The following is a 57,671-nucleotide window of genomic DNA, read 5'->3' as shown; positions in this document are numbered from 1 at the left end:
TTGCGGATCGGCCTCCAGCATGCCAATCGCGTCAAGCATCATCAGGCCGCCAATCTTCTCACTCAGATCGCGTCCACCGGTGCCAATCAGTTGGGAAATTCCGCCGCCAAACTCGTGAATGCGTACGCTCAGCTCCTGGCTACCGGTACCGGACGCACCAATAATTCCGATGTTGCCGCGACGCACTGCGTTGCCAAAACACAGCGCCGCGCCGTTAATGATGGCGGTTCCGCAGTCTGGCCCCATCATCAACAGCCCTTTTTCGTGCGCCAGTTGCTTAAGCGTCAGCTCGTCTTCAAGAGAGACGTTGTCAGAGAACAACATCACGTTGAGGTTATTTTGCAGCGCCTGACGCGCTTCACGCGCGGCAAACAGGCCGTTGACCGAGATCACCGCCAGGTTGCTGTCGGGAACGTGCTTCTTCGCGCTGGCGAGCGTGGCATAGCGCGCTTCGTGCTGGCCACCCTGCTCTTTATGCGTAAACAGATCGTCAATCGCCACCAGCGTTTGCGCGTTTGCTTCGTCGCTCGCGCCTTTAATGACAATCATCAGATCGCCACTCTTCGCCTCTTCCAGCTCAGGCGTGAGCAGGCCGAGATTCTTCAGCACGCCCTTATTCATTTCTGTCGCCATAGCCACGAACGCCTGCTCAACACCATCGAGCTTATTTGCGCGCGTGGAGATAGACATCAGTGAGACAGAATCAAAATACGTGTTCTTTTTAACAACTATCCTGATCGACATAATTCCCTCCGGACCTGTGGCTCAGGGCGCAGGCATCTGCCATGCCATACAGCATGTCGCAGCCAGAACTTGAGCCAATATTTTTAATGTCAGTAATATATTGTGTAGAAACGGGTTGTTGCTCAGTAATAATATGGTTGAGCAGCCGTCCAATGCTTTCCCGATAACGCTGATGAAAAGCTTCCTCTAATGTTATTTTGCTGAGTAGCGTCGTATTATTTCCGGCACATTGTAAAGCTGCTAAAAAATCTTCACGATATTTCCTCAGCGGATGTCCGGGAATAAATAGAATAGTGCTTAGGCCCACTAAATAATCATCCGATGAGGGCGTCAGACCAATCCCCAGACCAATTAAATGGCTGACCGCTGTAGAGATATTTTCTCCTGTACGCAACGCCGTCAGTAATGTTTGTCGGCGGTTGTGTAATTGACGGGTGATTTCCTGAAAAAACGGATTGTCACCCTGATACAGAAATAATGTGTCGTCGCTTCTTAGCTGTTGGCGGATAACCTCATCCCAATGCTGCCAGCCGACTGCGGCAAGACTTGCTGCATCAGATGTCCACCGTGGTATTCGCCACAGCAGGCAACCGGCGGTTTCTATCCATTTATCATTGCCAACAACTATTCCCGACCCGCTAAAATTGACCAGCTCACCGGGATGAAACAGGTCTTCACAATGCGTCAGCGCCAGCCGACAGCTGTTAGGTGCGTTATCACAATCTTCACTCAGTAACGTCAGCAACCGCTGCTGTTCAGGTATCAACAGGTTTACCGCGTGGGAAAAAACCTGTTCAACCCGTCCCGTTCCCCGGAAAGTGAGAAACGCGCTGTCTGCGGTTAGCGCCCGTACGCATCGCCGTGATGGCGTAGCGATAATGGCGCTCCTGTGTCAGGCTCCGGCCGCAATCAGCAGCTCGGCAATCTCGTGGTACCCTTTCTCTCGCGCCAGTTCCAGCGGGGTTTTACCGTATTTATCCGTCATGTGCGGATTTGCGCCATGGTCGAGCAGCAGCTTAACGATCTCCTGCTGCTTCGCGCCACCGTCATTAAGTACGATGGCTTCCAGGAGCGGCGTCCAGCCAACAAAATTAGTATGGTTGACATTGATATCGGTACGCAGCAGCAGCTCACGCACGATCTCAACATGACCTTTTTCGCTGGCTGGCGTAATACCGACACCGCCAAAACGGCTCAGACAATTAAGGTCAGGGTTAGCCGGTAATACCGTACGCAACAGCGTTAAATCATTCGTCAAGCAGCTAATCAGGAAGGGGTTAAAACAAGTTTGATCTTGTTTATTAATATCGGCACCCTCAGCAATCAATAAAGAAACACAGTCATAATGTTTATTCAGGCTGGCAATAATAATGGCAGTACGCCCCTGGCGGTTAGTGGCATTAATATCCACATTTTTTGCCAGACAGGATTTTAATCCATCGGCATTGCCCTGTTCTGCCGCCAGCAGAAATTCAGTAATGAGTTCTTTCTCTGACATAATCGCTCTCCTGCAGTTTTTTAGACTTTTTAAATATCCGATAACCTGAGAATAGCAACAGAGTGCAGAGAATAACATCCGCTTAAATTTCATTCATCGTAAGCGCATCGATTATTGAATCAATTTTAACAATGAGAACAAAACGTGCTGTAGTGCAATCTTTCCCTTATGGCTGGGGCCCTTTTAGCCACTAATCAGTAGTCCGGTGAATCAGGCGGTATGCTGCACGGATAGCGGCCTGCAATTAAAATACAGAAGTGTGATTGTCTTCAAATCAAATGTAAAACTAGTGTTAAATTTTGTTCAAAACTGATTGCTCTGTATAAGGATTACAAATACATTCAACAATCATCGTGTTGCGGATGCGCATTGTCGCCGGAGGGGAGAAAGATGAATTCAATATTTACCGAGGAAAACCTGCTGGCGTTTACGATGGCAGCCCGCTACAGCAGCTTTAGCAAGGCGGCTGAAGAGCTAGGCTTAACCACATCGGCAATTAGTTACACCATTAAGCGCATGGAAATGGGTCTCGACGTGGTGCTGTTTACCCGCAGTACTCGCAGTATTGAACTGACCGAGTCCGGGCGCTACCTGTTTCGCAAGGCGACCGACCTGCTCAACGATTTCCACGCCATCAAGCGCAGCATTGATACCATCGCTCAGGGCATTGAAGCCCGGGTACGCATCTGCATTAACCAGCTGTTGTATACCCCTCAACATACAGCGCGGCTGCTGCAGGTACTCAAGAAACAGTTTCCAACCTGCCAGATAACCGTCACCACCGAGGTGTATAACGGCGTCTGGGATTCGATCATCAACAACCTGGCTAATATCGCCATTGGCGCGCCCGATACGTTACTGGATGGCGGCGGAATTGATTACACCGAGATCGGCGCGATCCGTTGGTCGTTTGCGATTGCCCCGGATCATCCCCTCGCCTTTATGCCGGAACCCATTTCTGAGAGCCAGTTACGCCTGTACCCAAACATCATGGTGGAAGACACCGCACACACCATCAACAAGAAGGTCGGCTGGCTGTTACACGGACAGGAGTCGATTCTGGTTCCCGATTTTAATACCAAGTGCCAGTGCCAGATCCTGGGTGAAGGCATCGGTTTTCTACCGGACTACATGGTGCGCGAGGCGATGGAAAAGTCGTTGCTGGTGACGCGGCAGATCCACAACCCGCGTCAGGATTCACGAATGCTGTTGGCCACCCAGCATTCGGCAACCGGTCGTGTAACTCAGTGGATTAAAAAAGAGTTTGGGCCACAAGGGATACTGACGGGGATTTATCAGGATCTGCTGCATCGGGAGTGATGAACCGGATGGCTGTTATACCTTCCGGTACACATAAGATGATCAGGCGCGGATATCGTCGTACTCGCGGGTTTTATCAAATTCATGTTTGGCAAACGGGCACAGCGGAATAACTTTGCGGTTTTCAGCGCGCATCTTCTCTACCACTTTCGCCACCAGCTGTTTGCCGACGCCCTGACCTTTCAGGCTGGGGTCGACATCGGTATGTTCAATGATGCTCAGATGCTCGCCCGTCGGCACAAATACTATCTCGGCAACCTGGTTGCCCTCAGCATCATTGACATAAAACTTGTTGTGGCCTGCAAGAATTTCCATGGTCCCCTCACTCATTTCTGGCGATATTTCAGCGCACCGCTCGGACAGGTATCGATGACCTTGATGACCGTCTCGACATCCACTTCATCCGGAATGATCCACGGTTTACGTTTCAGGTTAAACAGTTTCGCGCTTCCCCGCACGCAATTGCCCGAATGCTGACATATCGCCGTGTTGAAATAGACGTCAATCTTCTCGCCGGTATAGGCCCGGTAACCTGCATCCAGTAGTTCCTTATCCACGACATTGCCTCACATTTTTTTATTGTCTGGGTCTAATCATAGACCTATGCGAGGCTGAAGGAAGCTGCTGAAAGCAGAAATATCACTCGGGCCTGTTCTGCAACGACGGCTGCTGCTCTGGTGGCAAATACTCCAGCATCGCAGGCGTTGGCGGCGGGAGGCGGTTATCGGCAATATCCCTGTCCACATCGATATGACTGATTTCGCCATTCTCATGATGGTGGACCGTCAGCACCCTCGCCTTGTTCAGTTCCGTAACCAGCTCCCGGGTAATACGCAAACTTTCTGCCAGCTCATGGTCTTCCAGCCCGGGTCTGCGACTGCGGCGTTCCACCCGAAAACGAAACTGGTTGTACTTAGCCCAGCCAATCAACACCAGGCCGTTGACCAGGGCGACAAGGATATAAAACGTGACCGTATCCAGCGTGGTGAAAAAGGGTCGCACCCCCATATACGGTGAATGCGCCAGGGCCGTGATCAATCCTTTATAGATCAGGTATAAGAAACCAACCCAGGCGATGAGCGTCAACAACACATCGATAATGCGAGGCAGCAGACGCCGCTCCGTAAAGATCAGTGGCTGATTCACGATTCGATCCTCCCAATGCCACGGTCAGGACTCACCCAACGCGCTCTGCCGCGTTTGCGTTTAAGCATCACTTTCGGGAACGCGACCAGCGTGGTGAACAGGCTTAGCATCCAGTACACCACCGGGAACCAGATAATCCAGAACAACGAGGCGCCAATGCCTTTTTCATAACGTCGTTCAATCATCAGGCTCACCGCAAACTGCAGCAAGCACACCACGCCGAGGATAAGTCCGGTAAAGGCTGGCGGGAACAGATGCTGCACATACAGCGAGTCCGGCATCGGGATCATCAGCCCTAACAGGAACAGCACGATACTGATCGCATAGGCAAACGACCAGGCGGTAGAAAAACAAAACTCAAGAAACAGCGGCCACATGCGACGGAACTCCCACGACCACAGACGACGCATGTTAACGATAAACACCTCTGCACCACCCTGCGCCCAGCGCAAACGCTGCTTCCACAACCCTTTTAACGTTTCTGGCATCAGGATCCAACACAGTGCGCGCGGCTCAAAGAATACCGACCAGTGGCGCAATTGCAGCTTCCAACTGATATCGATATCTTCAGTGATCATGTCCGGGCTCCAGTAACCGACCTCGGCCAGCGCGCGACGACGAAACGCCGCAACTACGCCTGAAACGGTAAAGATCTGCCCATAGACTCGCTGAGTACGCTTAATTAAACCGATAATGGAAGAGAACTCACCGACCTGCACACGGCCGATTAACGTAGAGCGGGTTCGAATACGCGGGTTCCCCGTCACCGCACCAACGCGCGGGAACTGGATTAGCGGAGCCACAATATAGGCAACGGCATCACGATCCAGTAACGCATCGCCATCAATGCACACCAGGTAATCGCTGCGCGCCGCGGCCGCACCGGTCTTGAGCGCCAGCGCTTTGCCCTGGTTTTCAGCCAGATGAATCACCCGCAGGCTGGGGTATTCCACTGCCAGTTGTTCCAGCACGTCGTGAGTGTCATCCGTTGAACCATCGTTGATGGCAATCACTTCGATATTCTTATATCGCTGTGCCAGTGCGGCCTCAATGGTTTCACGCGCGTTGATCCCTTCGTTAAAACAGGGGATCAGAATGGAAACCAGTGGATTCCCCGGCAGGGTCGGTGGTGGCGTGTCATCTCCCCATTTCCAGTGACGTTCACGGTAAAACCAGAAATAGACTCCGCCGCTTATCCACAAAGCAGACATGAACAAAGGCCAGAAGAAGACGAAGTTCAACATCACTTCACCTGTAAAGATGACAGCCACGCCAAACGGCAGGCTGAACATCAGGCAAAGTATCAGGAAAGCAATAATGCGATCGGTCATTTTTGCGGATACCAGTATGAGGAGAACGTCGAGCGAATCTCTGACATCTCAGGTTTGTCGCTGATGAAATCATCCGGGTAATAGCCGTAGTTACCTGCACCGCTTAATTTCAGCTGGCGCATCCATTCGGCTATTTGTTTTCCGCTGATTTCAGCCTGATCCCCGGATTTACGCCAGTCTCGTGCCTGCAGTTCAAACACGGTTTTATCCAGCGCTCCAGGGTTTTGTGCAACGGCATTCACCAGTCGGTCAAGCCATGCGTTGGCATCATTGGCCGGGATCTGTTCCATGAATGGCATCGCCATCGGCGCCGTCCAGTCATAGGTATTGAGGAAATCATTCAGGTTTTGTGCAAACCAGGCTTCACTTTCAGGCTCCAGTACCGGCATGGCGTAAATATTGCGCGCAGTTTGCACCTGTGGACCGCGAATATTACGCACAGACTGAGTCAGCTGTTTGGTGAAGTCGATCAGCATCTTACTTTTCAAGCGCGTCCAGCGCTCAAAGGTCTGAGGGTTGCTACGGATTTGCTCAATACTTCCCGGAAGCCCTGCGGCGCGGTAAGCGGCTAACGCCTCCGGTGACGCATCTTCAAAGTCCGTCAGGAAAGCATCGTCATGAAACAAAATACCTTTGAAACTGGCATGTTTCGCCAGGTCTTCATAGATTTCAGTGATGCGCTGACGCGCTTCGCTGCTCCAGGGTGAAAGGCGGACATAGTTCTCGTGATTGATAGCAGTACGTCCCGTTTTCGGATCCCATGCGGTTACGCGTGGAATAGACGCGTCGAGATCGAAAGCCAGAACCGGCATCCAGGCATATACCGTCACCCCTGCCCGCGTTTGTAATTGCCAGGAGATATAGTTAAAGAGATCGGCACGCATCGGCAGCCAGCGGTTGGGGAAATAGACCTCACGAATATTCCCGTCACCTTTAGGGTCGGCATACGCCTGCAGGAAGACATGAGAAATACGCATGTCATAAACGCGCTGGATCAGCTTATCGATATTTCGCTTCTGCTGAGCAGGGTCCTTGTCATACACGTAATCCAGATCGACATGCATCACGCGCATCGTCTGTGGCTCACGGACCTGAGCGACCTGACTGGCAAAGCGCTTAAGGGATGGGTTATCAGAGATCAGCACGCGCGGAATATCATCGAGAAACGCGGCATTCGCCAACCCTTCATTAAGCGTAAAGGCCATCTTATAGCCATGCTCTTTGGCCAGGTTTAACGTCGTGCCGTTGGCTGCGCCGTACGGCCATACCCACGCGCGCGGCGATTTCCCTGTCACCGATTTGATCTTGTTAGTGATCAGAGAAATATCCGTGTTTATACGTCGCGTGTACTGTTCGTCCGTTTCGTAAGTGCCGGTTTTCTTATCATACAGGCGGTTCGCTACAGCTGGCTCTTTACTCCCCTGTGGATTGGCCTCAGCGCCAAAGTGCGAGTTCCAGGTGTGCGCACCGACTTCCACCAACGGCGATTTCCCCATTTCTTCGACCATTTTCCAGGTCGCGAATTTATCTCGCGCTGTCATTAAGCCGCCAAAATCGACTTTTTTGTTGGCTGGCGCATCAACCCAACTGCCTACTGGCGCCCAGAGAGCAGGCCAGTTGTAGGCTTTCAGCAATGGCCAGACGCGGGTATAAAAACTGCTATACCCGTCATCAAAGGTGAGTAATACCGCTTTTTCCGGCAGTACAATTTTACCGTCATGGGCATCCAGAATTTGCTGCACGCTGATCGGCTGATAGCCATTATCACGCAGCCAAGCCATTTGATCGCTCAACGCGCTGGTACGCACAGAGAGGTAACGCTGGTCGGCAGCACCATCTTCAACATCGTGATAACCCAGTACCAGGAAACTATTTTTCGGCCACTGATGATCCGCCGTCAGCGGTGTTCTCTCCCCAGGAGGAACATAGCGAGGCGTTGTATTGTGCGCGCTGCTGCACGCGGTAATCATCAACCAGCCAGCGATTAATGCGCTAAGCCACAGGCATCTTTTCAGCATGAACAATCCTTAAAACCTGACATTTAAATCGAAAGCGAGGGAGATATTCCGCTCACGTTTACCGTCATAGGGGCGTTTATCCCAAATCAGCATCACCCCGCCATCTACGACGTTGTTCCATTTAAGCCGTTGTCCGTATCCTACCTGGACGATAGCGCCTGCATCTTCACCTTGCTGCCAGTAGCCACCTACGCCTGCCAGACCTTGTTGCGTCCAGACGGTATCATAGTGGCGGTAAAGAACCTGCTCTGCGCTCAGGCCAGGGACAACCGAAAAATCACTCTTCGGGTTGTAATACGGCACATTCTCTTTGGTGTTGGTGCTCCCGCCAATGCCCGGCGTAAAGTCCAGCGTGAAGCGAGGCGTGGTCCAGATGCGCTCTTTTCCGCTGAGTCCGTATTCGATGCGATCGTTACCGTCTGAGAAATGTGATGCAGCAAACGACAGTTGATATTCACGTCGTTCGTTTTGATACCAGCGAACGAACATATCGCCGCCGTTGGCATACACACCGCTACGCAGCGCGCGCAATGGCGTATTACGCGACAAGCGCTCGGCCGAACCGCCTACGCGCCAGTTGTCATTGAAGTCATGCCAGCCGGATAGACGCCCCCCAATCTTCTGACCATCGCCATAATTTCGGCCAGACACTTCCATTTCCGCCCAGTAATCACGGGAAGTCCATTCTGCACCCGCCGCCAGATCGCGGCTGATGCCCTTCCCTTCCTCAAATTCACCGGTAGCGAAGTTGAATCCAGTAAACAGTCGCCAGTTGTCATTAATCGGCGGACTGTAAATAGCCGTGTTGATGTTGAAGTCATTCTTACCGCTGACCGGGCTATCGGACGAGATCCCCTGCGTGCCGCTAATGCGCACTTCCGACATTTTGTGGACATCACGAATACGCGCGAGGCGCAGCGTCGCTTCATCATCCGGGCTACGGGCAATAACGTCATCCGTCAGTTCATCGGCCTGCTTCCATTCCTGGAGATCCAGCGCAACGTAAGCCTGCTGACGCTCCAGCTCCAGATTGCTTGGCTCAATCACTTCCGCCAGCTTAAGCTCTTTCTCCGCCGCATGCGGCAATCCACGCGCTTCAAGCACAGAGGCATAGGAAATGCGCAGTCCCTGGTTACCGGAGCCTGTTCGTGCCAGATGCTCTGCGAGCTTTTCTGCCTCTGGCAGTTCATTGGCAGCGATATGATATTGCGTCAGCAGCGACTGTCCGAGCAGCCAGTTATCGTTAGGCTGCGGCGTTGGCGAGCCATAGATACGCCGCAGATACGGACTTTCTTTGATCAAATCATCGACTTGTTTTTTGGCAGCATCGAAGTTTTCATTATCAATGTGTGCATAGAACAGATCTTGTTGATCCTCTGGACTGAGCGGCGTCACCGGGATAGGCCCATTTGGGTAGTAGATGCTCGCCAACATCGCTTCGGTTTTTTCCGGCTGACGCTCGCTTAACCATGCTGATGCCACCCAACGTTTTGCGTAGTTTGGTACTTCGCCGCTTGCGGAAAGGGACTCATATTCCTCGATCACTTCGGCAGTACGCTTACGCACCAACAGGGCACCCATACGGTCTATTCTCGCCCGGCGGACATCATTCTGCGCAGACGGCTCATCTTTCCAGGCCGCCAACAACTGGTCATAACGGGCCAGCGCTTTATCCGCTACGATAAAACGTTCTTCTTCATTACGTGCGGACGTATAAGAGGATCGGACCATTTCAGCCGCCGCATCAAGCTCAAGGCGACGCTTCACAGGATCTGCCGTAGGTACGATTTCCGCCATATTTAAGGCTGGTCCGGAAACACGGTTCGCTGACAGCGCAGACAACAGCGTGGATTTTGCATTTTTGTTGCCAGGATCGACGTCATCCGCCTGGCTGGCAACCAACAGTGCATCCCAATTTTTCCCCTGAGAATGATATACATAGGCAAGCAATGCGTCGGAATCTGCGCCCGGATGTGCCTGAGCCCATTTATTCGCTTCGGTAAGGGCTTGCTGATTGTAGCGCGCATCTGCCAGCGTCATTATCCAGCCGGTGCGTACATCAACGTTATCAGGTTCTTCCTGTAAAACGCTTTCCCACACCGCCAATGAATCATTCCAGTTTTTCTGGTTACGATACGCACGCGCTGCGGCGACTTTTCCCCGTGCAGGTACATCCATCTGCCCACGATACCGCTGCCAGATTTCAATTGTTGTTTTATCGTTGTTCTCAACCCAACTGGAAACTTGCAGCCAGTCGGCAACCTGGTTTGGCGTTAGCGCACTTTTCTTTCCCTGATCCTCAAGGTAGCGCAATAGCGGCGCACTATTCCCCCCCCGCGCTTCAATAACCAAAGCATCATAATCTGATACCGCGGCAGAGATTTGCATAGGGAAAAGAATGCTAGCCGTAAATAAACAGCTTACAGACTTAAAACGTTTAATGAAGTTGGCATGTCGACGCATACTGAACATATCTGCCCTTATATCTTACATCAGAGTAAAAATAAGCGTTTTCAATAAGTTAAGGTCAATCCCTGACGATTGCCGACCATGTAAGATGCACTGCCGCTTATTTCGTAATAGGGTTATAAAGCAATTAATTCTTTCGTCTTATTGACTACCCGCACCGCGTCCCCTAATCGTTGAGCAGGAGGCATAAACTCGGGAATTTTATCACTCCATGTAGTTCGTGGCTACGCAATAAGAAAAGTCTTAGTCAAAAAAGTATTTTAGACTAAATAATCCTAATACTCTTGGGATTGAATTCTGGATTTAAACAAAGTTTGCCCGGTGACATAATGTGACGATGCTTACTATTGCTGGTTAGCATAGCTACACCGCGCAACTGTTTGCATGGTAACTATTTTGAGAGATGAATAGAGAAAAATCTGATAATAGGCTCTCTGCTAACAACAAAATATAACTTAATTTTTAGGGCTCAAACAGGGCCAATGAAATGAAAATAAGAGTACAGGCGCAAGAAGAATTAGATACAGAAACAACACATTGAAATCAAATAACTTTCTTCATCATTTTTCGAAACCTACCATAATTGGCATTTGGATACACGCTCGAAAACATGCACGAATAATTGTGTATTACTCTACAAGTTAATGTATTTACCAACCTTGCGTATTATTGACAACATCAACCACAATCAATTATTTCCCCTTACAATATGAAAGCCTATTAGCATTGCAAGCAACTGTTCGAAGCATAATTTTTTGTACTTACCTTCCCCTCAGTCTTTCAGGTAATCTGGGCAAAGACGCCAATGGGAGCCGGTCAATGAAAATCGTTAACGCAGAAGAAAAGCACATCCCCGCCATACGCGATATTTATGCACATCATGTTCTTCACGGTACCGGCAGCTTTGAAACCGACCCTCCGGATGCTCACCAGATGTTTGCTCGTCTGGAAAAAATCCGCAGCCTCGGGCTGCCGTGGGTCGTCGCGCTACAGGAAGATAAGGTCATCGGGTATTGCTACCTCACCCGCTATCGCGAGCGTTATGCCTACCGCTATACCCTTGAGGATTCGATTTATATTGCTCCAACGGCTCAGCGTCAGGGTGTAGGAAAAGCTTTACTGTGTCATGTGATCGGCTGGGCTGAAGCACAGGGCTATCGGCAACTGATTGCCATCGTCGGCGACAGCAATAATCAGGGATCGTTAAAAGTCCATCAGCAGGCCGGATTTACGGAAATCGGCACACTGAAAAACATTGGCTTCAAACATGGACTATGGCTCGACACGGTATTGCTACAACGTAATCTGGGTGAAGGTAACAGCACACTGCCACCGGATTTCGGTGTCGCTATTTAACATTTATAAAGAATAACTACAGGAGAGAGTTTTGGAGCGGGCGAAGGGAATCGAAACTCTGTTTCATAATTTCCGCAACGCGACGATCATCGAATCAACATAGTAACTATTATTGATACTTGATTGCGAGATTTTAGAGGATCAATCTCATGACAATCAAGGGCCAAGAGTATCTTTATCTTTCACCGGACGGCGTTTGGCAGTTTCAGATCTACGTTCCTGCTTACATGCGCCACATGTTCGGCGGGAAACGCCTATACCGAAAAAGTACAGGTACAAGAGACATTTACAAGGCGCGTCATTTCCGTAATCACATGCTGGTTGAGTGGAACAACCTGAAAGAACAGTTCAAGCCGGATACTGAGGACAGGCGCATCCAGCTTGCAATCACTTCCCTGCACTCTCAAATCAGGAAAAACAAGAATAAACCATTGATTGAAGAGCGAGCCAGTTCGATTCCTCACCTGTGCTTCTTACGAGATGAATACGCTACTGCCTACCAGGATAGGAGAGCATTCTCCACACTGAGCAAATCGGCGCGAGCCGTTGAGGTGTTTCTCCAGAGTATTGGGAAAATTGATATTAGCCTGGATCAGATTGGACGCCGATTAGTTACAGACTTCATAGAAGAGCAGCAGAAACGCGATGTAGCAGGACAGACGCTGCAAAACTGGTTAACGTCACTGGGAAGCCTCTATGAGTTTGCCAAACGTCGCTACGACGCTATAGCGCCGCTTAATCCGTTTCACGGCCACCAGTTAGAGGCAAGGCGCACTATAGAAAGTTATCAGCCGTTTGAATGGCATCAGCTATCTACCCTTCTCAACGAAGCAGACGAAGAACTACGAGCCGTTATTCTGATCGGCTTGTTCTCTGGTGCAAGACTGGACGAAATAGCCAGTTTGAAGAAAGAAGAGATCGTGATGGTCGAAGGTATCCGCTGTTTCTTCGTTAGCAAATCGAAAACGAAAGCAGGGATTAGGCACATACCGATCCACGCTTTTCTGATCGGTATGGTGGATTATTATCTTAGTCTCAACACTGGAAATTATCTGTTACCACAGGCTAACAAGATTGAGCGCAAAGACGGTAAGAAAGGCCCGTTCTATTCTCAAGCGTTCACCAGGCTACGCCGTCGTGTCGTCCCAATGGCTACTGATCGTCAATGCTTCCACAGTTTGCGGGGACATTTTATAACGTGTCTGGATCGTGCTGGAATCCCTGAACAAAGAATTGGTTACATTACAGGCCATTCTTCACAGGCCGCAGCCACAGAAGCATTTAAGACATACAGCGCGAGGTGTTCCATGAAAGAATTATCCGACTATGTGGAAACGGTGGACTATGCAGAGATCATCTTTCCAGAAATAGAAAAAGGGGCGTAAGCCCCTTATTTTTTAATGGATTGGTTAGAATAATAAGCTATTACTTATAAATCCTCACACTAATGATTGTTTTGTGAGCAAAATAAGCTCAAAATAACATCAAAAAAACATACAAAGAGAACAAAAAACAACCATCAAATTAACCAAAAACAATAAAATCACTATAAAACAATAAGTTATTAACGTTGCGCGAGTTATACATTTACATAACAGGAACTCTTATTGATTTTTTGTTACAAGGATCACATTATGATGTCTAAGTAAAATTTCAGAAATTTATTATGTACACAAAATTCGTTGCTGAACCAATAATGAGTATTGACGAGAAATTGATGGGGATTGAACTTCTCACTCGTTTTACTTCTGTTAACAGGCAAGCTCAACATCCTGAATTTGTTATTTCATCATGGGATTTAGATCAGAAACGGCTTTTTCTGTACGAGCAAACTGGTGTCATTGCCAGCAAACAAAATTGGTTCGAACGAAATAATCTATTTTGCACTATCAACATAGATCAACAGATGGCTTTCCTCATACGGCACGACCACCTATTGCGAAAAATTTTCGAATCGATGCCTTTCGTTAAACTTGAGCTTTCTGAGAATTTTCCAGGTTTAGATAAAGGATTAAAAAGCCCTTTATTAAAGTCACTCAGTCAGGGGATTAACTCACTGTGGCTCGATGACCTTGGGGCAGGTAATGCAAATGTAGTTAGTTTGATAGAAGGTTACTTTGAAGTAGTAAAAATAGATCGCATTTTCTTTAATGAGCAGGTGAAAAAACCAACCTTCTACCAGTTAATTGCATCCATTAAAAAATACTGCGACAAAATTATTATTGAAGGAATTGAGGATGGAAAAAGTATGGAAATCTTGCGTGAAGTAGGCATTTGGGGGTTACAGGGTTATCTTTTTAAATCCATCCCATTTAAGAACGTAGATTCGTTGGTATAGATCAAATCATCTTAATAGTAAAAGGGGCGTAAGCCCCTCATTTTTTTATAAACTCCGTAGTAACAGTGTCAGATTCAGTTTTCTTTGGTGCATTGTTCACTACCTTCTGTTTAACCGTACCACCAACTGATCTATTACTTTGCGTTTTAGTCGCAATTACATTAACTGTAGCAGTGGTAACAAGCCTGACTTGCTCAAATTCAAGATCGAACTGCATAGCAAATTCAGATTTATAATCGTAACTGATACCAGAGAGAATGACATTCTCATACACTTTGTGCTCTGTCACTAATGTAATAGGCTGACGACTATCAAAGATTTTATCAAGATACTGGATAGCTTGAGAAATACGAGTACCATTAACGCCAGCACTGTATAATAAATCTTTCTCAAGCCTTACCGGAGTTTCGGTAATAATCCCAGACAGCTTGAGTGTATTATTCTTAATCTGAACGTGATCACTCACTTCTGCACCGCTCTCAACGGGATAGCTTGTAATGTCTGCCTGTCTGCGTATTCCCGTATCTGTCACTGCATCAAACACAATAGCCTGATAGTTTTGAATGTAGCTATCAGAAGCTGGATTATAAACAGATGCAAGGATAGTGAATCCGTTTTCACCTTTGTTACGGGTAGCGCTGCTGTTATTAGTATTTGAGGTGGAATTAATCCCTTGCGAGGAATTGCCAATAGTTAAACTACCTGGTGTTGCCATTTTATTTTATTCCTTACGAAGAGGGGCAATTAGCCCCCCGTCCCTTGTCCAGATGAAACAGCCAGCACCATGCGCTGATTGTTCTGATTAATACGCTGATCTACGCTCGCATTTAGCATGTTTCCGAATGTCGGATCAGGGGCAATAGTCAGAGAGATCATTCCTTCCGGTAGGTTATTTTGCAATACCACAGGTTGAACCACTGTATTATTAGCTTGCGGTGTCGCTGTAGTGGTTGCTGATTTTTTCAACATAGAAACAGGAGAATAATCACCGTTAGTGCTCTGTGCGTAACTGCTCACGTCTTTAGCATCGCCTGTGCCGTTCCACCACTCGCGCACCGTTTCAAACACATTAGGCTCATGTGTGGCTTTAGGCTGGCTGGCTCCGTAGGCGTTAGCCACAGGATTACTTCCAGGCTGTGCAGGTGCTGACGTTGTGCCGTAATGCTGGCTAACAGCTTCTTTGGTGGTGTTATCTCCGTTAAGAAGGTTAAGCCTACCCGTGATCCAGTTGGTCATTTTCATCAGACCGTCCACAACATCACCCGCCGCCTTGCCTAAGCCTTTGAAGAAGGGTAACGCCTCCTGCATCGCTTCCTTAAACTCTTTAACCGTCGCAGGGTCGAGAGACTCCATGAAACCTTCGAAGAATGCCAACTTCTGGCTATCGTTGAGAATGTCCATTTCCTGATTAAACTTGCGATAGGCTACAAGCTGATCTTGCTGTTCCTGGTTCAACCATTGCCCGTTACGCTTGAGCACATCCACCTGATCAGTGATGGCTTTGCCCTGATTAGAAAATGCCTTGTGATACAAACCTAAATCGTCTGCAAGGTCTTCCAGGTTGTGGAGGATTTGCTCTTGTGAATAGCCTTTCCCCTGCATGGTGTTGGTGTAAGCAGAGACAAAGCCAAACGGATTGGATTGGTAGGATTTCAGATCGTCTTTAGTGAACCCCATGTTCAGGGCTGTATCTACAGCAGCGTTCCCACCTTTCCATTGTCCAGACTTCTTATCAAAGGTGCTGTTGGTGTAACTGTCTGCCAGCTTTTCTGAAATGTCCTTTCCGTTATCCAATAGCTTACGCTGCCCTTGCAGCCCCATCCCGCTATCGATCCCGTTAGCCGTGGCATACTGCGAAAGCGCCTGTAACACGTTGTAATCAACCCCGCCCAATCTGGCACGCTGTACAATCTCGCTACGTTCTTCCTGTGCGGTTACAGCGTCTTTACCCCAGGAATAAGCACCATACGCAGCCGCACCGATACCAGCGCCAGCAAGCGCACCAGTGCCTAACCCCATAAGCCCGCCTGTAATCGCTCCAGAACCGCCCACAGGAGGCGTAGCGCCTCGTTTAGCTGCTTCTCTACGTGAAGCATTGAGCCTGCGATAACCCTGCTGTAAGCGCTTAATTTCGCTGTTTTGCCGTTGCAGGCTGATTGTTCCTGCTGCATAGGCTTTTGTGATCTTGCTTGTAGCAAGAGACGCCTGTATCAATTCAACATTGGTAAGGTGTTGCATTGATTTAAAGCTGCTGGCTGTATCTAGGAGTTTTAGCTCCGCACGTTCACGGCGCTGTGCGTTTCTCGCGGCCTCTTTCGCTGCCTGAGCCTCTACACGGGCTTGCGCCTTAGCTGCCCTTGCCTTTTCTCGTTCATCGCTATTACGTGGCTTAGAGGCTTTCTTATTCAGCTTATCTAATTCTCTTTCAGCAGACTTTAGCCCCTGGCTGAATCTCTTCATGTTTATTGTGGGATCTTTAATACCTTTCGCTTTCTTCTGAATCTGGTCAAAAGCATCAAGGGCTGTCTTCATAGAATTACGGTCAACGCTGAATGTCACCGTGTTATTAATTTTAGAAGTGTTAATCTCAAGCATGATTATTCACCGTCTTTCTTTTCGTTCACCAGATAATTAAGTGCATCTGATACACTCATTCCTCTGAAAATAAGTTGTCTTAAATGTGAATGACTCACATCAAGCGCTCTCGACACGGCTGCTAAATTGAGTATTTGCTCTGCGCTTGTATCATTTAGTTGTAAGTGCAAGCCTCGACTCTTTAGGATAATTTCCAATTTTATCTTTCCTCTTATTCTGGAAATAAAAAAGGCGGGAACACTGGGGAGATTTGCGCTCTCATAGTTCCCAACGTTCACACGCCCTGATTAAAAAGCCCTTCTGTTATTTTCCAGACGTGAAGAGCTAACGTCTATCGCTCATTATTCTATTCTGAGACAGTACCGAAAATGATCGCTTGAGGAATCGCCACGATTGGCAGATAGCTACATTCAGTTGCTACTTCGGGGAAGCCCCAACGCTGATCTACGATCACATACTGGTGATACAGTTCCGCGCCTTTGCCTTGTGTCGCATGGCGAACACCAACACCGCTATGAAGCACGTAGGCATTAGACTGTTCAGACATAACAGGAATGCTAACAAAGCCATCAACACCGATTTTGTCAGTAATGAGGCTATAGCCTGTCACGTCGATCACGGTGACACCGTTCAGTGTCCAGGTTTCGAAAGCAGGATTTGCACCTTTAGTGCGGGTGTAGAAGTTATCACCGGACTCCAGAGGCAGCGTATACACCATGAAATCTTTCACGGACGGGTGATAGCGTAGAGCTACGGCTGCTTTGCCGGATGCCAGGATCACCGCGCCTTGTTTGGCCTGTGCCAGTCCTGAGCCAAGTTTCACATTCTGAATGCGTCCGATCTCGCTTAGTTGCTGGAACACGTTAGCGTCTGCGCTAATGTCCATCGTGTATGTGGTTTTGCTACCGCCAGCGAGGAAATCAAGATCGCCCTGTCCGGCGAATTGAGAATTAACACGAAGCCCTAACAGAGCCTCTACAAGGTCAACCTCTACAGTGTTACTCACCTGTGCATACTGCGCATCGCTGAAATCATTAATAGCGAGAGTAATTTGATCAGCAGTGTCAACCACGCCTCTCGCTTTAAACTGCTCCAGATCACGAGATGTAACGCTATTAAGGGAGTTTGTGTATTTAAGCTGGTAGAGGGCGTTCGTAAATTCTGGACGTTCTGCACTGTTCCAATCGCTTTGGGCGTAAGGCATCTTTTCAGGTGCAACGAGATTTTTCACATCAGTGATTTTCTCAAGTGCAATAGAGTTAACGTCGTGATTCTCAATTTTAAATAACCCAAGATTAGTTACAATCTGGTTTAGTTGAGTAGAGAATGTAAATGGGCTGGCAAAGTCATACATGTTGCCAGAAAATAAATCTGAATAAGCCATTCTTATTATTATCCTCGATTAGGTGGTGCGTAGGGCTACGGTGTCGTAGTCAGTGAAAGTAAAGCCAAGAGTTGCTAATTGCGCTTGAGCCAGAGATTTATCCAGGCTTCCAAATTCAACGCCAACCAGGGCTAAAATAGTATGCTCTGGAGAAGCTACAATAAACGCTTTATCGCCAGCGGTTGCAGGTTCTACGACAACATACGCAATGTCACCAGGGGCGGCAGCTTTCGCGCCTGTATCGTTCACGAGGTCGCCAACAATGAGATCGGCAGGAATACCGGATTCCACACGGATCAGCTTATCCTGCATAATTGCATCAGAAGCATGGGCGATAATTTTATAACGGGCGTGGCTGTTATTCCCGTTCAGAGTTTGAAATGTTCCAAATTGCATTGGTTATTTTCCTTTTGCTATTAGTTTTAATCGTGCCTCAAGCCCTGATGATGGGTGAGGGGGAGGAGAATTTTCTCCTGATTTTGTGATCGTGGCTGTAGGCCAGAATTTCTCTGTAGCCTGTCGAATCTCTTCGACACTTACGCCTAATACATGCGCCGCCTGTTTCATCATCTTTTCAGAGAGAATAAGAGAAGTGCCTTTGTGAGTAATCACACGGTCATAGTTCATAAGAAACATGAAGAAGTTTCCTTATTGTAACTTTTTTGTTTACAGCAGATAAATAGAAGGGCTACCTAAGTAGCCCTGGAGAGAATGCCCCTTGCTAAAGAAAGCATTATTAACGTCATTTTTCAGGAGAAATGAAGTTAAGAATACAATCTAATAAAAAGACCCCCGTTTTATTATCTTAGGAGATTTAAAAAGATCGGGGGTACTTTGCATCTGTTAAACGTGAAGCCCTTCACGCTGGCAATAACAGATCTTGATTTCATTATCTATTAGCTGACACTTTCGGGAGTGTTATTAATAGAAGATTGCCAGCTTAACGTAATTCCTGAACCTCTCACAATTCAAGGTAGTTAAGTCTGACTACATTCACCCTAACGGAATGAATGAGGGATAAAGAGCGAATGCTCTTTTTGAAAAGGTCGGAGATGCGCGGGTGATTGCATGTAATGCCAACACAACGAGACATTACATCCCGCGCATTCCTTCGGAACTAAACAAAAAAGAAGAAGAAAGAACCAACACTTTCAAAAAAAGCATTCAAAAGAGAGTGCCGCTATGGGAAACGGCATTCAGGAGGGGGAAGTGATTCGAATACTCAACCCTTACTTACATAGTAACATAATAGTTATGCACTTGTCAAGTGTTTTATGCAATTAAAATGAATGATTACGCAGTATCGAACACGCCGTATACCTCTGCGATAGAGAGCGCCAGCTCCGCAAGTTCGGCGGTGATGTATTGCAGGGAGCAAGCAAGCTCTTCAAGGTCATTTGCTGCTCGCCACGCCTGATCAGCGGTAATGGTGCTACCGTCACGCTCCACCAAACGAGCTACAGAGGTTTGAAGATGCTCAAGGGCTGTGATGGCTTGCTCTGTATGTCTGACAGCGTTCAGGAGGCTCTCAGGCGTTGCTGTGATGTATGTTTTATTCACTTCCTGTAGTAGCGGGAGATGATAGTTATCTTCGAAACTAAGTAGTAGAGATTGAATTGTGTCGTTAGTCATTATAATTTTCCTTATCGTCATTAAATAAAAAATCCAAATCGGCAGTGTGACCACTCAGGCCGTTAATTTGAGAATAGCCACAAAAATCGGAGTAATTTTCAAATCCGATAATTTGCCAGGGTTTAAGCTGGCTACTGTCAATTATGTATTCTTTTCTTTTTCGAGGTTTCCAGAATACGCCAGGCGTAGTGCTAAGTATTTCTTGCAAGGCGTTGTATTCATCACCGCAAGGTACAGAGGGAGGGTGTTCTAAAATAGTTGTTTTTAGTGAGCCTGGAATAGATTCTCTTGAATAATCTTTTAGCTTATGGCTGTATTTACGTTTTGTTGCTCTCACTGCTTTTTCGATTCTGACAATGTTACTACGTTCTTTTCTTCCCATTAATTCCTCGTAAAGGGAAACTTCCGTATTTCCTCGTTATGCTCCATACTGCGTAAAATGCAAATAGCCAATAGATAGCGATGATCATAAAAGTTTCCCGATTGTTTGTTAGTGTTGCTTATCAGTGGGGTGTAGTGATAAAACTCACCGCATCATTAACGGTAATGTCGTAATACTTGCCGTGACGCTCCATTGTAATAACGGCTGTATCGTGCATTAATAACATCCAATACCGCGCCCCACTTTCACTTATTCCAACCCCATCAGCGATGTGTTTCACGGTGGCTTTTATTACTCCGCTTTCACGTTTGAGAGATGCAAGGTGAAAATAAAGACGTTGGCAGACGGTGTTACATTCGATTTGATGAAGTGTAGCTTCGTTCAATAGGTAAAGTTTGTTCATTGTTCCTCTTAATTTAGTTCGTCATTAATTTCTAATGTTTGTAAAGCAGCTTCGTATAACTCATCACGCCGCAATCCTTCAAAGATTCTGCTATCTTTCAAAGTAAGATTGTAATCACTGCGTCTAAGCGGTTTCATAAATGGAATCATACGACCAATGCAAATGTATTGATCAAGTTGCGAGAATGAATCAATAGACCTTTCAGTAAAAAATCCGTATACGTTGCTTTCGAGCATTACAAAACAGACGTGTGGATGTTCACCATCCTTAAGTAAATAAATGTGTGTCTTCAATTAGTTCTCCTTAGTTCCAGTTTCGTTTGATGGTGGCGATCCCTTTCTTCATGAGTGCCGCCGTTTGTTTTTGGGTAAATCCTTTGGATTTATGTTCCTGCACTTCTGCGCGTGTATTGTCGCCTTTAACCTTTTTTCTCACTTTACCTAAGTTGAAGCATTCAATCTTTGCACCTGGGAAATAATGCGCTTTGATGTATTCAGCAGTAGCCAGATCCGGCACTACAAACACCAGAGGATGATCAGTATCAGCATTACGTACAGATGTACGGCTAATAAACTGGTAGCACCGTTCATAGTTCATCGCGGCGCGTTGCTTCTGTTCAAATTCTTCAACATCCCATCCGTTAAGCTCTGCATACTGCCGCCATTTACCCTGGAAATCTCGATCAAGATTACTGCATCCCAGAAACACAGCATTGTGCATGTGCTGGTAATGGTTCAGACCATAGGAAGCCATTGAAACACGCTCACCACGGGCAGAATTTGAAAGAATGTCATCCCCTATCGTAGTAAACTGACACAAGGATTTATCTCTGTTAGTGGCAAAGATAAATTCACCTGGCACACGCTGGATAATTTCCTGTAAATGCTCCTGAAATACCTTCTGTAATGCTGTCAGGGTGCATCTGTTCTCACATACGGCGACCAGAGAGATCGGCACACGTTTATGCTTACGTCTTTCAATTGGTGGCTGTAGATGTTCACCAGCTTCCTCTACTTCGTATTTCGCCAGATGTTCAGCAGCCCAGACAAACAAGCTCCGAGAAGAGCCAGCACCTAAGAGTGTAAATTGTTCAGCCCATTCTACAGATCTGATAATTGGTGATGCAGTGAAAGCAAACAAGTGTTTATTTTCTTCGTAGAGAAGTCCAGCACCTTGCATAATCGCCCAAAGTAGGCGCTTTAACTCAGCACCGCTCGCCTGTTTTTCATGCCAGTATTTATAGAAATCCGTTTGGCAATCTTCACGCAGGAATAACAATCCGTCCCGCTCTTCCAGCCACTTTAGGAATGGGAAATTTTCTTCCGTCCGATCTGTATGCTGTACTTTGATGTAAGCGCCAAACATTGCATCAGGAATTTCATCAACAAAGATGCTGAAATTACGGAGAAGGTTTTGAAGTTCTGTTTCAAGCGCTGCGCGATAGCAATAATGAATGAAACATTGATGTGTGCAGATAATAACCGAATGCTGAAAATCGTATTCCAGGGTGGAAATTAGGAGATTTACCGCTTCTGTTTCGGTGTCTACATGAAAACTCTTCACCCGTCTGTCTTTTAGTTCTTCCCTCACCTGTCCACATAATTCATGTGTTGGCATTACCAGGAGATAACGAGGGGGAATTGCTTCGGAATTTGTTAATAAACTTGATTTGATGTAGTGCTGTAACGTGGTGGACTTTCCAGATCCGCAAATTGCATCAACGAATTTTACTACTTGCTTCTTTTCTTTCATTGGGTTCCTCTTGTTGTAGGATGTTATTTTTGACAATGGAGCAAACCAGGGCCGGAATACTTACGCCTTTAATTGTGGCGGCTTCGCGGAGTGCCTCGTAAACTTCTGGACTAAAACGAATGTTCATCATTGGTTAATTTCCTTTCGGTGTTGGTCATAACGGGCGAGAGCGTCAGCGAACATTTTCATTCGGTCTGTATACTCCCTCGATTTTGCTGCTTGCATGGATGCGTAAATAACGTGGCGTTTCACCTTGCCACTCACCAGATCATTAAAAACCTGGTCACTACTGAAATACTTCAATAACTATCTCCTTCGGATTTTGGATGCAAAAAGCCCCAGGCAGATTACCCCGCCCAGGGCCGAAAGTTTCAGAAGGTTTTCTCCCCTTCATACTTACCAGAATACACTATTTTACTAACGTTTGTCAAGCTATTTATGCAAGAAAGTGAATAAAATTATCAAAATGTGCATAATTAGTCATCTATGGTATCATTTCCGGCTCTTCATGCAAGTGAGCCGATTTTGTAGCTACGCTACATTGCACATACACATGTAGAAGGTATCAAAATTATGTAAAGGGCTTATCATTAAAATGATACCCTCTTACCTTCTAAAATGTAGGCGAACAATGAGCCAGCGATCAGCGGGTGAATGTTGCATGAAAAAGTATCTGCACATAACCATCTTGCACAATGATGTATGTTCGAGGAATACGAGAACACAAGAGAGATAATTAATAACCTTAATTTAATTAAGGGTAGTTAGTAGTTGGTTTATGTCAGTGAGCGAAGCGAGCATTACAAATTATCTCTACAGGAGAATTTCTTCTCAACAATAACTTTCTGTGAAGATTGATCTCTCCTGTAAAGCTATCTTTCATGCGCGTGATCAGCGCATACCAAATAGTGCATTCCACTTTATGGAGAATTAACCCTCCATCAATCCTGATTACGTGTTAATAGCGAATACTCGCCTCCATAGCGCCGGAAAAATCCCACGCTAAATACCCGCTAAACCCAAGGTAAAGCGATGCTTATTCCATCCTAAATAACCAGCCTGTAACGCTCTCTGAGCGCCTTTCTCACTTTCAAAGTATCTTTCATCACTTATGATTAAGCCTTACGCCGTGTGGCTTACAGGGCTGTTTGTCATGGCAAACCACTTTCATGATAGGTGCAATGCGCTGAACGAGTTTTCTCGTTTTATTGTTATAATGTAACAACATTTTTTTCCATGCCAAAATCCGCCACTTAGTTAGCATTCTAATCATTTCATTCTGCAATCAGTTTCAAGTGCATAAACTCTGCATACTCCGTGCATACTGGCAGGTTAGCGCCGCCCTCGCCTAACAACCCCACATTTACCAACATAAAATCAATGAGATAGACAACAACCACACACAACCATCTGTAGTGTGATGTTCCGCTGTTGCCGCTCTTCTTCGTACCGATCTGAGGATTTGGCAACGTCCAAACACATGTTTATAAATGCTAACATCATGATTTTGTTGAAGATATTTCAAAATCGTTCGAATTTTGAACTGGAGGCCGTGCTTCTTTGCGTTCAGCACTGGACACAACCGCGCCATTACCACACACAACACAGATCATTTTCTGATCATTTGTATTGCAAGCCACTGAAAATGATCATAATGTTTATTTCGCATGTTTAGATGTGTGACCTTAAAGGAGGGTAAAGTGAACAGAGCAGTAGTCTTAGATGAACAGCAAGCCAAAGCGATCAGGGAATGGCTAAACGCTCATAACAAAAGCCTGATAGCTGACGTTACGTTAATGATGCAAGCCGCCGTACTGCGTGTAGGGGATGCCGTAGCTTTGCGCTTCGACGAAGTGATCAATGGTGAGATAGACATAGAAGAACAGAAGACAGGGAAGCGTAAAGCCCTCACCCTTCCGGCTCCAGTGGTGCAGATGATCGCTCGTCGCCGTGCTGAGTTTCCGCATGATGTGCATGTGTTCAGGAGCCAGCGTAACCGCTCGATGAACAAGCAAGCGCCTGTACGCCGTGAAGAAGTGAGCAAGCAGATCGCAGAAGCCGCTAAAGCTATCGGCATTCATGGCACTGTCTCAGCCCATTCATTTCGGAAAGGGGGGGCAAATTCACTGTATCGGCGTTCGGGAAATAACCTTGCCCTCGCTATGACCGTGCTTAATCACAGCAACATTACAGACACCAGGCGCTATCTGGATTTAGATAAACAAGCCGTTAGCCGTGTGATCAATGAGATGGATTTATAAGGGGGAACACATGAATCACCTTGTGCTAATGCTGGCACTACTGCCAGCCCTCGCCGCTCACATTAGGCACATTCAATTGGTAATTTAAGTAAATGGAATTAGCACCGCATTTCTATGCACAAGGAGAGGATGTTTTGGTTCACCTGTTGCATTGATTTTAAAACATTTCGTATCAGGAGGCAGAAGAGCCCTTACGGCATCAGAGCGATTCAAATGCCGTCCGTCATCGCCCCATGCAGCTACCACTAATCCGGCATTAGCTACCGTTTCAACTATGTAGCGATCATTATCTGAACCAACAGAATTAGCCATTCTCATCATTTCGAAGCGATTAGTGTGTATGTATGCAAACAGATTAACAATACGCACCCCACCCCATCCCCAGCTTTTCGCAAACGAGATACAACGGCCCATAGTGCGATCATCTTTTTCAGCATCAGCATAAGAAGGGTTCAGACCTATAAAGACCACATAGGGCTTTGTTTCATCCCAGGTCCTGGTTATTGAATAGCGATACTGCATGCAATCAGAGAACACCGCACTTTTTAACATTTTCATTTGAAAACCTTTTTCAGTTGTGTCCGTACATACAGGTTTATCAACTTGTTAAGCGCCAGGCAATAGAAGTCATTTAGCGCCGTGATGGGTACATCAACGAAAGCGCCGTAGGCGGATCATTAGGTTTTCAGCAGTGGCAACGGTGATCAGGTGATCGTTATGTTCCGGTGATCGAAGCCGTGGTAGAGCCTGATTCTTTACCGATCAGGTTAGTCCCATCTTTACGCCTGTTTATCCCGCGCTAAGGTTGTTGCCGTGCTGCCGCCAATGAGATGTATCTATGCCACAGGAGAGGCTTTGCGTTCATTGTTGTATTATCGCGGTAAGAACTTGAAACCACCGCCAACGATTGGCTACACTCTCATCTCACCGAGTAACCATTCGTGACAAGTGTCAAAGTAGTGAACTATGGTAGAACGCATAAGCATGTTAGTAAGCACTACTGCGTAACATGCTGAAAGAACCGGAGATTTTTGAACGGTTCCACCTGGGAAGATTCTGGAGCGGGCGAAGGGAATCGAACCCTCGTATAGAGCTTGGGAAGCTCTCGTTCTACCATTGAACTACGCCCGCATTGAAGTGCGTAAGGGATTATAAACCTTACGCTCTTCTTGGCAAGGGACTAACCGACTGACTGGCGATTAATTCACCGTCAGCATTTTGGCTTACTCCCCTGCGGCGGTAAATAACGCAGCGGATCGATAGCCGTTGCCCGGTAGCGGATTTGGAAATGCAGGCGCACCGTCGTCGCATCCGAGCTGCCCATCGTCGCTATCTTCTGCCCGGCCTTCACGTTTTGACCGTTGTTCACCAGCATGGTGTCATTATGCGCATACGCAGTGATGTAGTCCTCACTGTGCTTAATCATGATGAGATTACCGTAGCCCCGCAGCTGATTACCGACATAAACCACCTTCCCTGCTCCGGCCGCATAAATCGGCGTACCGCGCGCAGCTGAGATATCAATGCCCTTATTGCCGCCGTCCGCCGTAGAATAAGGTAGGATCACCTTACCGCTGGCAGGCCACTGCCAGCAACGTTGCCCTACTGGTGGCCAGGACGACTGCGGCACAGAAGAAGATGGTCTGACCGCCGCCGTTTTGGTTGAGGATTTCTTGGTTGTTTTGCCAGCTCCAGAACTGGTTTTCGCGCCGCCGCTGACCTTCAGCTTTTGCCCCACTTCAATGGTATAGGGCGGTGAAATATTATTCAGGCGAGCGATCTCTTTCACGCTGGTACCGGTGGCGCGCGAAATACGGTATAGCGTATCTCCCCGCTTCACGGTATACACGGAGCCGGAATAACTTCCTGTATCAGACGACTTGCTCCCGGAACAGCCCGCTAACAGCAGACCGACACACAGCAGCATCACGATACCCAGGCCATTTTTCTTCAGGCGTCCTGCACTCAAAACAATACCTCGCAACATTTTCAGACGCTTTATCATAGCAGCCAGAAACCGGATGCCAAATCATATCGCGCAACGAACCGGCGGCTCTGGCATTTCACACCCTCTGTTAATCACTCTGACTTAATTAAGCATATAATGTGAGTGCTTAAGATTGATGGTGGACGCTATGCGACAGGAACATGTCATTTTATTGAATGAGCAGGACCAACCCTGCGGAACGCTGGAAAAGTATGCGGCGCATACCGCCACAACCCCCCTGCACTCCGCTTTCTCGTGCTGGATATTTAACGAGCAGGGCCAACTGCTGGTCACCCGCCGCTCGCTGCACAAAAAAGCCTGGCCAGGTGTCTGGACCAACTCTGTCTGCGGTCACCCGCAGTTGGGCGAAACCAACGAAGCCGCTATTGTCCGCCGGGCTCGCTTCGAACTGGGTGCAGATATCAACTTGCTCACCCCCGTATACGCTGATTTTCGTTATCGCGCCACAGACCCGAGTGGGATAGTTGAAAACGAAGTATGTCCGGTTTATGCCGCACATATCGTCAGTGAGCTACAGCTAAACCCAGATGAAGTGATGGATTGCCAGTGGAGCAATCTTGAGGATGTCTTAAGCGGGATTGACGCGACGCCGTGGGCTTTCAGCCCGTGGATGGTAATGCAGGTTGCAAACAAAGAAGCGCGTGCGCTGTTGCAGAATTACTGCCAACAATTTATTGCCTGATGGCGCTACGTTTATCTGGCCTACATTACGAATCGTAGGCCGGATAAGGCGTCAGCCGCCATCCGGCATTTCACATCTTACTTAACCGGGCGCATCGCCGGGAACAGGATCACGTCACGGATGGTGTGGCTGTTGGTGAACAGCATAACCATACGGTCGATACCAATGCCCAGACCCGCAGTCGGCGGCAGACCGTGTTCCAGAGCGGTAACGTAGTCTTCGTCGTAGAACATCGCTTCGTCATCACCCGCATCTTTGGCGTTAACCTGATCCTGGAAACGCTGCGCCTGATCCTCGGCATCGTTCAGCTCGCTGAAGCCGTTACCGATCTCACGTCCGCCGATGAAGAATTCGAAGCGATCGGTGATTTCCGGGTTTTCGTCATTACGACGCGCCAGCGGAGAAACTTCTGCCGGGTACTCGGTAATGAAGGTTGGTTGAATCAGGTGCGCTTCTGCAACTTCTTCAAAGATCTCGGTCACGATACGACCCAGACCCCAGCTCTTCTCAACTTTGATGCCGATAGATTCAGCAATCGCTTTTGCAGAGTCGAAGTTATCCAGATCGGCCATGTTGGTTTCCGGACGGTATTTCTGAATCGCTTCGCGCATGGTCAGTTTTTCAAACGGCTTACCGAAGTCGAAGACTTCTTCACCGTAAGGCACTTCAGTCGTTCCCAGAACGTTCTGCGCCAACGTACGGAACAGAGATTCAGTCAGTTCGATGAGATCTTTGTAGTCCGCATAAGCCATGTAGAGTTCCATCATGGTGAACTCTGGGTTATGGCGAACAGAGATGCCTTCGTTACGGAAGTTACGGTTAATTTCGAATACGCGTTCGAAGCCGCCAACCACCAGACGCTTGAGGTAAAGTTCCGGCGCGATACGCAGGTACATGTCCAGATCCAGCGCGTTATGATGAGTGATAAACGGACGCGCTGCCGCACCGCCTGGGATCACCTGCATCATCGGGGTTTCTACTTCCATAAAGCCGCGAGCAACCATGAACTGACGAATGCCAGCCATAATCTGTGAACGCACTTTAAAGGTATTGCGGGATTCATCGTTAGAGATGAGATCCAGGTAACGTTGACGATAGCGCGCTTCCTGATCCTGCAGACCGTGGAATTTGTCCGGCAGCGGGCGCAGCGCTTTGGTCAGCAGACGCAGTTCGGTGCAGTGGATAGACAGCTCACCGGTCTTGGTCTTGAACAACTTACCTTTCGCGCCGAGGATATCGCCCAGATCCCATTTTTTGAACTGCTCGTTGTAGACGCCTTCCGGCAGGTCATCGCGAGCAACGTACAGCTGAATACGGCCGCCAACGTCCTGCAGCGTAACGAATGATGCTTTACCCATAATACGACGGGTCATCATACGGCCAGCAACGGATACCTCAATGTTCAGCGCTTCCAGCTCTTCGTTTTCTTTCGCGTCGAAGTCAGCATGCAGTTGGTCTGAGGTATGATCGCGACGGAAATCGTTCGGGAACGGGATCCCCTGCTCACGCAGGCTCGCCAGCTTCTCACGGCGCGTTTTCAGTTCATTGTTAAGGTCGGCTACCGCGTCAGCGCCCTGTACGTGTTGTTCAGACATGTTGGTTCCTCATAACCCTGCTTTCAAACTTGCTTCGATAAATTGATCCAGGCTGCCATCCAGCACCGCCTGCGTGTTACGGGTTTCAACCCCGGTACGCAGATCTTTGATGCGGGAGTCATCAAGGACATAAGAACGAATCTGGCTACCCCAGCCGATATCTGACTTGGTGTCTTCCATCGCCTGTTTCTCGGCATTCTTCTTCTGCATTTCCAGTTCATAAAGCTTCGCTTTCATCTGCTTCATGGCCTGGTCTTTGTTCTTGTGCTGGGAACGGTCGTTCTGACACTGCGTCACAATCCCGGTAGGGATGTGGGTAATACGCACCGCAGATTCCGTACGGTTAACGTGCTGACCGCCTGCACCGGAGGCACGGTAAACGTCGATACGCAGGTCCGCCGGGTTGATATCGATATCAATATCATCGTCAACTTCCGGATAAACAAACGCCGAACTGAACGACGTATGGCGACGTCCGCCGGAGTCGAACGGACTCTTACGTACCAGGCGGTGTACGCCGGTTTCAGTACGCAGCCAACCGTAAGCATATTCACCAGCAATTCTGATGGTCACGGATTTAATACCCGCGACTTCACCTTCAGACTCTTCAATGATTTCAGTCTTAAAGCCGCGCGCTTCAGCCCAACGCAGATACATGCGCATCAGCATGCTTGCCCAGTCCTGCGCTTCCGTACCGCCAGAACCTGCCTGAATATCGAGATAGCAATCCGCGCTGTCATATTCACCGGAGAACATACGACGGAATTCCAGCTGGGCCAGCTTATCTTCCAGCGTATCGAGTTCTGCTACGGCTTCGTTAAAGGTTTCTTCGTCATCGGCTTCTACAGCCAGTTCCAGCAGGCCGGAGACATCTTCCAGGCCCTGGCTCATCTGATCGAGCGTATCAACGATGGCCTCAAGGGAGGAACGCTCTTTGCCCAGCGCCTGAGCGCGTTCGGGTTCGTTCCACACGTCCGGCTGTTCCAGCTCGGCGTTTACTTCTTCCAGACGCTCTTTCTTGGCATCATAGTCAAAGATACCCCCTAAGAACGTCAGAGCGCTCCGTGAGGTCCTGAATGCGGTTATTTACCGGATTAATTTCAAACATTGTCTGATTTCTTTTATTGGACTAGTCAAAATGCGGTGATAAGAGCGGGATTGTAACTAATCCACGCCCTTTTTTATAGCGATTAGTGACGCTAAAGTGGCCAGATATTGTCGATTATAATCTGCAAGCTGCGGTTGCCGCGAAACTCGTTAATATCCAGTTTGTAGGCAAGTTGAACTTCGCGCACGCCGTTGTCCGGCCAGTAGGTGGTATCGACATTAAACGCAATACCGTCCAGCAGCGGACCACCGCCCACGGGCTCGACCATCACCTTCAGATGACGCTCACCGACCAGACGCTGCTGGAGCAAACGGAAATGCCCGTCAAACAGCGGTTCCGGGAACATTTGCCCCCACGGTCCGGCATCGCGCAGCATTTGTGCGATCTCCATGGTCATCTCCGCCGCGCTCAGTGGGCCATCCGACACCACTTCACCTTGCAGTAAGGCAGGATCCAGCCACTCGGTTACCAGCTCGCCAAAACGCTGCTGGAAACGCTCAAACTGCGCCTCTTCAAGCGATAAACCCGCCGCCATGGCGTGACCGCCAAACTTGAGGATCATGCCCGGATAAAGGGTGTCCAGGCGCTCCAGCGCATCGCGCATGTGCAGCCCCTGAATCGAACGCCCGGATCCTTTGAGAGTACCGTCACCTGCCGGGGCAAACGCTATCACTGGACGATGGAATCGCTCTTTAATACGCGATGCCAGAATCCCCACAACGCCCTGATGCCACTCGGGATGATACATTGCCAGGCCGCCCGGTAGTGTATCGCTACTGCGTTCCAGCTTTTCACACAAGGTCAGTGCTTCGGCCTGCATACCCTGCTCGATCTCTTTGCGCGTCTGGTTGAGCGCATCCAGCTCATTGGCCAGCACACGCGCTTCGCCAATGTTGTCGCACAGCAACAGCGCCACACCAACGGACATATCGTCCAGACGGCCCGCCGCATTCAGCCGTGGCCCGAGGGCAAAACCTAAATCACTGGCTGCCAGCTTTAGGGGGTCGCGATTGGAAATCTCCAGCAGCGCTTTAATACCAGGGCGGCACTTTCCGGCACGAATACGGCTTAAGCCTTGCCACGTCAGAATACGGTTATTGGCATCCAGCGGGACCACGTCCGCCACCGTGCCAAGTGCAACCAGATCGAGCAAATCTGCCAGGTTCGGCGGTGCAATGCCGCGTTCATCAAACCAGCCTTTGTCACGCAGGAAAGTACGCAGCGCCAGCATCAGATAGAAGGCTACACCAACGCCTGCCAGCGATTTCGACGGGAACTCACAGTCGGGCAGGTTAGGATTAATGATTGCCTCTGCGCCCGGCAGCGTATCCCCTGGCAGGTGGTGATCGGTCACAACGACCGGGATCCCCAACGTTCTGGCATGTTCGACACCCGCGTGAGACGAGATGCCGTTGTCTACGGTGACAATCAGCTGAGCGCCCCGGGCATGGGCCTGATCAACGACTTCCGGGCTTAAACCATAACCGTCTTCAAAACGATTTGGCACCAGGTAGTCAACGTTACTGCAGCCCAACGCGCGCATCGCCAGGATGCTTAGCGCCGTGCTGGTCGCACCATCAGCGTCAAAATCGCCGACAACGATGATTCGGGTTCCTTCGCGAAAGGCGTTGTAGAGGATCTCAACCGCTTTTTCGACGCCGTTCAAATGTTGCCACGGCAGCATGCCTTTCACGCTACGCTCAAGCTCCTGCGCGCTACGTACACCACGGCTGGCGTATAAACGGCGCAGCAGTGGCGGCAAGTCGGCAGGTAGCTCGGCGGTCTCGTCGGCCTCACGCCGACGAAGTTGTATCTGTTGTTTCACGCGAATTATTTACCGCTGGTTTGTTTTGCATGTGCGTCGAGGAATTCTTTCATCTCTTTCGGGCCCTGATAGCCAGGTACGACATAGCCATTGCTCAGCACAATCGCCGGTGTACCGCTGACGCCAAACTGTACGCCCAGCGCATAGTGGTTAGCGATATCCACATCACAGGTCGCCGCTTTTACACCCTTGCCAGTCATCGCGTCGTCAAAGGCTTTGTTTTTGTCCTTAGCACACCAGATAGACTTCATGTCCTGCTCAGCCTGGCTGTCCAGCCCCTGACGTGGGAAGGCCAGATAACGTACGGTGATCCCCAACGCATTGTAATCTTTCATCTCTTCATGCAGCTTGTGGCAGTAACCACAAGTGATGTCGGTGAAAACGGTAATGACGTGTTTTTCCTGCGGCGCTTTGTAGATGATCATCTCTTTTTCCAGCGCGTTCAGATGCTTCATCAGCAGTTGGTTGGTGACGTTCACCGGACTTGCGCCGCTCACGTCATACATCGGTCCCTGAATAATATGTTTACCGTCTTCAGTTACGTACAGCACGCCGCTATTGGTCAGTACGGTTTTCATGCCCGCAACCGGAGCAGGTTGAATCTCGGTGCTCTGCACACCCAGCTTTGCTAATGACTGGCGAATTGCCGCGTCGTCTGCATGTACCATGCCGGAAAACGCCGTCGCCAGCAGGGTGAACATCATAAAACGTTTTTTCATAGCCTATCCTATCCTGTCAGCACTCACGCTCGCGGGTGATGCTGTTGATGTAGTTGCCGCAAGCGCTCCGTTGCGACATGAGTATAAATTTGCGTTGTCGAGAGATCGCTATGCCCCAGTAGCATCTGCACCACGCGCAGATCTGCGCCATGGTTGAGCAGATGCGTGGCAAATGCGTGCCGCAGGACGTGCGGTGACAGCTTTTCGCTGTCGATTCCCGCCAACACAGCATAGTGTTTGATACGATGCCAGAAGGTCTGACGGGTCATCTGTTGCGCCCGCTGACTAGGAAACAGCACATCAATCGATACGCCGTTGAGCAACCATGGACGCCCATGCTCCAGGTATGTTTCCAGCCAGTACACTGCCTCCTCACCCAACGGGACAAGGCGCTCTTTGTTACCTTTACCGATCACCCGTACCACGCCCTGACGCAGGCTGACGTCACTCATCGTCAGTCCTACCAGTTCAGACACGCGCAGGCCCGTTGCATACAACACTTCCAGCATGGCTTTGTCGCGTAGCTCCAGCGGTTGATCGATAAGCGGCGCCTGCAGCAGTCGTTCTACCTGCGCTTCGCTGAGATCTTTGGGCAGACGCTGCGGAAGTTTAGGTGATGCAAGCGAGGCGCTGGGGTCATCTTCGCGATATTTTTCGCGGTACAGATGCTGAAAAAAACGTCGCGTCGCACTGAGCAAACGTGCAGAACTGGTGGCTTTATACCCTCCATCCATCCGCTCAGCCAGCAAGGCTTGCAGATCATCACTTTGCGCGGTCGCAAGCGAAGCGCCACGGTGATGTAACCATTCCACAAGCATGGTCAGATCGCGACGATACGCACTTAATGTGTTTTCCGCCAGATTTCGTTCCAGCCACAGGGCATCAAGAAACTGCTCGATGCGCGCCAGATCCTGTTCCACTCGCGCCCCTTATTCCACTCTCATTTTTGATGCATTATGCCTCATTGTGCCGGGATTGCGGCGATTCTGTTACACTACCCGCAACGCTACAGCAGAATTGAGATGTTTACGTCATGAACATGGGTCTTTTTTACGGTTCCAGCACCTGCTACACCGAAATGGCAGCAGAAAAAATCCGCGATATCCTGGGTCCCGAACTGGTGACACTGCACAACCTCAAAGACGATTCCCCGACCCTAATGGAGCAGTATGACGTGCTCATTTTGGGCATCCCAACCTGGGATTTCGGTGAAATTCAGGAGGACTGGGAAGCTGTCTGGGAGCAACTGGACGACCTCAACCTGGAAGGAAAGATTGTCGCGCTTTACGGTATGGGCGATCAGTTGGGATACGGTGAATGGTTCCTGGATGCGCTGGGTATGTTGCACGATAAACTGATCACCAAAGGTGTAAAGTTTGTCGGCTACTGGCCCACCGAAGGCTACGAATTCACCAGCGATAAACCCGTCATTGCCGATGGACAGCTGTTTGTTGGTTTGGCGCTGGATGAAACGAACCAGTACGATCTCAGCGATGAACGCATTCAGGCCTGGTGCGAGCAAATTCTTGGCGAAATGGCCGAGCACTGGTCCTGAATTTCTGCCGACTGACGGCTAAGGTCGCAACCTTACCGTCAGTACTACTTCTGCTTCGCCTTTTGCAGCATCAACCGCCGTAAATCCCGCCACTCAGCATCATCCATACTGTCTGCCGCCAGCCACAAATGTTGACGTTTTCCGGCATCAGAGCGCAAACGCAGCATCATGCCTGTTTTAACCATCCAGGGGGCGCTAACGATAGACCACTCTTGCCCTTGCCAGCGCAGACGACCATCCATCAACAGCCGAATCTCACCCTGACAGGCGTTGATTCGACGCTGACTGCGAACGCTATCGAATACCACCAGAGAGAGCAAAACCAGCCATAATGGGGTGTAGCTCAATGGCCAGGGCATCAATAAAATAAACACCGCGACCAGCCCATGAATTAGCAGTGAAAGCCACTGCGCGCGCCATGATACGCGTAAATCAGATTGCCACTGGACCACGTTCCCGATTCCGTGTCTGGATAAGTCGCACCATCTGCTCCAGCTCAGCATCAGCTGGTTTCCCATGATTCATCAACCAGTTAAATAAATCTGGATCATCACATTCTAGCAGACGGATAAAGATACGTTTTTCTTCGTCACTTAAGCTGTCATATTCATGTTCGAAAAACGGCATGATCGAGATGTCCAGCTCGCGCATACCGCGGCGGCATGCCCAATGAATACGTGCTTTGTTGTTAATATCCATGTTCTTCTCCCTGTCTCGCGAAAACGAAGTATCCCGCTATTGTAACGTGTTTTTCCCGCTCTTTTACGGGAATATCAGTAAACTGAAGCTCGCTCGCTAAATAAAACCTTATTAAGCCAAAGGATTCACCATTTTTTGATGTTTCCTCGCAAAGCGCAATATATGGGGCACAAATAGCCTGTTTAAACCGCTTGCAATGGGCCATAGCTCTTTTACCATTAGTCATTATCACTGCGTTAAGCAAATCAGGACATTATTATGGCTTTTACATCTTTTCCTCCTCGCCAGCCTTTCGCGTCAACGCGTTTGCCTCTGACGCTAATGACGCTCGATGACTGGGCGCTCGCCACCATCACCGGTGTCGACAGTGAGAAGTATATTCAGGGTCAGGTCACGGCGGATGTCAGCCAGATGACCGAGCATCAGCACCTGTTAGCTGCACATTGTGACGCCAAAGGTAAAATGTGGAGCAACCTGCGTCTGTTCCGACAGGGTGACGGTTTTGCATGGCTTGAGCGCCGTAGCCTGCGTGATGCGCAGCTCACCGAGCTGAAAAAATACGCGGTCTTCTCGAAAGTGGCGATTGCCCCGGATGACGAGCGTGTCCTGCTGGGCGTAGCGGGATTCCAGGCACGTGCAGCGCTGGCCAATCTCTTTAGCGAATTACCGAACAGTGATAAGCAGGTCATTACCGAAGGTGCCTCCACGGTATTGTGGTTCGAACACCCTGCTGAACGTTTTCTGCTGATCGTTGATGCCACCACAGCAGAAACCTTGGTTGAAAAGCTGCGTGGCGAAGCAGAGTTAAATAACAGCCAGCAGTGGCTGGCGCTGGATATCGAAGCGGGTATCCCCGTTATTGATACAGCCAACAGTGCACAGTTTATTCCACAGGCTACCAATCTGCAGGCTCTGGGTGGGATCAGCTTTAAAAAAGGCTGCTACACCGGTCAGGAAATGGTTGCTCGTGCAAAATTCCGCGGAGCCAATAAACGCGCCATGTGGACTTTGGCGGGTGCCGCCGGTCGAGTACCGGAAGCTGGCGAAGACCTTGAATTAAAAATGGGCGAGAACTGGCGTCGTACCGGTACCGTACTTGCCGCAGTAAAACTGGCCGATGGTCAGGTACTGGTGCAGGTTGTGATGAATAACGACATGGAGGCCGACAGCGTGTTCCGCGTTCGTGACGACGCAAAAACGCTGCAAATCGTACCGCTGCCGTATTCGCTGGAAGAGTAAATGAATAATGCCTGATTGCGATGCGTCTATCAGGCATGCTGGCTTTTGTTTTGTAGGCCGGATAAGGCGCTAGCCTCCATCCGGCGTCAATGATTACGCCTGACCAACGTAGAGATAGATCGCCAGGAAGTGGCAAACGCTGCCGCCCAGCACAAAGCCGTGCCAGATCGCATGGTTGTAAGGAATGCGCTTACAGACGTAGAAAATAACGCCCAGGGAATACACCACACCGCCAACAGCCAGCAACGTCACGCCTCCCGCTGCCAACTTAACCGCCAGTTGATACACCACAATCAGCGATAGCCAGCCCATTGTCAGGTAGGTTACCAGCGACAGAACCTTAAATCGGTGCGCAATGGTCAGTTTGAATAAAATACCGATCAGCGCCAGGCTCCAGATAACAATCATCAGTCCACGTGCCAGCGGCGAATCAAGCCCCACCAGCAGAAATGGCGTGTAGGTCCCGGCAATCAGCAGATAAATCGCACAGTGGTCAAATTTTTTCAGCCAGATTTTCGCTCTCTGATGGGGGATCGCGTGATACAAAGTTGAGGCGAGGAACAGCAGGATCATGCTGCCGCCGTACAGGCTATAGCTGGTAATGGCCATAGCGCTGGCGTTGGTATCTACTGCCTGGACCAGTAATAACACCAGTCCGACAATCCCAAACACCAGCCCGATACCGTGACTGATGCTATTGGCTATTTCCTCTGCCAACGAATATCCCTGCGCGCTTAATGGCTTCTGAACCATAAGTTACTCCCCAGAAACGAACACTTTCGTTATTGCGCCTCTAGCGTAACTGAGAATGGTTCCAGTGAACACCTGTTAGCTAAAATAAATATCACATTAATATTAATCCTTTAAAATCATTGTGTTGAAAGTGATTTTTCAACTAACAGATGTTTCTTTAAATCAAAGGCATTTAAAATCAATCACATAAAATTGCGTCTGATTCGGATAAATCTCGGCAATCACATGTTTAAGTTCTTCAAGCGTCATGTTTTCCTGCTGGGCATGTTTATCCGTTAGCGTATCCAGCGTGACGGTTGAGGTGCCAACAACCTCAATCGTGCAAAAGTAACCGTCATCTTCGAAGCGCCCAACCCGTAAAATGTCCCCGGCTTTGAAGTGTGATTCGGACTCGTCACGAATGGTGATGGTCTTGCGTCCGGCCAGAATGTCATCCTGGAAACGCTGAAAAAAAGTGATGTCATTTGGCTGCATGTTATTATTCCCTGTAGATGAAGTCTGATGAGTGAGTTTTGCCATTGTGAGTATGTTCTCCCACGCTGCCATCGCCAGTCTCAACAATCTTGAGATGCTGGTCTACAACTATGTCATCAAAAACCGTGACAAAGTCATGTACATGACCATTCGCGAACTGGCCGATGCCGTGGGTGTTTCCACTACCACCGTACTGCGCTTTTGCCGCAAGCTTAAATGTGAGGGTTACTCAGAATTTCGCGTGCGCTTCAAATTATATTTAGAGCAGAATGAACCGCAACAGGCTAATTTCGGTGCCAGCGAAATTATCAGTTTCTTTAAAGGCGTCAATAACGACGAATTCGATAAACTGCTCGATCAGGCTGTTGATATTATATTATCGTCCGAACGTATTATATTCGTCGGAGCGGGAACGTCTGGAGCGCTGGCAAAATATGGCGCACGTTTTTTCTCAAACGTCGGTAAATTCAGTAATCACATTGACGATCCTTATTTCCCGGTCACTAACGACATGGCCAGAAACGCGCTGGCGATCGTGCTTTCCGTATCTGGTGAAACAGAAGAGATCCTGCGCTTTGCCAGCCAGTTCAGTCTGCACAACTGTAAGGTTCTGTCGGTCACCAGCCATGAACACTCTCGCCTGGCGAAACTCGCCGACTTTAACCTCTCCTGGCATGTTCCACAAACACGTATTGCCGGGGTATACGATATAACCACGCAGATCCCCGTTATTTATATTCTGGAATCACTCAGTCGCAAGCTGGCGAAAAGAATAGCGTAAAAAAACAATCTGTTTTTTTGATGTAACAAATCACATTTACGCTATTTTGTTATATCGTGACATTTATCCTTCCTTTGTTAGACTCAAAATCAGATTGTATTAATTTGAGACTGAGCGCAGATGAAAAAACTTACCTTACCAAACGATTTTTTATGGGGCGGCGCGGTTGCGGCGCACCAGGTTGAAGGCGGCTGGAACAAAGGTGGCAAAGGCCCCAGCATTTGCGACGTACTGACCGGAGGGGCTCACGGCGTTCCGCGAGAAATCACTCAGGAAGTTGAGTCCGGTAAGTACTACCCCAACCACGAAGCTGTCGATTTTTACAGTCATTACAAAGAAGACATCAAGCTGTTTGCCGAGATGGGATTCAAATGCTTCCGTACCTCAATCGCCTGGACCCGTATCTTCCCCAAAGGGGACGAAACCCAACCGAATGAAGAAGGGCTAAAGTTCTACGACGACATGTTCGATGAACTGCTGAAGTACAACATTGAACCAGTCATCACCCTTTCCCACTTTGAAATGCCGCTGCACCTGGTTCAACAGTACGGTAGCTGGACCAATCGTAAAGTCGTCGATTTCTTTGTCCGTTTTGCTGAAGTCGTTTTTGAGCGCTATAAGCACAAGGTCAAATACTGGATGACCTTCAATGAGATCAACAACCAGCGTAACTGGCGCGCACCGCTGTTTGGTTATTGCTGCTCCGGCGTGGTGTATACCGAGCATGAAAACCCTGAAGAGACTATGTACCAGGTGCTGCATCACCAGTTCGTGGCCAGCGCGCTGGCGGTAAAGGCGGCACGTCGCATCAACCCGGAAATGAAAGTCGGCTGCATGCTGGCGATGGTGCCACTGTACCCGTTCTCCTGTAAGCCTGAAGATGTGATGTTCGCGCAGGAATCGATGCGTGAGCGCTACGTTTTCACTGACGTTCAGCTGCGCGGCTACTATCCATCATATGTACTGAACGAGTGGGAACGCCGCGAATTCAACATCCGAATGGAGGCCGACGATGAGCAAATCCTGCGTGAAGGCACCTGTGACTATCTCGGATTCAGTTACTACATGACCAACGCGGTAAAAGCGGAAGGCGGCAGCGGCGATGCCATTTCTGGTTTTGAGGGCAGCGTACCGAACCCGCACGTAAAAGCCTCCGACTGGGGCTGGCAGATTGACCCTGTCGGTCTACGCTATGCCTTATGTGAGCTGTATGAACGCTACCAGAAGCCGCTGTTTATCGTTGAAAACGGGTTTGGCGCTTATGACAAAGTAGAAGAAGACGGCAGCATCAACGACGACTATCGCATCGACTATCTGCGCGCCCACATCGAAGAAATGATGAAAGCGGTGACCTATGATGGCGTAGACCTGATGGGCTACACGCCATGGGGCTGCATCGACTGCGTATCGTTTACCACCGGTCAGTACAGCAAACGTTACGGCTTTATCTACGTGAACAAACATGACGACGGCACCGGCGATATGTCACGTTCACGGAAGAAGAGTTTTGACTGGTACAAAGAGGTGATTGCCAGCAACGGCGAGAATCTGTAATTTTTTGCCGGATGGCGCAGTTCACAATGCCATCCGGAATTTCCAGTGAGATAAAAACTTAAGTATGAGCACTTGCCTCCCATTCTTACCAAGTCTTAATTTTGCAATAAAATTATAAAGCCTCAATTCCCTGCATAACACTAATCATCTCTGCGAGTATGTTTCTTTCCATCACCTTTATTTTCCAGCGGATTAGAATCGTCATCTGGCATCTCAGATGATCGACGTAAGAAAAAATCTTCAGATATAGAAGATGCATGATCAACTCGCTGTATATCATGCACGAAAAAAGAATAAAGTGTATTTGCTATTCGTGAAGAGGAGGATGGTGGATTTTCATTGTTATAAGCCGCACTGGAAAACTCAAGAAATTTCATAGCACGATTAACGGCAGCGTTATAAATTTGAGGTTTAAGTTTTATCCGATTGTCATTTAGCCTCGGATTGACTATAAAATCATTTTTTAAGCCACGAGCCACGTCATTTACATCATCCAGCCATCCCCAGAGTGAATCCAGTTCGGAAATCTGCGCTTTTATCACATCAACTTCCGTATTGGGGTTAATTCCCGTCCCCGCGAGAGGGCCGTACCCGCTTATCTGTTTACGACGTGCTAACGATAATTTCTTATCCAGTCGCCCCCGTTCATACTGATACATATAATATTGCTCACCCAGCCAGAGAAAATAGTTATCCAGATGTCTCTCCTGTGCAGTATCGCTAAACTCTTTTTCCTTCACCTCTTCTTTTTGATAACGACTGGTCCAGTAATTTACAGGTATCCCCTGTACAGCATCATTCATAAGAAAATAGCTGGAAATTTTAGCATCATATTGTTCCAATGTGTCAAAATCAGGAAATGGCACACCAGCCTGACATGCTGCATGATACATATTGTATAGCGCGACCCGGCACAGTTCTGCGCTGGGTTTCTGTTCATCTGGTTTCAGGCCGCCACCAATATCTTCACTACAACCGGGAAGCAATTCTTCTCTGTATTTTTTATTTTTTGCAGCCTCTCCTAACAGATACAGTCCGCGCCATGGGCGTCGTTCATGGGCTGCTATCAGATGTAGTGCGCTATTTACCACATCCGGTAATGGCGAATTTTGATCGATAGCTTTTTCACCCAAAACCGAACTAATCATGTTTCCCGGTAAACCCAGCCACATAAAAAAATAGTCCAGCCCGTTGTTACTACTGGCTGGCGAATGGCGTGAGCAATCAAAAAGCCCGACGAAAGCAATATCAACAGATACATTCTTATACTGATATATTCCTTCTTTATTTTTCTGGCAAAGTTCCTGAAGAAAATTATCCAGAAATTTACGTGCCAGTGTTGCTCCCATATCAAAACCATATAATGAGACAGAAATTTTTTTGACGGGAACACTCCCCTTCATATTTTCCGTATAAAACTTCTCAAACTGCTTCTTTGCTGCTTCAAGACGTATGGGTTCGCCTGTCATAAAATAGGCACTTATGGCTTCGTGATCACGTAACCAGGGAGTGGACTCGATTCCAGCTTTACCTGCTGCTTTAACAGCCAACTTACCTATCCCTTTAGCCCACTCAACCGGATTATTGAGATCCTCAAGGAGATTGCCAAGCACATCCGTCCATTTTTTATCTCCCTTTATGACTGATTCCCCCGCATCTGATATTGTATCCTCCGGCAGGTTTTTCATATCCTCCAGGAGATTATCCAAACTAATATCCATAAGGGAGTTAATATTGTCGACAGAATCATCTTTGTAGGCTGTTCCCATACCGGAAAAATAAAATTTATTAAAACAAGTATTACCTCTATTTGCATATTCATCAGGATATGCCCGAAACAGACGAGCAATATTACTCAAACGGCAAGCCGGTGCGTCCTGAACGATATTGCGTCCCACACCATCAAAAAAGAAAGCAACATGCCAGACCCTACCACAATTCCCTACCTTGCCATCTTCTGCCTGTTGTGCCCGCACGGCGGCGGAGATAACGGATTCACTGATCATGGCTGCGCCTCCTGCATTTTTTCACTCTGATAAGAAAATTCATTACGTTTTTCATAGGGTGAACCCGCCCCTTCACTCCAGCCTAAAAATACTTTGTCACCCGGTAAAAAATGTACATGCAGAAAATCCTGCCCATGTTTTCTTTCAGGCAAGGGCATGGTGGTACGCCGGACCTCTTCTCGCAGTCCTGCATCATACTGCGCACGGGTTATACTCAACGTCCAGATAACCTCAGCCTCCTTTCCTCTGATATCCCCACAACAAGTTGTTGAGCCTCCTCCGTGCGCAAACGCATTTGGCCCGGTCATACCATTAACACTAAAACTCAGTATCGGTCTGTCCAGTTCACTATGAATCACCAGTATCACACCGCCAGTAGGTGGTCCCCAGATTGACATTCCCACGCTCAACAACAGCCAGGCTACAGGCACCACGATCAGTGTTCGCCATACCCAGCGCCCCCAACGGGCGTAACCGCGCGTCAGTTTTTGGTCAAATTGTTCCAGTCGGGTAAAAAATCCCATTATTCATTCCTTTCAGTTATTGCTTTTCACTGAAAAATATTCCGACAACGATTATCAATCTTCGCGGATGTCAGAAAGTGATATTTCATTTTTTTTAACCTTTTCAAGTACAGCCTGAAATTCTGCTGACTCAAGATATTCTTTCTCACCATTCAGGTAACTCAGTGCATAAATTTTCTGATCCAGCGGCTTTATCAAGCCAATTTGTCGTGCTTTATCGAGTGCTTTCTCCACCATATTCCGCCGTGCACATGGAGGAAATTGATTACCTATTTTCATCATACTCCATTCTCTTACTAGTGCAGAAACATCATCCCGCCCCTTAACTTTCTGCCATAATGAATTATCAAGATTAAGGTTGTCCGGAGCTGGGTTGTTGGTCACAGAAGCCGGTATATTTAACTGGTGCCATTGTGAATTTTCCTGTACCCACCATGATTCGGTTTGAGAGAACAATACCGGATGCCACTCCATATCAGGTCGCGCAGCCAGGTGTTTCAGTACATGTGGCGTATAAAAACGTAGCAGAACTTTGCGGTCGCCCGGTGTTTTCGCTATGCATCCGATGGCAAGTCGGGAAGCCAGATGAGTCAGTGATAACGCAGAAAAAATAATGCCTGCAACGGGTATTTTCTCCGATAACATACTATTCAATTCATTCTCTTCTTTAATATGCGCCAGCCAGGGGCCGTAGGTTATTATTTTCTTTAGTTCCGGTATCTGATACAGGGGTGTACACCGATCTTTATAATTCGTTAACATTAAATGACGAATTTCGTGACTAAGTGCTCCCCCTTCAAACAGGATAAAGGCATTGTGTGTTATATTCTGCTTCTGCCAGTGTTGCTTTAATTGGCATTCTGACGACATTATTATTTCCCTCTCAATATTCATTACATAGCCGATATTCAAGCAGGTCAGCTCTGTCGTTTTATCTGGAAATATAATCGTGGTGAATAGCTCAACGGTTTTTTCGGAAAAGCAGGGGGTATAGTCACCTCGACAATTACAGGTATATCTTCTAAAGGCTACTTCAAAGTGTTCATGTTCCCTGCACTATTGCATCGTCCGCTTTTATGGCGTTAAGTAAACACTCAATACAGATATTCCCCACCGAATTATTTTGTCCATCCTTCCCATTAGAATCGTCACCACCACCACCAGTCCCATCATCCGTTAAGGCTGTCAGGACAACTGGTTGCAGTGTCTGAACCGGTTTACCCGGACTCCCGCCGCTGTTGAGATTGATTTTCAGTCCCACAATATCCACGCCACCCGGGTGGATGACCACAAACGAACCGCCCACCTTCAGGCTTATCCGGCTGCTGCTTTCCAGCACAATATCGCTCTGAACCTTTATTCCCAGCGCGCCGCTTATCTTCTGCGCCAGGTCTCCCTTCACCTCCAGGCTCTTCATCCCTTTCACCAGGCTGATATGGTCGCCGGTGGTGGTCTGCTCCTGTTTTCCCTTCACCGACATCTTCCGGTCATTGCCCACAACCAGCGTCTCGTCATTCCCCACCTGCTCACGCCGGTCGTGCATCACTTCTGTCTTCCGGTCGTTCTTTACCGTCACCGTGTCATCATGACCCACCGCCACCTGACGGTCATTCCCCGTCGTGTTGCGCTGGTCATGCGCGACCGTGACTGTCCGGTCGTGTCCGGATGCGTTTTCTTTACCCACCGTGATGGTCTGCCCGAGTCCCACAGTGATGCTCTGGTTATTGCCGATGGTCTCCGTATGGTCCACCTTCACATCAGTGGTTCGGTTGTTCAGCACCTCCGTATCCATGTTCTTCTGCGCATGGATATAGACCTGCTCATTGCCCGTCGCATCATCGAATTTCAGTTCGTTAAATCCGCCACCTTTGTAGGTCTTCGAGCGGATGGTCATCTGCGTTTTCGTGCCCGGCAGGCTGCCCGGCGAGCGGTTATCCTGGTGGTAGGTGCGGCCCATAATAATGGGCTGGTCCGGGTCGCCGTTGAGGAAGTCCACTATCACTTCCTGACCCACACGCGGAATGGCGAGGTTGCCGAATCCGGTACCGGCCCACGCCTGCGACACCCGCACCCAGCAGGAGCTGTCTTCGTTTCCCGGGCAGTAGCGGTCCCAGTGAAAACGCACCCGCACCCGGCCATGCTCGTCGCAGAAAATTTCCTCGCCTGCCGGCCCGGTGACAATGGCGCTCTGCGGGCCGTCCACGGCGGGTTTGGGCCGCGGGGAGGCACGCCATGTCCGGTCAGCCGGGATGACGTCCAGGTGGTTACTGAGTGTGGTGCCTTCGCCGGAGCTGCCGTGCTGCGCCTGTGGCTGCCTTCCCTCCAGTACAGAGCCGGTGACCTGCCATTCGCGGTTCAGCGTTTCTGACGGGTGACCGGCCAGGGTAAAACGTTTGCCGGGCCACAGTTTCGGGGAGTTGCTCACGCAGGCTGCCGTTTCAGCATCCTGCCGGTGGCCCTCCGCCTGGTAGCGGGCAAAGTCCTGACCATGCTGTACGTCTTTGAAGCGTCCCGGATAATCAAAGATTTCATACTGTGTGCGCTGGCCGTTGAGGTTTTTGGCGTGGTGGCTGAAGTAACCGGGCCATCCGGGGGTTTTGAAGGTGTAATCCTGGTTTTCCACTGAGGAAGGGCGAATCTGCGCCCGGTAGCGGAACGCACTGATGCATTCCGTTGTGACTTCCCGGGCGTTCGGGTTAAAGGGCATGTCGCCGAGTGTGGAGACCCCGGCGATGTCATCGCAGAGCACCAGTTTCTGGTCGGGACCGGTCGGGTGGAACCAGTCAAAGAAGAAAATACCCTCTTCGGCCCACAGGCGCGTCAGAAAGGTGAGGTCAGTTTCGCCGTACTGCACGCAGAATTCGCGGGCGGGATGGGACTCATAAAAGGAAGGCACCCAGTCAGTAATGCCGTTTTCAGTAAGCAGGGTGGTGGCAATGGCCTGGATATCCTGCTGCTGAAAGATGCGGAAGTTCTGGCGCAGCCCTGCCCGCCAGAGCGGGGGCGAAATCGTCAGCTGGTAATTCATCTGCCAGTCGTTGTTCTCCCTGAGCTCCACGCCGGTGATGATGCCGTGAAGATAACGCAGTGCAACAGCCCCCTGCCAGACAGTGAGGGTGGCGTTTTTCTCGAGAAAATCTGTGGCGGTGAGGTCAGGCAGGTCGCTGGCGATATCGACACTGAGTGTAAAGGGGGTGGAGAGATTCTGGCAGAGGGTGAAGCTGACGACGGCGGTGCTCATCGCCAGTAACCCATCCACGTCGAGCGTAAAGCGCAGTCCCTGCTGTGACATGAGTTTATCTCCATGATATATCATCCGAAAGTCACCATACGCCAGTAAAGTCAGCACAGGTAGAACCGAAAGGTTGTTTGGACGAGATTCAGAAAACGTTTAGGTAGCGCGGAATCGTAGAGTTCCCTCTATTTCAGAAGCGGCACATTACTTCCCGCCCGCCAGTTCCAGAAAACTGCCCGTTACGTAAGATGCCTTCTCGCTCAACAGCCAGGTAATTGCCTGCGCGACTTCTTCCGGCTGCCCGCCACGCTGCATAGGCAACAGTGATTTCACGCGATCGACTCTTCCCGGCTCGCCGCCTGATGCGTGCATTTCAGTGTAGATAAGACCTGGTCGCACGCAGTTTACGCGGATCCCTTGCGCCGCAACCTCCAGCGCCAGGCCGGTGGTGAGCGTGTCCACAGCGCCTTTCGAGGCCGCGTAATCAACATATTCGAATGGCGCACCAAGCCGCGATGCCGCCGAAGAGACATTTACAATCGATCCACCCTGACCGCCGTGCTTGAACGACATGCGCTTTACCGCTTCCCGACAGCACAGAAAATAGCCGGTAACGTTGGTTGCCAGTACGCGATTAATTCGTTCGGCGGTTAAGTTTTCGACCGTGCTTTGCTCAAACAAGATCCCTGCATTATTCACCAGGGCAGTCAGTTGCTCGCCTTCACGGTCAATAGACTCAAACATTGCCACCACCTGGCTTTCATCACTGATATCCGCACGCAAAGCAAATGCTTTTCCGCCTGCAGCGACGATGTTGTTCACCACCTCGGTTGCCGCACGAATATTGTGATGAAAATTCACGGCGACCGTGTAACCCTCTTGCGCCAGTTGCAGCGCGGTTGCTCGACCAATGCCACGACTGCCGCCCGTCACCAATGCTATAGCCATAACGTTTCTCCCAAAAAATAAAGGCGCCGAAGCGCCTTTAAAAGATAGTTGAATCAGCAGATTACTGATATTCGCTCATCGGTACACAGGAGCAGAACAGGTTACGGTCACCGTAAACGTCATCAAGGCGTTTCACGGTTGGCCAGTATTTGTTCGCCACACCCGCCGGGAAGACGGCGATTTCGCGGCTATAACCGTGATTCCACTCCGCGACCAGCTCGTTTTGCGTGTGCGGTGAGTTAACCAGCGGGTTATCTTCCAGTGACCATTCACCGGCTTTCACGCGATCGATCTCAGCGCGGATTGCCAGCATCGCATTGATAAAGCGATCCAGTTCCACTTTGCTTTCAGATTCAGTCGGTTCAACCATCAGGGTACCCGCGACCGGGAATGACATAGTCGGCGCATGGAAACCGTAATCGATTAGGCGCTTGGCAATATCCAGTTCGCTGATGCCGGTCTCTTCTTTCAGTGGGCGAATATCGAGAATACATTCATGCGCCACGCGACCATCGCGACCGGTATACAGTACCGGATAAGCATCTTTCAGACGGCTGGCAATGTAGTTAGCGTTAAGAATCGCCACCTGGCTTGCCTGCTTCAGACCTTCTGCGCCCATCATACGGATGTACATCCAGCTGATTGGCAGAATGGATGCGCTACCGAACGGCGCCGCAGAAACTGCGCCCTGACGGGTCAGCATCCCTTCAATCTGCACTACGCTGTGGCCCGGTACAAACGGCGCCAGATGTGATTTCACGCCGATCGGTCCCATACCTGGGCCGCCGCCGCCGTGCGGAATGCAGAATGTTTTATGCAGGTTGAGGTGCGAGACATCTGCGCCAATAAAGCCCGGCGTGGTGATCCCAACCTGAGCGTTCATGTTCGCGCCATCAAGGTAAACCTGGCCGCCGAACTGGTGCACAACGTCGCACACTTCACGGATCGTTTCTTCATAAACGCCGTGGGTGGATGGGTAGGTCACCATAATGCAAGAAAGGTTGTCGGCATGTTGTTCTGCTTTTGCTCGCAGATCGTCCAGGTCGATGTTGCCGTTCTTATCACAGGCGACAACCACTACCTGCATACCCGCCATCTGTGCAGACGCCGGGTTGGTACCGTGGGCAGAAGCCGGGATCAAGCAGATATCGCGATGACCTTCGTTACGGCTTTCGTGATAATGACGAATCGCCAGCAGACCCGCATACTCGCCCTGCGCGCCGGAGTTCGGCTGCATGCAGACGGCATCATAACCGGTCAGTTTTACCAGCCACTCGGAAAGCTGGCCGATCATCTGGTGATAACCTTCAGCCTGCTCTGGCGGGCAGAACGGATGCAGCTCAGCGAATTCAGGCCAGGTGATAGGGATCATCTCGGCAGCGGCGTTGAGCTTCATGGTGCAGGAACCCAGCGGGATCATTGCCTGATTCAGCGCCAGATCTTTACGCTCCAGTGAGTGCATGTAGCGCATCATCTCGGTTTCGCTGTGATAGCGATTGAACACCGGATGGCTGAGGATCGCATCGTCACGCAGCATGCTTTCCTGAATAGAACGGCTGTCGAGCGCCACGTCTTTATCCAGCGTATCGATGTTCAGAGCGTGACTGTCGCCCAGCAGTACATTGAACAACTGCACCACGTTTTCACGGGTGGTGGTTTCATCGAGCGTAATACCTACCGCGTTATGGATATCGCTACGCAGGTTGATTTCTGCCGCTTCGGCACGTGCCAGCACTGCGGCCTTATCGGCTACTTCAACGCACAGGGTGTCGAAGTAATGCGCATGACGCAGCTTCAATCCTTTCTGTTGCAGACCGGCTGCCAGGATATCAGTCAGACGGTGGATGCGATTAGCAATGCGTTTCAGGCCAACCGGACCATGATAAACGGCATACAGGCTGGCGATGTTGGCCAGCAGGACCTGCGAGGTACAAATGTTGGAGTTCGCTTTCTCGCGGCGGATATGCTGCTCACGAGTCTGCATCGCCATGCGCAGTGCTGTATTGCCCGCCGCATCTTTGGAGACGCCGATAATACGGCCTGGCATGGAGCGTTTGAATTCGTCTTTCGCGGCGAAGAATGCCGCGTGTGGGCCACCGTAACCCATCGGTACGCCGAAGCGTTGTGCAGAACCGAAAACGATATCCGCGCCCTGTTTGCCCGGAGCAGTCAGCAGTACCAGCGCCATAAAGTCGGCAGCGACACTGACCACAACTTTACGGGATTTCAGCTCGGTAATCAGTTTGCTGTAGTCATGCACTTCACCGGTGGTGCCAACCTGCTGCAACAGCACGCCAAACACATCCTGGTGATCCAGTGCTTTCGCCGCGTCATCAACAATGACATCAAAACCAAAGGTTTGTGCACGAGTACGCACAACATCCAGCGTTTGCGGATGAACATCAGCGGCCACAAAGAAACGGTTGGCGTTTTTCAGTTTACTGACGCGTTTTGCCATCGCCATCGCTTCAGCCGCCGCGGTGGCTTCATCCAGCAGAGAGGCGGAGGCCATGTCCAGACCGGTCAGATCCAGCGTCACCTGCTGGAAGTTGAGCAGCGCTTCCAGGCGCCCCTGAGAAACTTCTGGCTGATACGGCGTATACGCAGTGTACCAGCCCGGGTTTTCCAGCATGTTGCGCAGGATAACCGGTGGCAACTGCACGGCGGTGTAGCCCATGCCAATGTAGGACGTGAAGCGCTTGTTACGCCCAGCGATGGCTTTTAATTCAGCCAGCGCAGCGTATTCGGTCGCCGCCTCGCCCACCTGCGGCGGGGTTGCGAGCTGAATGTCTTTCGGCACAATCTGGCCGATCAGCGCGTTTAACGACTCGGCGCCAACCGCATTCAGCATCTCTTGCTGCTGCGCGGCGTCCGGTCCGATGTGGCGTTCAATGAAAGCGCCGCTGTTTTCAAGCTGGCTTAACGTCTGTGTCATGGGCGATGGTTCCTGAAACGTGCAGTGAATCGTGATTGTCTCTGTCTACGAGCCCGGCTGCGCTAGCGCTTACCGGGTCTACGCATGCTTTGTAGGCCGGATAAGCGCAGCGCCATCCGGCAAAAGCGTATTTACTCGTCTTCTAACAATGCTTCATATGCGGCCGCATCCAGCAGCGATTCAATTTCGCTTTCATCGCTGGCTTTGATTTTGAAAATCCAGCCGCCCGCATATGGCTCGCTGTTGACCAGTTCCGGGGAGTCGCTAAGCGCGTCGTTAACCGCCACAATCTCACCACCTACTGGCGCATAGATATCGGATGCCGCTTTTACGGACTCCGCAACGGCACAATCATCGCCCGCGCTGACGGTTGCGCCAACTTCTGGCAGGTCAACGAAAACCATGTCACCTAACAGCTCCTGAGCGTGTTCGGTGATACCAACGGTGTAAGAGCCGTCAGCTTCTTTGCGCAGCCATTCGTGTTCTTTGCTGTATTTCAGTTCTGCAGGTACGTTGCTCATCAATCAATCTCCAAAAAAGGATGAATTACGCGACGGCTTTGCCGTTACGCACAAAAACAGGTTTAGTCACTTTTACCGGCATTTCGCGGTTACGGATCTGCACGATCGCAGTTTCGCCGATACCCGCAGGGACTCGCGCCAACGCGATGCTGTAACCAAGAGTTGGGGAGAATGTCCCGCTGGTGATAATGCCTTCCTGCTGGTTGCCGGAAGCATCGGTGAAGCGCACCGGCAGTTCATTACGCAGCACGCCTTTCTCGGTCATCACCAGCCCGACCAGTTGTTCGTGGCCTTTTTCACGCTGCATTTCCAACGCTTCACGACCGATAAAGTCGCGGTCAGCCGGTTCCCATGCGATGGTCCAGCCCATGTTGGCCGCCAGCGGAGAAATGCCTTCGTCCATCTCCTGACCGTACAGGTTCATACCGGCTTCCAGACGCAGCGTGTCACGTGCGCCGAGACCGCAGGGTTTGACACCAGCCTGTACCAGCGCACGCCAGAAATCTGCCGCTTTTTCATTCGGCATGGCAATTTCATAGCCTGCTTCGCCGGTATAACCGGTGGTTGCGATAAACAAGTCGCCCGCCTGAACGCCGAAGAACGGCTTCATGCCTGCTACCGCCTGACGCTGCTCGTCAGTAAACAACGTAGCTGCTTTTTCCTGTGCGTTTGGACCCTGTACCGCAATCAGCGACAGGTCGTCACGAACGGTGATGTCGATGGCGTAAGGTTCAGCGTGTTGGGTAATCCAGGAGAGGTCTTTTTCGCGGGTGGCGGAGTTTACAACGAGGCGGAAGAAGTCTTCAGTGAAGTAGTAGACAATCAGGTCATCTATCACGCCGCCCGAAGCGTTAAGCATACCGGAGTAGAGGGCTTTACCCGTCTTCGTTAGCTTTGCGACGTCGTTTGCCAGCAGATAACGCAAGAACTCCCGGGTGCGGCTACCGCGCAGGTCGACGATGGTCATATGCGACACATCAAACATTCCGGCATCGGTGCGAACAGCATGGTGTTCATCGAGCTGAGAACCGTAATGCAGTGGCATCATCCAGCCATGGAAATCGACCATGCGCGCGCCACATAGCGTGTGTTGTTCGTACAAAGGAGTCTGTTGAGCCATCTTTTCCTCGTTGAATAAGCGGGGCTACCAACTCTTTCGCGGTGAAATTTTCGCCACGAAACCCAGCACCGCAGCCGCTCCAGGGGCTACGACGCAAACGTTCTCTTTGTCCTGAACTTACCACCGAAACAGACGCTAAACCATAAGTCAAAATTAACCATCACATTAGCTTATGGCGAAAAACAGCCTGATCGCCAACAGAATAAAACTCCACGTATGTAGTAACAAACCAGAATAACAAACAAAGATAAGCGCAAACTTACAGCACCAATCCACATTAAATGTGGAAAAAATGTCAAAAATGGCGTTATGAAAAAAACGTGATATTAAAAAAACTAATGCGAAAAAAGGCGTGGAATTAGATTATTTCAAATGAGAGAAGCACCCCGGCGCGCAGGCCGGGAGAGGAAAGTGTGACGGGTCTCAAACTCTTAAGATTGTCCTTACGGACACTAACGTAACCACTCGGGAAGATCGTTCAGTCCCATCGCCTGACGGATGAGTTGTGGTTTTACGCCCGGGAGGGTATCGGCCAGTTTCAGCCCAATATCGCGTAGCAGTTTTTTCGCCGGATTCTCGCCTGCAAACAGTTCACGGAAACCCTGCATCCCTGCCAGCATCAGCGCTGCGCTGTGCTTACGGCTGCGTTCGTAGCGGCGTAAATAAAGATACTGACCAATATCTTTACCCTGACGCTGTAGCCGCTTAAGTTCATCGATCAGCTCCGCCGCATCCATAAAGCCAAGGTTAACCCCCTGACCCGCCAGCGGGTGGATGGTATGCGCCGCATCCCCCACCAGCACCAGACGATGGGCGGCGAACTGACGGGCATAACGTCCCGTCAGCGGAAACGCCTGACGTTCGCTTTCAAGGCTGCACAGCCCCAGACGATTATCAAAAGCGATATTCAGCGCCTGATTAAACTCGTCAATGCTTGCCTGCTGCATACATTCTGCTTCCTGCGGCGAGAGCGACCAGACGATAGAACACAGGTGTGGATCGCTGAGCGGCAGGAATGCCAGGATCCCCTCGCCGTGAAACGCCTGACGCGCAACCGCACCGTGCGCTTCCTGCGTACGGATAGTCGCCACCAGCGCATGATGACGATAATCCCAGAAGGTGAGCGGAATATCCGCTTTGTTGCGCAGCCAGGAGTTAGCACCATCAGCACCGACGACCAGGCGGGCCGTCAGCATTGCGCCATCTTTCAGGGTCAGAAATGCTTCGTTCTCACCCCAGGCCACCTGCTGTAATTCAGCAGGTGCCATCAGCGTAATATCCGCTGAACGCTGCGCCTTTTGCCACAGCGCATAATGAATCTCTGAGTTTTCGACAATGTGCCCCAAATGGCTGTAGCCCATGCTCTGGTCATCAAACGCAATACGTCCAAAGCTGTCTTTGTCCCAGACTTCCATGCCGTGGTAGCAGCAAGCGCGACGGGCAACAATGTCGGACCAGACGCCAAGACGGGTAAGCAGTTTTTCGCTGGCGGCATTAATGGCCGAAACACGAAGCTGAGGAGGTGCATCCGCCGCCAACGGCTGCGGAACATGTTGTTCTAATACAGCAACGCGCAACCCGCTGCCCTGTAAGCCGCAGGCAACCGCCAGTCCTACCATGCCGCCACCAACAATTGCTACATCAACACTTTGCACTGTTTGCTCCTGAAAATAGGACAATCAAAAACCGTAGGCCGGATAAGGCAAAGCCGCCATCCGGCATCAATTCCGCGACATTGCCTGATGGCGCTGCGCTTATCAGGCCTACTTCTTTAATTCGGCCTACAGGTTATATTTAGCGCGCAACCCAGCCCAGGGTCCGCTCCGCCAGCGCATCGCGCGCAGGGGTGAATAATTCCATCGCCATCAGCCCGGCATTACGCCCAACAACCAGCGGGGCCCAGTGATTGGCAAACAAATACACTAAATTATTGGTCACACCAATCGTCGTATTACGATCGCTTTCGCGGCGCTGCTGATAGCGTGCCAGCACCGCATAATCACCCACATCTTCCGCGCCGTTTTCCGCCTGCGTCAACGTCTCAGCCAGGCTCATTACGTCACGCAGACCCAGGTTGAAACCTTGCCCGGCAATGGGATGCAGCGTCTGGGCGGCGTTCCCTACCAGCACGGTACGATGGGTAATCGCCTTCAGCGCTGTAGTTAACGAAAGCGGATAGGCGCTGCGTTTACCGGCCTGGGTAATACGTCCCAGTCGCCAGCCAAAAGCGGTTTGTAGTTCACAGCAAAACTGTTCGTCAGACCAAGCCATAATCTCATCACGCTGCTCCAGCGGATGGCACCACACCAACGAGCAGCGACCGTCAGACATCGGAAGCATTGCCAGCGGACCATATTGCGTGAAGCGTTCAAACGCTCGCCCGTCGTGCGGTACAGAGGTCGTGACGTTGGCAATTACCGCCAGTTGCTCATAAGGCTGTTGCAGCCAGTCAACACCGCAGGCGGTAGCCAGTGCGGAGCGCGTACCGTCGGCGGCCACCAGCAGGCGACCATCAATCATTTCGCCATTTTCCAGCGTAACTTCTACGCGCTCCTGCGTGCGCGACACGCTGGCTACGCGATCGGGGCAGTGCAATGTGACGCCCGGTGCTTTGCGCAGCAGCGCAAACAGACGCAGCCCGACGTCGTGCAGTTCTACCACCTGGCCCAGAGCCGGAATACGGTATTCCTGCGCATCCAGCGTCACAAATCCGGCATGACCGCGATCGCTGACGTGAACCGTTTTAATGGCCGTTGCGCAATCGGCAATCGCCTGCCATACGCCAATTCGCGCCAGTTGTTGGCAGGTTCCTGCCGCCAGAGCGATCGCCCTGGCATCAAACCCGGGATGGCGGTCAGTTTCAGGTTCGCTCGCTTCTATCAGATGAACCGGCAGAGTCCCATGGCTGAGCTGAGAAATGGCCAACGCCAGCGTCGCGCCAACCATACCACCACCAACGATAATCACGCTCATTGCAGTCGCGCCGCAGCCATTAAGGCTTCAATGTCATCCGCTTTCTTCACTACGCTGGCGGTCAGGTTTTCATTGCCGTCCTCGGTGATGAGGATGTCATCCTCAATACGAATGCCGATACCACGATAAGCCGGCGGTACATCGGCGTCTGGCGCGATATACAGTCCCGGCTCGACGGTGAGCACCATTCCCGGCTCAAGAATACGTGAGCGGTCCTGACCATAAACGCCGACGTCGTGCACATCCAGCCCAAGCCAGTGGCTTAGACCATGCATAAAGAATGGGCGATGTGCATTTTCGGTAATCAACTGATCGACATCACCGTGCAAAATACCGAGTTTCACCAGACCCGTAATCATGATGCGCACCACTTCACCAGTGACTTCCTGAATGGACGTTCCGGGACGATACAGACGCAGGCTGGTTTCTAAGGATTCCAGCACGATATCGTAGATTTCACGCTGTGCTGGGGTAAATTTGCCATTTACCGGAAAGGTACGCGTAATGTCGCCCGCATAGCCTTTGTATTCACAGCCAGCGTCGATCAGCACCAAATCGCCATCGCGCATTTCACTTTCATTTTCGGTGTAATGCAGGATACAGCCATTTTCACCGCTGCCGACAATCGTGTTATAGGACGGATAACGCGCACCATGGCGGGTAAATTCGTGGTGAATCTCCCCTTCTAACTGGTATTCAAACATTCCCGGACGGCATTTTTCCATCGCACGGGTATGCGCCAGCGCCGTGATTTCTCCGGCACGACGCATGACCGCAATCTCTTCCGGTGATTTGAACAGGCGCATCTCATGCACCATTGGACGCCAGTCGATAATCGCGGCAGGTGCGTGCAGATTTTGTCTGGAGCCTTTACGCAGTTTATCCAGTGCCGTGCACACAATCTCGTCGGCCCAGGCATATTCGCCCTGCGCGTGGTACACCGCGTCCAGGCCATTGAGCAACAGGTGCAGCTGTTGGTTGATTTCACTGAAGGCCAGCGCCCTGTCAACGCCAAGTTTTGCCGGGGCAGCATCCTGGCCCAGACGGCGACCAAACCAGATCTCCGCCGTCAGATCGCGAACCCGATTGAACAAAACGCTATGGTTATGAGTGTCATCGCTTTTAATCAGCACCAGCACGGCTTCAGGTTCGTTAAAACCGGTGAAGTACCAGAAATCACTGCTTTGGCGGTACGGGTATTCACTGTCCGCGCTGCGCGTCGCTTCAGGCGCGGCAAAAATCAGCGCGGCGCTGCCGGGCTGCATTTGTGCCAGTAAAGCCTGGCGACGACGCTGGAATTCTTGCTGAGATATCTCGCTCATCACACTCTCCTTTGCGTTTCGTTCTTAGTGCAGAGTCGGTTTACGAACTTCCGGCGCAGTCGGCTGCTGACGCGTAAACGTGTCATGACACAGCAAAGCGGCTACGCGCACGTATTCGATGATCTCTTCGAGCGACATTTCCAGCTCTTCCTGATCTTCGTCTTCGTCATACCCTAACTGCGCGATATTGCGCAGGTCGTCAATCGCTTCCCCAGTTTCGCCGGTTACTTTGTCGAGCTTCGGCTGCGTGACGCCAAGGCCCAGCAAAAAGTGGTTTACCCATCCCGCCAGCGCATCGGCGCGATCGAACACGCTGACGTCATCCCCTTCAGGCAGATAAAGCTGAAAAAGGAAGCCGTCGTCTTCGAGGGCATCGCTGGTGGCAGAGTGCATTTTCAGCAGCGCCTGAGCCAGCTCGTGACCAAAGGCCAGACCTTCGTTCGTCAGGTCGTGCAACAGCGGCTGCCATGAGCTGTCGTTGTTTCCACCGCAAATAATTCCGCTTATCAAGCCGTGCATTTCGGCCGGGGTTAATCCAGCCCCTTGTTGGTTCAAAAACTGGCTAACTTCGTTGTAACCAGGCATTTCGTTCTGTATAGACATAAGCATTCGTCATCAAAGGGAGGAATATTCATGGTATGCTACCACTTTGGACCCTGGTGGACCAGAAAAGGGCTTGTATCTTGATACCAGGGTAGCTATAGTGTCGCCCCTTCGCGGACCCACGGTCTGGAGACGAAGGCAGCGCAGTCAATCAGCAGGAAGGTGGCATGTCTGCACAACCCGTCGATATCCAAATATTTGGCCGTTCACTGCGAGTGAATTGCCCGCCTGAACAAAGGGATGCGTTGAATCAGGCTGCGGACGATCTCAATCAGCGATTGCAAGATCTAAAAGTTCGCACTAGAGTCACAAATACTGAGCAGTTGGTTTTCATCGCCGCGTTGAACATCAGCTATGAATTAACTCAGGAAAAAGCGAAGACGCGTGAGTACGCGGCGAGCATGGAACAACGTATTCGGATGCTACAACAGACCATCGAACAGGCGTTGCTTGATCAGGGTCGCATAACCGAAAAAACGGGCCAAAACTTTGAATAACACTTTTCGGTTTACTGTGGTAGAGTGACCGTGAAGACAAAATTTCTCTGAGATGTTTGCAAGCGGGCCAGTCCCCTGAGCCGATATTTCATACCACAAGAATGTGGCGCTCCACGGTTGGTGAGCATGCTCGGCCCGTCCGAGAAGCCTTAAAACTGTGACGACACATTCACCTTGAACCAAGGGTTCAAGGGTTACAGCCTGCGGCGGCATCTCGGAGATTCCCTTCTACCTGGCAACAGCCATGACATTACTTTCTGAACTCCCTTTATCCCGGCAAGAAATTCGTCAACTGATTCGGCAGCGTCGTCGTGCGCTTACCTCCGAACAGCAACGACAATACGGTCAGCAAGCCGCGACCCGAATGCTCAGCTTTCCCCCTGTTGTACTCGCTCATACGGTGGCAGTATTCCTCTCGTTCGATGGCGAACTCGATACCCAGCCGCTAATAGATCAGCTGTGGCGAGCGGGCAAGCGCGTTTATCTTCCGGTTCTTCATCCCTTCAGCACCGGTAATTTGCTGTTCCTGCACTATCATCCGCATAGCGACCTGGTAACCAATCGCTTAAAGATCCAGGAACCACGACTTGATGTACGTGACGTATTACCGCTGTCACAGCTGGATGTACTGATTACGCCGTTAGTGGCGTTTGATGAATATGGACAACGCCTGGGCATGGGCGGCGGATTTTATGACCGCACGCTACAAAACTGGCAGCAGCATAAGATCCAGCCCGTAGGCTACGCGCACGATTGTCAGCGAGTAGAAAAGCTGCCTGTTGAAGAATGGGATATCCCGCTACCTGCGGTGGTGACGCCATCAAAAGTATGGGAATGGTAGCTTTTTTGTCGATTGACAGCGCCGTTTTTTTAAACTAACTTTCTCGGCGAAGGGTGAGGGAGGCGAGCCTCCCTCCTGCGTACTCTCTGTTAATATGCTGGCGAAGCGATGATTAACAGGATCAGCAGCATGATGACGTATCTCATCATCGTCCCTTTCCTTTTTAAAGCCCCTGCTTCGGTAGGGGCTTTCCCGTTTCAGCACGATGCTGAGCCCCTATCGTAAATCCCTTTTATTGATGTACAACGCAGAGCGCAGCCTTTAATTACCAATTGCGGCAAGGGTCGAAAACGGAATGCATGCGTTACACAAAGAGATAGTAAGGCAGGAAAATCAGAGGAAAGATGGGCAGGTCAACCGCCTGCCCATGTAGAGGAAATCAGTACAGCAGACGAGCACGAATAGTACCCGGGAGGGCTTTCATCGCCAGCAACGCTTTCTCTGCCACATCTTCATCCGCTTCAATATCAATAACCACGTAACCTACCTGTGCGGAAGTCTGCAGATACTGTGCGGCAATGTTGA

At 50.0% G+C, this 57,671-nt stretch carries 56 protein-coding genes, 1 tRNA gene and 1 other RNA gene (2 of these 58 running past the window's edge); 13 read left to right on the top strand and 45 right to left on the bottom strand.

The genetic code is table 11. The features are described 5' to 3' along the window. The 3 genes from fdrA to GUC46_RS04370 form a co-directional block, all read right to left on the bottom strand. On the bottom strand, positions 1 to 744 hold the start of the coding sequence (gene fdrA, locus GUC46_RS04380) for an acyl-CoA synthetase FdrA (RefSeq protein ID WP_003033884.1). 804 nt of this gene lie to the left of the window's left edge; 744 of the gene's 1,548 nt are visible here — the first part of the coding sequence; its start codon is at positions 742 to 744; its stop codon lies beyond the left edge, outside the window. Next, on the bottom strand, positions 722 to 1,510 hold the full coding sequence (locus tag GUC46_RS04375) for a DUF2877 domain-containing protein (RefSeq protein WP_003846433.1): 789 nt from the start codon (positions 1,508 to 1,510) through the stop codon (positions 722 to 724). The genes fdrA and GUC46_RS04375 overlap by 23 nt, the downstream gene beginning before the upstream one ends. Positions 1,511 to 1,636: 126 nt before the next feature. Next, complete coding sequence (locus GUC46_RS04370) at positions 1,637 to 2,242, bottom strand: ankyrin repeat domain-containing protein (RefSeq protein ID WP_003033877.1); 606 nt, start codon at positions 2,240 to 2,242, stop codon at positions 1,637 to 1,639. A 390-nt stretch (positions 2,243 to 2,632) separates the two neighbouring features. On the opposite strand from GUC46_RS04370, the gene GUC46_RS04365 reads away from it, so the two are divergent. Continuing rightward, the gene (locus GUC46_RS04365; RefSeq protein WP_003033874.1) at positions 2,633 to 3,562 is read left to right on the top strand and encodes a LysR substrate-binding domain-containing protein; all 930 of its coding nucleotides are present in this window, start codon (positions 2,633 to 2,635) and stop codon (positions 3,560 to 3,562) included. Between the two features lie 42 nt (positions 3,563 to 3,604). Here GUC46_RS04365 and GUC46_RS04360 read toward each other — a convergent pair whose 3' ends face one another. From GUC46_RS04360 to pgaA, 6 genes are all read right to left on the bottom strand, one after another. Beyond that, positions 3,605 to 3,877 carry a GNAT family N-acetyltransferase gene (locus GUC46_RS04360; RefSeq protein WP_003033869.1) on the bottom strand — a complete coding sequence of 91 codons (273 nt, stop codon included), beginning with the start codon at positions 3,875 to 3,877 and terminating at the stop codon, positions 3,605 to 3,607. 11 nt (positions 3,878 to 3,888) lie between these two features. After that, positions 3,889 to 4,119: a 4Fe-4S mono-cluster protein YjdI gene (gene yjdI / locus GUC46_RS04355; protein ID WP_003033864.1), complete on the bottom strand. Its 231-nt coding sequence runs from the start codon at positions 4,117 to 4,119 to the stop codon at positions 3,889 to 3,891. A gap of 82 nt (positions 4,120 to 4,201) precedes the next feature. Then, the gene (pgaD, locus tag GUC46_RS04350; RefSeq protein ID WP_003033860.1) at positions 4,202 to 4,708 is read right to left on the bottom strand and encodes a poly-beta-1,6-N-acetyl-D-glucosamine biosynthesis protein PgaD; all 507 of its coding nucleotides are present in this window, start codon (positions 4,706 to 4,708) and stop codon (positions 4,202 to 4,204) included. Beyond that, a complete protein-coding gene (gene pgaC, locus GUC46_RS04345; protein ID WP_003033859.1) occupies positions 4,705 to 6,039 on the bottom strand; it encodes a poly-beta-1,6-N-acetyl-D-glucosamine synthase in 1,335 nt (444 codons plus the stop codon). The genes pgaD and pgaC overlap by 4 nt, the downstream gene beginning before the upstream one ends. Then, entirely contained in the window at positions 6,036 to 8,057 is a 2,022-nt protein-coding gene (gene pgaB, locus GUC46_RS04340; RefSeq protein ID WP_121540425.1) for a poly-beta-1,6-N-acetyl-D-glucosamine N-deacetylase PgaB, read from the bottom strand. Before pgaB ends, pgaC begins: the two co-directional genes overlap by 4 nt. A 9-nt stretch (positions 8,058 to 8,066) precedes the next feature. After that, a complete protein-coding gene (gene pgaA / locus GUC46_RS04335) occupies positions 8,067 to 10,529 on the bottom strand; it encodes a poly-beta-1,6 N-acetyl-D-glucosamine export porin PgaA (RefSeq protein WP_130715393.1) in 2,463 nt (820 codons plus the stop codon). A gap of 816 nt (positions 10,530 to 11,345) precedes the next feature. On the opposite strand from pgaA, the gene GUC46_RS04330 reads away from it, so the two are divergent. From GUC46_RS04330 to GUC46_RS04320, 3 genes are all read left to right on the top strand, one after another. Continuing rightward, positions 11,346 to 11,882, top strand: a complete 537-nt coding sequence (locus GUC46_RS04330; protein ID WP_044699787.1) for a GNAT family N-acetyltransferase — start codon at positions 11,346 to 11,348, stop codon at positions 11,880 to 11,882. Positions 11,883 to 12,031: 149 nt separating this feature from the next. Continuing rightward, positions 12,032 to 13,267 (top strand): tyrosine-type recombinase/integrase, encoded by a 1,236-nt coding sequence (locus GUC46_RS04325; RefSeq protein ID WP_160179832.1) that lies wholly within the window; start codon positions 12,032 to 12,034, stop codon positions 13,265 to 13,267. Between the two features lie 281 nt (positions 13,268 to 13,548). Continuing rightward, positions 13,549 to 14,220 carry an EAL domain-containing protein gene (locus tag GUC46_RS04320; RefSeq protein WP_160179830.1) on the top strand — a complete coding sequence of 224 codons (672 nt, stop codon included), beginning with the start codon at positions 13,549 to 13,551 and terminating at the stop codon, positions 14,218 to 14,220. 37 nt (positions 14,221 to 14,257) lie between these two features. Here the strand turns inward: GUC46_RS04320 and GUC46_RS04315 are convergent, their stop codons facing one another. The 11 genes from GUC46_RS04315 to GUC46_RS04265 all read right to left on the bottom strand — a co-directional run bounded on the left by GUC46_RS04315 (position 14,258) and on the right by GUC46_RS04265 (position 22,498). Further along, positions 14,258 to 14,935, bottom strand: a complete 678-nt coding sequence (locus tag GUC46_RS04315) for a phage baseplate protein (RefSeq protein ID WP_160179828.1) — start codon at positions 14,933 to 14,935, stop codon at positions 14,258 to 14,260. 29 nt (positions 14,936 to 14,964) lie between these two features. After that, entirely contained in the window at positions 14,965 to 16,815 is a 1,851-nt protein-coding gene (locus tag GUC46_RS04310; protein ID WP_160179825.1) for a hypothetical protein, read from the bottom strand. Positions 16,816 to 17,161: 346 nt separating this feature from the next. Beyond that, positions 17,162 to 18,199 carry a major capsid protein gene (locus GUC46_RS04305; RefSeq protein ID WP_160179823.1) on the bottom strand — a complete coding sequence of 346 codons (1,038 nt, stop codon included), beginning with the start codon at positions 18,197 to 18,199 and terminating at the stop codon, positions 17,162 to 17,164. Between the two features lie 18 nt (positions 18,200 to 18,217). Next, entirely contained in the window at positions 18,218 to 18,595 is a 378-nt protein-coding gene (locus GUC46_RS04300; RefSeq protein WP_070585328.1) for a hypothetical protein, read from the bottom strand. Between the two features lie 3 nt (positions 18,596 to 18,598). Beyond that, positions 18,599 to 18,835 (bottom strand): hypothetical protein, encoded by a 237-nt coding sequence (locus GUC46_RS04295; RefSeq protein ID WP_160179821.1) that lies wholly within the window; start codon positions 18,833 to 18,835, stop codon positions 18,599 to 18,601. A 657-nt stretch (positions 18,836 to 19,492) separates the two neighbouring features. Further along, entirely contained in the window at positions 19,493 to 19,831 is a 339-nt protein-coding gene (locus tag GUC46_RS04290) for a hypothetical protein (RefSeq protein WP_160179818.1), read from the bottom strand. Beyond that, the gene (locus GUC46_RS04285) at positions 19,824 to 20,213 is read right to left on the bottom strand and encodes a hypothetical protein (RefSeq protein WP_236654162.1); all 390 of its coding nucleotides are present in this window, start codon (positions 20,211 to 20,213) and stop codon (positions 19,824 to 19,826) included. Before GUC46_RS04285 ends, GUC46_RS04290 begins: the two co-directional genes overlap by 8 nt. Before the next feature lie 121 nt (positions 20,214 to 20,334). Beyond that, positions 20,335 to 20,616, bottom strand: coding sequence for a hypothetical protein (locus GUC46_RS04280; protein ID WP_160179816.1), 282 nt, complete (start codon positions 20,614 to 20,616; stop codon positions 20,335 to 20,337). A gap of 8 nt (positions 20,617 to 20,624) precedes the next feature. Beyond that, on the bottom strand, positions 20,625 to 20,909 hold the full coding sequence (locus tag GUC46_RS04275) for a hypothetical protein (RefSeq protein ID WP_160179814.1): 285 nt from the start codon (positions 20,907 to 20,909) through the stop codon (positions 20,625 to 20,627). Positions 20,910 to 20,919: 10 nt separating this feature from the next. Next, on the bottom strand, positions 20,920 to 22,368 hold the full coding sequence (locus GUC46_RS04270) for a hypothetical protein (protein WP_160179812.1): 1,449 nt from the start codon (positions 22,366 to 22,368) through the stop codon (positions 20,920 to 20,922). Then, the gene (locus GUC46_RS04265) at positions 22,334 to 22,498 is read right to left on the bottom strand and encodes a hypothetical protein (RefSeq protein ID WP_160179809.1); all 165 of its coding nucleotides are present in this window, start codon (positions 22,496 to 22,498) and stop codon (positions 22,334 to 22,336) included. The genes GUC46_RS04270 and GUC46_RS04265 overlap by 35 nt, the downstream gene beginning before the upstream one ends. A 1,570-nt stretch (positions 22,499 to 24,068) precedes the next feature. Between GUC46_RS04265 and GUC46_RS04260 the strand changes: the two genes are divergently transcribed. Beyond that, on the top strand, positions 24,069 to 24,629 hold the full coding sequence (locus GUC46_RS04260; RefSeq protein WP_160179806.1) for a tyrosine-type recombinase/integrase: 561 nt from the start codon (positions 24,069 to 24,071) through the stop codon (positions 24,627 to 24,629). Positions 24,630 to 24,713: 84 nt separating this feature from the next. Here the strand turns inward: GUC46_RS04260 and GUC46_RS04255 are convergent, their stop codons facing one another. The 3 genes from GUC46_RS04255 to actS form a co-directional block, all read right to left on the bottom strand. Beyond that, the gene (locus tag GUC46_RS04255; protein WP_160179804.1) at positions 24,714 to 25,187 is read right to left on the bottom strand and encodes a DUF1643 domain-containing protein; all 474 of its coding nucleotides are present in this window, start codon (positions 25,185 to 25,187) and stop codon (positions 24,714 to 24,716) included. A gap of 499 nt (positions 25,188 to 25,686) precedes the next feature. Next, a tRNA-Gly gene (locus tag GUC46_RS04250) sits at positions 25,687 to 25,760 on the bottom strand. Positions 25,761 to 25,839: 79 nt separating this feature from the next. Beyond that, positions 25,840 to 26,598: an amidase activator ActS gene (actS, locus tag GUC46_RS04245; RefSeq protein ID WP_016150941.1), complete on the bottom strand. Its 759-nt coding sequence runs from the start codon at positions 26,596 to 26,598 to the stop codon at positions 25,840 to 25,842. Between the two features lie 166 nt (positions 26,599 to 26,764). Between actS and idi the strand changes: the two genes are divergently transcribed. Beyond that, complete coding sequence (gene idi, locus GUC46_RS04240; protein WP_160179801.1) at positions 26,765 to 27,319, top strand: isopentenyl-diphosphate Delta-isomerase; 555 nt, start codon at positions 26,765 to 26,767, stop codon at positions 27,317 to 27,319. Positions 27,320 to 27,396: 77 nt separating this feature from the next. Here idi and lysS read toward each other — a convergent pair whose 3' ends face one another. The 5 genes from lysS to xerD form a co-directional block, all read right to left on the bottom strand. After that, the gene (gene lysS, locus GUC46_RS04235; RefSeq protein ID WP_003026911.1) at positions 27,397 to 28,914 is read right to left on the bottom strand and encodes a lysine--tRNA ligase; all 1,518 of its coding nucleotides are present in this window, start codon (positions 28,912 to 28,914) and stop codon (positions 27,397 to 27,399) included. Between the two features lie 9 nt (positions 28,915 to 28,923). After that, positions 28,924 to 30,022 (bottom strand): peptide chain release factor 2 gene (prfB, locus tag GUC46_RS04230; protein WP_096878465.1). Its coding sequence is split into 2 segments (ribosomal slippage): positions 28,924 to 29,946 and positions 29,948 to 30,022, totalling 1,098 coding nucleotides; the frame shifts between segments, so codons are not numbered across the junction. A gap of 91 nt (positions 30,023 to 30,113) precedes the next feature. Further along, entirely contained in the window at positions 30,114 to 31,847 is a 1,734-nt protein-coding gene (recJ, locus tag GUC46_RS04225; protein ID WP_048232743.1) for a single-stranded-DNA-specific exonuclease RecJ, read from the bottom strand. 5 nt (positions 31,848 to 31,852) lie between these two features. Further along, positions 31,853 to 32,566, bottom strand: coding sequence for a bifunctional protein-disulfide isomerase/oxidoreductase DsbC (gene dsbC / locus GUC46_RS04220; protein ID WP_003825520.1), 714 nt, complete (start codon positions 32,564 to 32,566; stop codon positions 31,853 to 31,855). 23 nt (positions 32,567 to 32,589) lie between these two features. Next, on the bottom strand, positions 32,590 to 33,486 hold the full coding sequence (gene xerD, locus GUC46_RS04215) for a site-specific tyrosine recombinase XerD (protein WP_003026928.1): 897 nt from the start codon (positions 33,484 to 33,486) through the stop codon (positions 32,590 to 32,592). A gap of 113 nt (positions 33,487 to 33,599) precedes the next feature. Between xerD and fldB the strand changes: the two genes are divergently transcribed. Further along, a complete protein-coding gene (fldB, locus tag GUC46_RS04210; protein WP_003026933.1) occupies positions 33,600 to 34,121 on the top strand; it encodes a flavodoxin FldB in 522 nt (173 codons plus the stop codon). Positions 34,122 to 34,165: 44 nt separating this feature from the next. On the opposite strand, the gene GUC46_RS04205 is transcribed toward fldB, so the two are convergent. Further along, entirely contained in the window at positions 34,166 to 34,573 is a 408-nt protein-coding gene (locus GUC46_RS04205) for a protein YgfX (protein WP_003026936.1), read from the bottom strand. Beyond that, positions 34,554 to 34,820: an FAD assembly factor SdhE gene (gene sdhE, locus GUC46_RS04200; RefSeq protein ID WP_003026938.1), complete on the bottom strand. Its 267-nt coding sequence runs from the start codon at positions 34,818 to 34,820 to the stop codon at positions 34,554 to 34,556. The genes GUC46_RS04205 and sdhE overlap by 20 nt, the downstream gene beginning before the upstream one ends. Before the next feature lie 258 nt (positions 34,821 to 35,078). On the opposite strand from sdhE, the gene ygfZ reads away from it, so the two are divergent. Then, entirely contained in the window at positions 35,079 to 36,059 is a 981-nt protein-coding gene (gene ygfZ, locus GUC46_RS04195) for a tRNA-modifying protein YgfZ (RefSeq protein ID WP_003026944.1), read from the top strand. A gap of 93 nt (positions 36,060 to 36,152) precedes the next feature. Here the strand turns inward: ygfZ and GUC46_RS04190 are convergent, their stop codons facing one another. Both GUC46_RS04190 and yqfB read right to left on the bottom strand, forming a co-directional pair. Next, a complete protein-coding gene (locus tag GUC46_RS04190) occupies positions 36,153 to 36,812 on the bottom strand; it encodes a hemolysin III family protein (RefSeq protein WP_160179798.1) in 660 nt (219 codons plus the stop codon). A 162-nt stretch (positions 36,813 to 36,974) separates the two neighbouring features. Beyond that, on the bottom strand, positions 36,975 to 37,286 hold the full coding sequence (yqfB, locus tag GUC46_RS04185; protein WP_003026949.1) for a N(4)-acetylcytidine aminohydrolase: 312 nt from the start codon (positions 37,284 to 37,286) through the stop codon (positions 36,975 to 36,977). Between the two features lie 52 nt (positions 37,287 to 37,338). Here yqfB and GUC46_RS04180 point away from each other — a divergent pair, with 52 nt between their 5' ends. Together GUC46_RS04180 and bglA are read left to right on the top strand one after the other, a co-directional pair. After that, positions 37,339 to 38,067, top strand: coding sequence for a MurR/RpiR family transcriptional regulator (locus GUC46_RS04180; RefSeq protein WP_160180771.1), 729 nt, complete (start codon positions 37,339 to 37,341; stop codon positions 38,065 to 38,067). A 120-nt stretch (positions 38,068 to 38,187) separates the two neighbouring features. Beyond that, the gene (gene bglA, locus GUC46_RS04175; RefSeq protein ID WP_087879267.1) at positions 38,188 to 39,621 is read left to right on the top strand and encodes a 6-phospho-beta-glucosidase BglA; all 1,434 of its coding nucleotides are present in this window, start codon (positions 38,188 to 38,190) and stop codon (positions 39,619 to 39,621) included. Between the two features lie 140 nt (positions 39,622 to 39,761). Here the strand turns inward: bglA and GUC46_RS04170 are convergent, their stop codons facing one another. The 12 genes from GUC46_RS04170 to GUC46_RS04115 all read right to left on the bottom strand — a co-directional run bounded on the left by GUC46_RS04170 (position 39,762) and on the right by GUC46_RS04115 (position 55,808). Then, positions 39,762 to 41,627 carry a phospholipase effector Tle1 domain-containing protein gene (locus GUC46_RS04170; RefSeq protein WP_057102298.1) on the bottom strand — a complete coding sequence of 622 codons (1,866 nt, stop codon included), beginning with the start codon at positions 41,625 to 41,627 and terminating at the stop codon, positions 39,762 to 39,764. Next, positions 41,624 to 42,151, bottom strand: coding sequence for a DUF3304 domain-containing protein (locus tag GUC46_RS04165; protein ID WP_049000994.1), 528 nt, complete (start codon positions 42,149 to 42,151; stop codon positions 41,624 to 41,626). Before GUC46_RS04165 ends, GUC46_RS04170 begins: the two co-directional genes overlap by 4 nt. 54 nt (positions 42,152 to 42,205) lie before the next feature. Continuing rightward, on the bottom strand, positions 42,206 to 43,021 hold the full coding sequence (locus tag GUC46_RS04160; RefSeq protein ID WP_160179796.1) for a DUF4123 domain-containing protein: 816 nt from the start codon (positions 43,019 to 43,021) through the stop codon (positions 42,206 to 42,208). A 172-nt stretch (positions 43,022 to 43,193) separates the two neighbouring features. Beyond that, a complete protein-coding gene (locus tag GUC46_RS04155) occupies positions 43,194 to 45,443 on the bottom strand; it encodes a type VI secretion system Vgr family protein (RefSeq protein WP_160179794.1) in 2,250 nt (749 codons plus the stop codon). Positions 45,444 to 45,590: 147 nt separating this feature from the next. Next, positions 45,591 to 46,334, bottom strand: a complete 744-nt coding sequence (locus GUC46_RS04150; protein WP_032937431.1) for an SDR family oxidoreductase — start codon at positions 46,332 to 46,334, stop codon at positions 45,591 to 45,593. Positions 46,335 to 46,395: 61 nt separating this feature from the next. After that, positions 46,396 to 49,269, bottom strand: a complete 2,874-nt coding sequence (gene gcvP / locus GUC46_RS04145) for an aminomethyl-transferring glycine dehydrogenase (RefSeq protein ID WP_044713822.1) — start codon at positions 49,267 to 49,269, stop codon at positions 46,396 to 46,398. A gap of 131 nt (positions 49,270 to 49,400) precedes the next feature. Next, positions 49,401 to 49,790: a glycine cleavage system protein GcvH gene (gene gcvH, locus GUC46_RS04140; protein WP_003838257.1), complete on the bottom strand. Its 390-nt coding sequence runs from the start codon at positions 49,788 to 49,790 to the stop codon at positions 49,401 to 49,403. A gap of 25 nt (positions 49,791 to 49,815) precedes the next feature. After that, the gene (gene gcvT, locus GUC46_RS04135; RefSeq protein ID WP_003026967.1) at positions 49,816 to 50,910 is read right to left on the bottom strand and encodes a glycine cleavage system aminomethyltransferase GcvT; all 1,095 of its coding nucleotides are present in this window, start codon (positions 50,908 to 50,910) and stop codon (positions 49,816 to 49,818) included. A gap of 452 nt (positions 50,911 to 51,362) precedes the next feature. Further along, positions 51,363 to 52,565, bottom strand: a complete 1,203-nt coding sequence (gene ubiI / locus GUC46_RS04130; protein WP_139935775.1) for an FAD-dependent 2-octaprenylphenol hydroxylase — start codon at positions 52,563 to 52,565, stop codon at positions 51,363 to 51,365. 139 nt (positions 52,566 to 52,704) lie between these two features. Next, on the bottom strand, positions 52,705 to 53,883 hold the full coding sequence (ubiH, locus tag GUC46_RS04125; protein ID WP_130715138.1) for a 2-octaprenyl-6-methoxyphenyl hydroxylase: 1,179 nt from the start codon (positions 53,881 to 53,883) through the stop codon (positions 52,705 to 52,707). Next, the gene (pepP, locus tag GUC46_RS04120; RefSeq protein ID WP_003846386.1) at positions 53,880 to 55,205 is read right to left on the bottom strand and encodes a Xaa-Pro aminopeptidase; all 1,326 of its coding nucleotides are present in this window, start codon (positions 55,203 to 55,205) and stop codon (positions 53,880 to 53,882) included. Before pepP ends, ubiH begins: the two co-directional genes overlap by 4 nt. A 24-nt stretch (positions 55,206 to 55,229) precedes the next feature. After that, positions 55,230 to 55,808 carry a YecA family protein gene (locus tag GUC46_RS04115; protein WP_160179791.1) on the bottom strand — a complete coding sequence of 193 codons (579 nt, stop codon included), beginning with the start codon at positions 55,806 to 55,808 and terminating at the stop codon, positions 55,230 to 55,232. Positions 55,809 to 55,975: 167 nt separating this feature from the next. Between GUC46_RS04115 and zapA the strand changes: the two genes are divergently transcribed. The 3 genes from zapA to GUC46_RS04100 all read left to right on the top strand — a co-directional run bounded on the left by zapA (position 55,976) and on the right by GUC46_RS04100 (position 57,146). Continuing rightward, positions 55,976 to 56,305: a cell division protein ZapA gene (gene zapA / locus GUC46_RS04110; protein WP_003026980.1), complete on the top strand. Its 330-nt coding sequence runs from the start codon at positions 55,976 to 55,978 to the stop codon at positions 56,303 to 56,305. A 41-nt stretch (positions 56,306 to 56,346) separates the two neighbouring features. Further along, positions 56,347 to 56,530: non-coding RNA, 6S RNA (ssrS, locus tag GUC46_RS04105), on the top strand. A 19-nt stretch (positions 56,531 to 56,549) separates the two neighbouring features. Beyond that, the gene (locus GUC46_RS04100; RefSeq protein WP_044700824.1) at positions 56,550 to 57,146 is read left to right on the top strand and encodes a 5-formyltetrahydrofolate cyclo-ligase; all 597 of its coding nucleotides are present in this window, start codon (positions 56,550 to 56,552) and stop codon (positions 57,144 to 57,146) included. Positions 57,147 to 57,525: 379 nt separating this feature from the next. On the opposite strand, the gene serA is transcribed toward GUC46_RS04100, so the two are convergent. Continuing rightward, positions 57,526 to 57,671, bottom strand: partial view of a phosphoglycerate dehydrogenase gene (serA, locus tag GUC46_RS04095; protein ID WP_003026984.1) — the 3' portion only. It continues 1,087 nt past the right edge of the window; 146 of the gene's 1,233 nt are visible here — the last part of the coding sequence; its start codon lies beyond the right edge, outside the window; the stop codon is at positions 57,526 to 57,528.

It is taken from the genome of Citrobacter sp. LUTT5, assembly GCF_009905315.1.
In the GTDB taxonomy this organism is placed as follows: Bacteria; Pseudomonadota; Gammaproteobacteria; order Enterobacterales; family Enterobacteriaceae; genus Citrobacter; species Citrobacter freundii.
Note: the sequence above shows the minus strand (reverse complement) of the source record. Positions and strands in the feature narration are given on the sequence as shown.

Bases quoted from the DNA above. Each gene is read 5' to 3' on its own strand.
- GUC46_RS04370 (WP_003033877.1), bottom strand. From the start codon at position 2,242: ATGTCAGAGAAAGAACTCATTACTGAATTTCTGCTGGCGGCAGAACAG.
- GUC46_RS04365 (WP_003033874.1), top strand. From the start codon at position 2,633: ATGAATTCAATATTTACCGAGGAAAACCTGCTGGCGTTTACGATGGCA.
- GUC46_RS04360 (WP_003033869.1), bottom strand. From the start codon at position 3,877: ATGGAAATTCTTGCAGGCCACAACAAGTTTTATGTCAATGATGCTGAG.
- pgaC (WP_003033859.1), bottom strand. From the start codon at position 6,039: ATGACCGATCGCATTATTGCTTTCCTGATACTTTGCCTGATGTTCAGC.
- pgaB (WP_121540425.1), bottom strand. From the start codon at position 8,057: ATGCTGAAAAGATGCCTGTGGCTTAGCGCATTAATCGCTGGCTGGTTG.
- pgaA (WP_130715393.1), bottom strand. From the start codon at position 10,529: ATGTTCAGTATGCGTCGACATGCCAACTTCATTAAACGTTTTAAGTCT.
- GUC46_RS04330 (WP_044699787.1), top strand. From the start codon at position 11,346: ATGAAAATCGTTAACGCAGAAGAAAAGCACATCCCCGCCATACGCGAT.
- GUC46_RS04325 (WP_160179832.1), top strand. From the start codon at position 12,032: ATGACAATCAAGGGCCAAGAGTATCTTTATCTTTCACCGGACGGCGTT.
- GUC46_RS04320 (WP_160179830.1), top strand. From the start codon at position 13,549: ATGTACACAAAATTCGTTGCTGAACCAATAATGAGTATTGACGAGAAA.
- GUC46_RS04315 (WP_160179828.1), bottom strand. From the start codon at position 14,935: ATGGCAACACCAGGTAGTTTAACTATTGGCAATTCCTCGCAAGGGATT.
- GUC46_RS04310 (WP_160179825.1), bottom strand. From the start codon at position 16,815: ATGCTTGAGATTAACACTTCTAAAATTAATAACACGGTGACATTCAGC.
- GUC46_RS04305 (WP_160179823.1), bottom strand. From the start codon at position 18,199: ATGGCTTATTCAGATTTATTTTCTGGCAACATGTATGACTTTGCCAGC.
- GUC46_RS04300 (WP_070585328.1), bottom strand. From the start codon at position 18,595: ATGCAATTTGGAACATTTCAAACTCTGAACGGGAATAACAGCCACGCC.
- GUC46_RS04295 (WP_160179821.1), bottom strand. From the start codon at position 18,835: ATGTTTCTTATGAACTATGACCGTGTGATTACTCACAAAGGCACTTCT.
- GUC46_RS04290 (WP_160179818.1), bottom strand. From the start codon at position 19,831: ATGACTAACGACACAATTCAATCTCTACTACTTAGTTTCGAAGATAAC.
- GUC46_RS04285 (WP_236654162.1), bottom strand. From the start codon at position 20,213: ATGGGAAGAAAAGAACGTAGTAACATTGTCAGAATCGAAAAAGCAGTG.
- GUC46_RS04280 (WP_160179816.1), bottom strand. From the start codon at position 20,616: ATGAACAAACTTTACCTATTGAACGAAGCTACACTTCATCAAATCGAA.
- GUC46_RS04270 (WP_160179812.1), bottom strand. From the start codon at position 22,368: ATGAAAGAAAAGAAGCAAGTAGTAAAATTCGTTGATGCAATTTGCGGA.
- GUC46_RS04265 (WP_160179809.1), bottom strand. From the start codon at position 22,498: ATGATGAACATTCGTTTTAGTCCAGAAGTTTACGAGGCACTCCGCGAA.
- GUC46_RS04255 (WP_160179804.1), bottom strand. From the start codon at position 25,187: ATGAAAATGTTAAAAAGTGCGGTGTTCTCTGATTGCATGCAGTATCGC.
- idi (WP_160179801.1), top strand. From the start codon at position 26,765: ATGCGACAGGAACATGTCATTTTATTGAATGAGCAGGACCAACCCTGC.
- lysS (WP_003026911.1), bottom strand. From the start codon at position 28,914: ATGTCTGAACAACACGTACAGGGCGCTGACGCGGTAGCCGACCTTAAC.
- dsbC (WP_003825520.1), bottom strand. From the start codon at position 32,566: ATGAAAAAACGTTTTATGATGTTCACCCTGCTGGCGACGGCGTTTTCC.
- fldB (WP_003026933.1), top strand. From the start codon at position 33,600: ATGAACATGGGTCTTTTTTACGGTTCCAGCACCTGCTACACCGAAATG.
- sdhE (WP_003026938.1), bottom strand. From the start codon at position 34,820: ATGGATATTAACAACAAAGCACGTATTCATTGGGCATGCCGCCGCGGT.
- ygfZ (WP_003026944.1), top strand. From the start codon at position 35,079: ATGGCTTTTACATCTTTTCCTCCTCGCCAGCCTTTCGCGTCAACGCGT.
- GUC46_RS04190 (WP_160179798.1), bottom strand. From the start codon at position 36,812: ATGGTTCAGAAGCCATTAAGCGCGCAGGGATATTCGTTGGCAGAGGAA.
- yqfB (WP_003026949.1), bottom strand. From the start codon at position 37,286: ATGCAGCCAAATGACATCACTTTTTTTCAGCGTTTCCAGGATGACATT.
- GUC46_RS04180 (WP_160180771.1), top strand. From the start codon at position 37,339: ATGTTCTCCCACGCTGCCATCGCCAGTCTCAACAATCTTGAGATGCTG.
- bglA (WP_087879267.1), top strand. From the start codon at position 38,188: ATGAAAAAACTTACCTTACCAAACGATTTTTTATGGGGCGGCGCGGTT.
- GUC46_RS04170 (WP_057102298.1), bottom strand. From the start codon at position 41,627: ATGATCAGTGAATCCGTTATCTCCGCCGCCGTGCGGGCACAACAGGCA.
- GUC46_RS04165 (WP_049000994.1), bottom strand. From the start codon at position 42,151: ATGGGATTTTTTACCCGACTGGAACAATTTGACCAAAAACTGACGCGC.
- GUC46_RS04160 (WP_160179796.1), bottom strand. From the start codon at position 43,021: ATGTCGTCAGAATGCCAATTAAAGCAACACTGGCAGAAGCAGAATATA.
- GUC46_RS04155 (WP_160179794.1), bottom strand. From the start codon at position 45,443: ATGTCACAGCAGGGACTGCGCTTTACGCTCGACGTGGATGGGTTACTG.
- GUC46_RS04150 (WP_032937431.1), bottom strand. From the start codon at position 46,334: ATGGCTATAGCATTGGTGACGGGCGGCAGTCGTGGCATTGGTCGAGCA.
- gcvP (WP_044713822.1), bottom strand. From the start codon at position 49,269: ATGACACAGACGTTAAGCCAGCTTGAAAACAGCGGCGCTTTCATTGAA.
- gcvH (WP_003838257.1), bottom strand. From the start codon at position 49,790: ATGAGCAACGTACCTGCAGAACTGAAATACAGCAAAGAACACGAATGG.
- gcvT (WP_003026967.1), bottom strand. From the start codon at position 50,910: ATGGCTCAACAGACTCCTTTGTACGAACAACACACGCTATGTGGCGCG.
- ubiH (WP_130715138.1), bottom strand. From the start codon at position 53,883: ATGAGCGTGATTATCGTTGGTGGTGGTATGGTTGGCGCGACGCTGGCG.
- pepP (WP_003846386.1), bottom strand. From the start codon at position 55,205: ATGAGCGAGATATCTCAGCAAGAATTCCAGCGTCGTCGCCAGGCTTTA.
- GUC46_RS04115 (WP_160179791.1), bottom strand. From the start codon at position 55,808: ATGTCTATACAGAACGAAATGCCTGGTTACAACGAAGTTAGCCAGTTT.
- zapA (WP_003026980.1), top strand. From the start codon at position 55,976: ATGTCTGCACAACCCGTCGATATCCAAATATTTGGCCGTTCACTGCGA.
- GUC46_RS04100 (WP_044700824.1), top strand. From the start codon at position 56,550: ATGACATTACTTTCTGAACTCCCTTTATCCCGGCAAGAAATTCGTCAA.